Annotated in this window: 36 protein-coding genes and 1 pseudogene; 25 read left to right on the top strand and 12 right to left on the bottom strand. The window is 65.8% G+C overall.

Annotated features, from left to right (window positions below; genetic code table 11):
• Positions 1–193: hypothetical protein (locus tag E8F11_RS12170; protein WP_280289076.1), on the top strand; the 193-nt coding region annotated here is incomplete at its 5' end.
• A gap of 14 nt (positions 194–207) precedes the next feature.
• Here E8F11_RS12170 and E8F11_RS12165 read toward each other — a convergent pair.
• The 5 genes from E8F11_RS12165 to E8F11_RS12145 all read right to left on the bottom strand — a co-directional run bounded on the left by E8F11_RS12165 (position 208) and on the right by E8F11_RS12145 (position 4,949).
• The gene (locus E8F11_RS12165) at positions 208–1,134 is read right to left on the bottom strand and encodes a GGDEF domain-containing protein (protein WP_280289075.1); all 927 of its coding nucleotides are present in this window, start codon (positions 1,132–1,134) and stop codon (positions 208–210) included.
• Between the two features lie 238 nt (positions 1,135–1,372).
• Entirely contained in the window at positions 1,373–2,113 is a 741-nt protein-coding gene (locus tag E8F11_RS12160; RefSeq protein WP_280289074.1) for a YciK family oxidoreductase, read from the bottom strand.
• A 113-nt stretch (positions 2,114–2,226) separates the two neighbouring features.
• Positions 2,227–2,907 (bottom strand): N-acetylmuramic acid 6-phosphate phosphatase MupP, encoded by a 681-nt coding sequence (gene mupP / locus E8F11_RS12155; protein WP_280289073.1) that lies wholly within the window; start codon positions 2,905–2,907, stop codon positions 2,227–2,229.
• Entirely contained in the window at positions 2,904–3,602 is a 699-nt protein-coding gene (gene ubiG, locus E8F11_RS12150) for a bifunctional 2-polyprenyl-6-hydroxyphenol methylase/3-demethylubiquinol 3-O-methyltransferase UbiG (protein WP_280289072.1), read from the bottom strand. Before ubiG ends, mupP begins: the two co-directional genes overlap by 4 nt.
• A gap of 21 nt (positions 3,603–3,623) precedes the next feature.
• Entirely contained in the window at positions 3,624–4,949 is a 1,326-nt protein-coding gene (locus tag E8F11_RS12145; RefSeq protein ID WP_280289071.1) for a TRZ/ATZ family hydrolase, read from the bottom strand.
• Positions 4,950–5,061: 112 nt separating this feature from the next.
• Between E8F11_RS12145 and mtnA the strand changes: the two genes are divergently transcribed.
• The 14 genes from mtnA (at position 5,062) to E8F11_RS12075 (ending at position 21,816) form a co-directional block, all read left to right on the top strand.
• Positions 5,062–6,138: an S-methyl-5-thioribose-1-phosphate isomerase gene (mtnA, locus tag E8F11_RS12140; protein WP_280289070.1), complete on the top strand. Its 1,077-nt coding sequence runs from the start codon at positions 5,062–5,064 to the stop codon at positions 6,136–6,138.
• Between the two features lie 243 nt (positions 6,139–6,381).
• Positions 6,382–9,159 carry a DNA gyrase subunit A gene (gene gyrA / locus E8F11_RS12135; RefSeq protein WP_280289069.1) on the top strand — a complete coding sequence of 926 codons (2,778 nt, stop codon included), beginning with the start codon at positions 6,382–6,384 and terminating at the stop codon, positions 9,157–9,159.
• 98 nt (positions 9,160–9,257) lie between these two features.
• Positions 9,258–10,343: a 3-phosphoserine/phosphohydroxythreonine transaminase gene (gene serC, locus E8F11_RS12130; RefSeq protein ID WP_280289068.1), complete on the top strand. Its 1,086-nt coding sequence runs from the start codon at positions 9,258–9,260 to the stop codon at positions 10,341–10,343.
• On the top strand, positions 10,340–11,437 hold the full coding sequence (pheA, locus tag E8F11_RS12125; protein ID WP_280289077.1) for a prephenate dehydratase: 1,098 nt from the start codon (positions 10,340–10,342) through the stop codon (positions 11,435–11,437). Before serC ends, pheA begins: the two co-directional genes overlap by 4 nt.
• On the top strand, positions 11,437–12,048 hold the full coding sequence (gene cysC, locus E8F11_RS12120; protein WP_280289067.1) for an adenylyl-sulfate kinase: 612 nt from the start codon (positions 11,437–11,439) through the stop codon (positions 12,046–12,048). Before pheA ends, cysC begins: the two co-directional genes overlap by 1 nt.
• A gap of 72 nt (positions 12,049–12,120) precedes the next feature.
• The gene (gene hisC, locus E8F11_RS12115) at positions 12,121–13,233 is read left to right on the top strand and encodes a histidinol-phosphate transaminase (protein WP_280289066.1); all 1,113 of its coding nucleotides are present in this window, start codon (positions 12,121–12,123) and stop codon (positions 13,231–13,233) included.
• Positions 13,226–15,469 carry a bifunctional prephenate dehydrogenase/3-phosphoshikimate 1-carboxyvinyltransferase gene (locus tag E8F11_RS12110; RefSeq protein WP_280289065.1) on the top strand — a complete coding sequence of 748 codons (2,244 nt, stop codon included), beginning with the start codon at positions 13,226–13,228 and terminating at the stop codon, positions 15,467–15,469. Before hisC ends, E8F11_RS12110 begins: the two co-directional genes overlap by 8 nt.
• Positions 15,466–16,152, top strand: coding sequence for a (d)CMP kinase (gene cmk / locus E8F11_RS12105; RefSeq protein ID WP_280289064.1), 687 nt, complete (start codon positions 15,466–15,468; stop codon positions 16,150–16,152). The genes E8F11_RS12110 and cmk overlap by 4 nt, the downstream gene beginning before the upstream one ends.
• 822 nt (positions 16,153–16,974) lie before the next feature.
• Positions 16,975–17,859, top strand: a complete 885-nt coding sequence (locus tag E8F11_RS12100) for a transporter (RefSeq protein ID WP_280289063.1) — start codon at positions 16,975–16,977, stop codon at positions 17,857–17,859.
• An 84-nt stretch (positions 17,860–17,943) separates the two neighbouring features.
• Positions 17,944–19,674: an FAD-dependent oxidoreductase gene (locus tag E8F11_RS12095; protein ID WP_280289062.1), complete on the top strand. Its 1,731-nt coding sequence runs from the start codon at positions 17,944–17,946 to the stop codon at positions 19,672–19,674.
• Positions 19,675–19,704: 30 nt separating this feature from the next.
• On the top strand, positions 19,705–20,088 hold the full coding sequence (locus tag E8F11_RS12090; RefSeq protein WP_280289061.1) for a c-type cytochrome: 384 nt from the start codon (positions 19,705–19,707) through the stop codon (positions 20,086–20,088).
• A gap of 26 nt (positions 20,089–20,114) precedes the next feature.
• Positions 20,115–20,573 carry a nuclear transport factor 2 family protein gene (locus tag E8F11_RS12085; protein ID WP_280289060.1) on the top strand — a complete coding sequence of 153 codons (459 nt, stop codon included), beginning with the start codon at positions 20,115–20,117 and terminating at the stop codon, positions 20,571–20,573.
• A 68-nt stretch (positions 20,574–20,641) separates the two neighbouring features.
• Positions 20,642–20,890 (top strand): twin-arginine translocase TatA/TatE family subunit, encoded by a 249-nt coding sequence (gene tatA / locus E8F11_RS12080; RefSeq protein WP_280289059.1) that lies wholly within the window; start codon positions 20,642–20,644, stop codon positions 20,888–20,890.
• A gap of 128 nt (positions 20,891–21,018) precedes the next feature.
• On the top strand, positions 21,019–21,816 hold the full coding sequence (locus tag E8F11_RS12075; protein ID WP_280289058.1) for an SDR family oxidoreductase: 798 nt from the start codon (positions 21,019–21,021) through the stop codon (positions 21,814–21,816).
• A 143-nt stretch (positions 21,817–21,959) separates the two neighbouring features.
• On the opposite strand, the gene E8F11_RS12070 is transcribed toward E8F11_RS12075, so the two are convergent.
• Positions 21,960–22,304: a cupin domain-containing protein gene (locus E8F11_RS12070; RefSeq protein WP_280289057.1), complete on the bottom strand. Its 345-nt coding sequence runs from the start codon at positions 22,302–22,304 to the stop codon at positions 21,960–21,962.
• 228 nt (positions 22,305–22,532) lie between these two features.
• On the opposite strand from E8F11_RS12070, the gene E8F11_RS12065 reads away from it, so the two are divergent.
• A complete protein-coding gene (locus tag E8F11_RS12065) occupies positions 22,533–23,228 on the top strand; it encodes a lipopolysaccharide kinase InaA family protein (protein ID WP_280289056.1) in 696 nt (231 codons plus the stop codon).
• A 58-nt stretch (positions 23,229–23,286) separates the two neighbouring features.
• On the opposite strand, the gene E8F11_RS12060 is transcribed toward E8F11_RS12065, so the two are convergent.
• The 3 genes from E8F11_RS12060 to E8F11_RS12050 all read right to left on the bottom strand — a co-directional run bounded on the left by E8F11_RS12060 (position 23,287) and on the right by E8F11_RS12050 (position 27,010).
• On the bottom strand, positions 23,287–24,780 hold the full coding sequence (locus tag E8F11_RS12060; RefSeq protein ID WP_280289055.1) for a TAXI family TRAP transporter solute-binding subunit: 1,494 nt from the start codon (positions 24,778–24,780) through the stop codon (positions 23,287–23,289).
• A gap of 2 nt (positions 24,781–24,782) precedes the next feature.
• A complete protein-coding gene (gene gltS / locus E8F11_RS12055; protein WP_280289054.1) occupies positions 24,783–25,976 on the bottom strand; it encodes a sodium/glutamate symporter in 1,194 nt (397 codons plus the stop codon).
• A gap of 89 nt (positions 25,977–26,065) precedes the next feature.
• Positions 26,066–27,010: a LysR family transcriptional regulator gene (locus tag E8F11_RS12050; protein ID WP_280289053.1), complete on the bottom strand. Its 945-nt coding sequence runs from the start codon at positions 27,008–27,010 to the stop codon at positions 26,066–26,068.
• A 77-nt stretch (positions 27,011–27,087) separates the two neighbouring features.
• Here E8F11_RS12050 and E8F11_RS12045 point away from each other — a divergent pair, with 77 nt between their 5' ends.
• The gene (locus tag E8F11_RS12045; RefSeq protein ID WP_280289052.1) at positions 27,088–28,140 is read left to right on the top strand and encodes a Gfo/Idh/MocA family oxidoreductase; all 1,053 of its coding nucleotides are present in this window, start codon (positions 27,088–27,090) and stop codon (positions 28,138–28,140) included.
• A gap of 256 nt (positions 28,141–28,396) precedes the next feature.
• On the opposite strand, the gene E8F11_RS12040 is transcribed toward E8F11_RS12045, so the two are convergent.
• The gene (locus tag E8F11_RS12040) at positions 28,397–29,143 is read right to left on the bottom strand and encodes an SDR family oxidoreductase (RefSeq protein WP_280289051.1); all 747 of its coding nucleotides are present in this window, start codon (positions 29,141–29,143) and stop codon (positions 28,397–28,399) included.
• A gap of 112 nt (positions 29,144–29,255) precedes the next feature.
• On the opposite strand from E8F11_RS12040, the gene E8F11_RS12035 reads away from it, so the two are divergent.
• Complete coding sequence (locus tag E8F11_RS12035; RefSeq protein WP_280289050.1) at positions 29,256–29,705, top strand: Hsp20 family protein; 450 nt, start codon at positions 29,256–29,258, stop codon at positions 29,703–29,705.
• Between the two features lie 128 nt (positions 29,706–29,833).
• On the opposite strand, the gene E8F11_RS12030 is transcribed toward E8F11_RS12035, so the two are convergent.
• Together E8F11_RS12030 and E8F11_RS12025 are read right to left on the bottom strand one after the other, a co-directional pair.
• Complete coding sequence (locus E8F11_RS12030) at positions 29,834–33,514, bottom strand: PAS domain S-box protein (protein WP_280289049.1); 3,681 nt, start codon at positions 33,512–33,514, stop codon at positions 29,834–29,836.
• A gap of 111 nt (positions 33,515–33,625) precedes the next feature.
• Positions 33,626–34,513, bottom strand: coding sequence for a LysR family transcriptional regulator (locus E8F11_RS12025; RefSeq protein ID WP_280289048.1), 888 nt, complete (start codon positions 34,511–34,513; stop codon positions 33,626–33,628).
• 219 nt (positions 34,514–34,732) lie between these two features.
• On the opposite strand from E8F11_RS12025, the gene leuC reads away from it, so the two are divergent.
• From leuC to E8F11_RS11990, 7 genes and pseudogenes are all read left to right on the top strand, one after another.
• Positions 34,733–36,157 (top strand): 3-isopropylmalate dehydratase large subunit, encoded by a 1,425-nt coding sequence (gene leuC, locus E8F11_RS12020; protein WP_280289047.1) that lies wholly within the window; start codon positions 34,733–34,735, stop codon positions 36,155–36,157.
• Between the two features lie 11 nt (positions 36,158–36,168).
• On the top strand, positions 36,169–36,813 hold the full coding sequence (gene leuD / locus E8F11_RS12015; protein WP_280289046.1) for a 3-isopropylmalate dehydratase small subunit: 645 nt from the start codon (positions 36,169–36,171) through the stop codon (positions 36,811–36,813).
• A 21-nt stretch (positions 36,814–36,834) separates the two neighbouring features.
• Positions 36,835–37,599: a class I SAM-dependent methyltransferase gene (locus E8F11_RS12010; protein ID WP_280289045.1), complete on the top strand. Its 765-nt coding sequence runs from the start codon at positions 36,835–36,837 to the stop codon at positions 37,597–37,599.
• Between the two features lie 42 nt (positions 37,600–37,641).
• Positions 37,642–38,724: a 3-isopropylmalate dehydrogenase gene (gene leuB, locus E8F11_RS12005; RefSeq protein WP_280289044.1), complete on the top strand. Its 1,083-nt coding sequence runs from the start codon at positions 37,642–37,644 to the stop codon at positions 38,722–38,724.
• A 57-nt stretch (positions 38,725–38,781) separates the two neighbouring features.
• Positions 38,782–39,894, top strand: coding sequence for an aspartate-semialdehyde dehydrogenase (asd, locus tag E8F11_RS12000; RefSeq protein WP_280289043.1), 1,113 nt, complete (start codon positions 38,782–38,784; stop codon positions 39,892–39,894).
• A 109-nt stretch (positions 39,895–40,003) separates the two neighbouring features.
• Complete coding sequence (locus tag E8F11_RS11995) at positions 40,004–41,032, top strand: aspartate-semialdehyde dehydrogenase (protein ID WP_280289042.1); 1,029 nt, start codon at positions 40,004–40,006, stop codon at positions 41,030–41,032.
• 142 nt (positions 41,033–41,174) lie between these two features.
• Positions 41,175–41,622 (top strand): annotated as a pseudogene (locus E8F11_RS11990) (hypothetical protein); the annotation flags it as partial.

Here is a 41,622-nt window from a genome sequence, read left to right as displayed (position 1 = left end):
CCGGATGCAGGGGCAAGCGTTTTTGGTTTCTTTTTTGTGGGCGGCATTCCGACGACTGAAAAAAGAGACTCGCCGGGAGGCGAAACAGGGACTCGCAGCCCGCTCGACAATCAGCCTGGTTCAGGTGGTTTTAGCAACACTGAATGCAGACATAGCCAATGAATTTGCCCCCACAAGGTTCCCCTGTATTTGAATGTCTGCGTGAGGTCACCCCGCCATGGACAACCGATTGCGACCTTCCCGTTTGGCCACATAAAGGGCGTTGTCCGCGCGGCGCAGCAGGCTGTCTACCGATTCGGCCGGCAACAGGGTGGCGCAACCGAGGCTGATGGACAGGTCCAGTGGATGGCCCTGGACCAGGCACTGCAATTCGAGGATGCCCAGGCGCAGGCGTTCGCCCACCAGGGCAGCGGCTTCGCGGCAGGTGCCGGAGAGCAGCACGAGGAATTCCTCGCCGCCGAAGCGGAACACCATGTCGACATTGCGCAGGCGTACCTTGAGCGTGGTGGCCACCGCCTTCAGCACTTCATCGCCAGTGCCATGGCCGTGCTGGTCGTTGATCCGCTTGAAGTGATCGATGTCCAGCATCAGCACGGACAGTGGCTGCAGGTTGCGCCGCGCCAGGTCAACCTCGCGCTGTAGGGTCTGCTCCATGGCGATGCGGTTGCCGGTGTCGGTCAGCGGGTCGCGCAGTGCGCTCTGGATCGCGGCGCGGTAGAGCAGGGCGTTGCGCAGCGGGAAGAGCAGGCTGGAGAGCAGGGACTCCAGCTGGTTCAGCTCCTGCTCGTCGAAGCGCTGGTTGCGGCGGAAAATCAGCTCGCCCAGGTACTCGCCTTCGTGACTGAGGCGGTAGCCTGCGGAATGGCTGGAGCGGGTGCCGAATTCCAGGCGCAGGTCGCTGCTCTGGTGCTGGTAGGCCAGGGCGTCCAGGGGCACCAGGCGCTGCACTTCGTCGAAGAACAGGCTGACGATGCGCTCGACTTCCAGGCTGGTCTGCAGTTGCAGGGTCAGCTGCCGACGCAGCTCCGCCAGGCTGGTGGGGCGCAGCTTGGGTTGGCGATTGCCGGTGAAGCCGAGCCGCTGCAGCTTGGCGGCATCGAAATCGATGGTGTTGGTCCGGGTGGGAGGAACCATTGAATTGAACCTCTGACGCAAATAGCGACGACACCAGGCATACAGCTAATTTCGTGCCAGGAGCTCGTTAGCAGTTGAAAACCTTGTTTTTCAATCAGTTAGCTGTTTCTTTCGACGCCAGGCGGCAAGCCTTTGCCGGCTGATGGCGAAATAATGGCAATGTGATGCCGTTCACGGGGCGGAGTCGTCGGAAACCCGACGGAGGCTGCGGCGGTCCGATGACCGCCGCGGAGGGAGGTCATTGCGCGTCGAAAGCCTGGCCGTTCACGCCAGCGCTGTCCGGCCCCATGAGATAGAGGTAGACAGGCATGATCGTGGCAGGTTCCGGATTGTTGTCAGGGTTTTCACCGGGGTAGGCCTGGGCGCGCATGTCGGTACGGGTGGCGCCGGGATTGACGCTGTTGGCACGGACGCTGGCGATGCCGTCGACCTCATCGGCCAGCACCTGCATCAGGCCTTCGCTGGCGAACTTGGAGACCGCGTAAGCGCCCCAGTAGGCGCGACCCTTGCGGCCGACGCTGCTGGAGGTGAAGACCACCGAGGCGTCCCTGGACAGCTTCAGCAGCGGCAGCAGTGTGCTGGTCAGCATGAACATGGCGTTGACGTTGACCTGCATGACGCGCATGAAGTTTTCGCCGGACAGCTGCTCGATGGGTGTGCGCGGGCCGAGGATGGAAGCATTGTGCAGCAGGCCATCGATGCGTCCGAACTCGGCCTCCAGGGTCGCTGCCAGTTCGTCGTACTGGTGCGGCTGGGCGGTTTCCAGGTTGAACGGGATCACCGCGGGCTGCGGGTGACCGGCAGCCTCGATCTCGTCATAGACGGCATTCAGGCTGGCCTCGGTCTTGCCCAGCAGCAGCACGGTGGCGCCGTGGGCGGCGAAGGTCTTGGCGGCGGCCGCACCGATGCCGCGACCGGCGCCGGTGATCAGGATGACCCGATCCTTGAGCAGGTCGGGGCGGGCGGAGTACTGGAACATGTGAGAGGGCTCCTTTGGAGAGCTGCAAGTCGCAAGCTTCAAGCAGCAAGTAAAAGCATCTGGAAAGCACCGGCCAGCTTGAAGCTTGTCGCTTGAAGCTTACCGCTGCCGCCTCAGCAGCTGCACAGCGCGCGATCGAGTACGGCGCGCAATTCAAGCGGATGGTCGACCACGACATCGGCGCCCCAGTGCGTGGGGTTGTCGCTGGGGTGGATGTAGCCGTAGCTGACCGCGGCGGTGCGGGTGCCGGCGGCGCGACCGGACTCGATATCGCGCAGGTCGTCACCGACGAAGAGCACGCTGGCCGGGTCGAGGTTCAGCTTGCTGCAGGCGAGCAGCAGCATTTCCGGGTCCGGCTTGCTGTTCTTCACATGGTCGGGGCAGATCAGCACGGCGGAGCGATCGGCGAGGCCGAGCTGCGCCATGATGGGTTCGGCGAAACGCACCGGCTTGTTGGTTACCACGCCCCAGATCAGCTTGGCCTGCTCGATGTCCGCCAGCAGCTCGTCGATGCCGTCGAAGGGGCGGGTGAGTACGGCGCAGTGGCTCTGGTAGCGCTCGAGGAATTCCAGGCGCAGGGGCTCGAATTCCGCTGCATCCGGATCCATCTCGAAGGCGCAGGCGACCATGGCGCGGGCACCGCCGGAAACCACGTCGCGGATCGCCTTCTCGTCCCGCGGCGGCAGGCCGCGATCGGCGCGCATGGCCTGGCAGATGGCGATGAAGTCCGGCGCCGAATCCAGCAGGGTGCCGTCCATATCGAAGAGAACCGCTCTGAGTCGCATGCCGGTCACTCCTCGCGCAGGGTCTGGATCATGTAGTTGACGTCCACGTCAGCTTCCAGCTTGTAGTGCTTGGTCAGCGGATTGTACGTCAGGCCGATGATGTCCTTGACCGTCAGGCTGGCCGCACGGCTCCAGGCGCCGAGCTCGGAGGGGCGGATGAATTTCTTGAAGTCGTGGGTGCCGCGGGGCAGCAGGCCCATGATGTACTCGGCGCCGACAATGGCGAAGAGATAGGCCTTGGGGTTGCGGTTGATGGTGGAGAAGAACACCTGGCCGCCCGGCTTCACCAGGGTATGGCAAGCGCGGATCACCGAGGCCGGGTCCGGCACGTGTTCAAGCATTTCCATGCAGGTGACCACATCGAACTGGCCCGGCATCTCAGCGGCCAGGGCTTCGGCGGTGATGCGCCGGTACTCCACCGGTACGCCGGACTCCAGTTGGTGCAGCTGGGCTACCGCCAGGGGCGCTTCACCCATGTCGATGCCGGTGACCGTGGCGCCGCGCTGGGCCATGGATTCACTGAGGATGCCGCCGCCGCAACCGACGTCCAGCACCTTCTTGCCGGCCAGCTTGACGCGTTCGTCAATCCAGTTGACCCGCAGCGGGTTGATGTCGTGCAGGGGTTTGAACTCGCTCTCGCGGTCCCACCAGCGGTGGGCGAGGGCCTCGAACTTGGCGATTTCGACGTGGTCGACGTTGGTCATGGGATGTCCTCGAAACAGAATTCAGCGGCCGGCGATGCGATCGCCCCAGGCGCGGGCGGTGACGCCCAGGCGCTCTTCGTCCAGGCGGGTCAGGCGGCCGTCGTCCAGCAGTTGCCTGCCGTCGACCCAGAGGTGCCGCACCGAATCGCGCCCGGTGGCATAGATGAGTTGGGAAACCGGGTCGTAGACCGGTTGCTGGGCCAGCCCGGAAAGGTCGAAGGCGACCAGGTCGGCGGCCTTGCCGACTTCCAGGGAGCCGGTGTCCTGCTCGAGCCCCAGGGCGCGTGCGCCATTCAGAGTGGCCATGCGCAGGGCGCGGTGGGCATCCAGGGCGCGGGCCGAGCCGGCGACCGCCTTGGCCAGGAGGGCGGCGGTGCGGGTTTCGCCGAGCAGGTCCAGATCGTTGTTGCTGGCCGCGCCATCGGTGCCGATGGCGACATTGACGCCGGCCTGCCAGAGGCGTTCCACTGGGCAGAAGCCGCTGGCCAGCTTGAGGTTGGATTCGGGGCAGTGGATCACGCTGCTGTTGCTTTCCACCAGCTGGGCGAGGTCGGCGTCGTCCACCTGGGTCATGTGCACGGCCTGGAAGCGCGGTCCCAGCAGGCCGAGGCGGGCGAGTCGGGCCATGGGGCGCTCGCCGCGCTGCTCCAGGCTCTGCTGGACCTCGAAGGCGGTTTCCTGGACGTGCATATGAATGCCGGCGTCCAGTTCCTCGGCCAGCACGCGGATGTTCTCCAGCTTGTCGTCGCTGACGCTGTAGGGCGCATGGGGGCCGAAGGCCACCTTGATCCGCGGGTGGTGCTTGAGGTCGCTGAACAGCTCGACGCCACGGCGAATGGCCTCGACCGCGTCGACCGCGCCGGGGATCGGGAAGTCCAGCACCGGTATCGCCAGCTGGGCCTTGATGCCCGTGGCGTGGATGGCGGCGCTGGCCTGGGCCGGGAAGAAGTACATGTCGGAGAAGCAGCTGATGCCGCCCTTGATCTGCTCGGCTACGGCTAGTTCGGTGCCGTCGCGGACGAATGACTCATTGACCCACTTGGCCTCGGCGGGCCAGATGTGTTCCTGTAGCCAGGTCATCAGCGGCAGGTCGTCGGCCAGTCCGCGGAACAGCGTCATCGCGGCGTGGCCGTGGGCGTTGATCAGTCCGGGGGCCAGCAGCATGCCCGGCAGCTCGCGGCGTTCGCGGGCGTCGACGCGCAGCGCCAGGTCCCGCGGGGCCAGCAGGGCGATGCGGCCGTCGCGGATGCCCAGCGCATGATCCCGCAGGACTACGCCGGCAGGCTCTACCGGGACTATCCAGGACGGCAGCAGAAGCAGATCGAGCGGGGCGTTGGGGCTGGGCATGGAGGCGCATCCTGGGCGCAAAACGAAGTGTCGGCAGTATACCCGAGCCAGATGGCCTCCGGCTCGCTATAATCTGCGGTTTTTCCGCGAGTTACGGGTGGCGAGGTGGTCGATGCGTGAACAACTGTTAGCAGCCGAGAAGGTCAAGGCCATCGACTGGCGTGACGGCGTACTCCACCTGCTCGACCAGCGCCTGCTGCCGGCCGAGGAAGTCTGGTTGGCCTACGACTCCGCCGAAGGCGTGGCCCAGGCCATCCGCCAGATGGTGGTGCGTGGCGCGCCGGCGATCGGCATCAGTGCAGCCTATGGCGTGGTGCTGGGCGCCCGGGCCCGTATCGCCGCCGGTGGCGACTGGCGCGAAGCGCTGGAGCTCGATTTCAAGGCGCTGGCCGATTCCCGGCCGACCGCAGTCAACCTGTTCTGGGCGCTGAACCGCATGCGCGAGCGCCTGCAGCGCCTGCGCGATGGTGAAACCCCGTTGCAGGCCCTGGAGGCCGAGGCCATCTCCATCCACCTGAGCGACCGCGAGGCCAACCTGACCATGGCCCAGTTGGGCATGGAGCTGATTCGCAAGCACCAGGGTAGTCCGCAGGCCCTGTTGACCCACTGCAACACCGGCGCCCTGGCTACCGGCGGTTTCGGTACCGCCCTCGGGGTGATCCGCGCCGCCCACCTCGACGGGCTGGTGGAGCGGGTCTACGCCGACGAAACCCGCCCCTGGCTGCAGGGTGCCCGCCTGACCGCCTGGGAGCTGGCCAACGAAGGGGTGCCGGTGAGCCTGAATGCCGATGCCGCCGCCGCCCACCTGATGAAGACCGCGGGTATCACCTGGGTGATAGTCGGCGCCGACCGCATCACCGCCAATGGCGACGTGGCGAACAAGATCGGCACCTACCAGTTGGCGGTCAACGCCATGCACCACGGGGTGCGCTTCATGGTGGTGGCGCCCAGTTCCACTATCGACATGTCCCTGGAAAGTGGCGACGACATCCCGATCGAGGAGCGCGACGGCTCCGAGTTGCTGGATCTGGGTGGTCGCCGTGTCGCCGCCGAGGTTCATGCGGTGAACCCGGTATTCGATGTGACTCCGGCCGACCTGATCGATGCCATCGTGACCGAGAAGGGCGTGGTAGAACGCCCCGACGCCGCCAAGATGGCTCAGCTGATGTGCCGCAAGCGCCTGCACTGAGGCTTCGCTGCGGCATTTTTACCCTGCCGGCAGGCCGCCCGGCGGGGTAGGTGCAAGGCGGTGACTGTGGTAAGCTCCGGCAGTTATCGCGGCCCCTCCGATGAGGCGGCCGAATTGCACAGATCCTTGGCTTAACTCGTTGATTTGTCGTGAGTCGCTGCCGCATCTGGCCGCAGTGACGAGCTTCGCGCCGCTCAGGACGAGCGGGGCGGAGTTTCATCAGAAAAAGGAACCAGGCTTCTCATGGGCGAACTGGCCAAAGAAATCCTCCCGGTCAATATCGAAGACGAGCTGAAACAGTCCTACCTCGACTACGCGATGAGCGTGATCGTCGGGCGTGCCTTGCCGGACGCGCGCGACGGCCTCAAGCCGGTGCACCGTCGCGTCCTCTACGCGATGAGCGAACTGGGCAACGACTGGAACAAACCGTACAAGAAGTCCGCCCGTGTGGTCGGTGACGTCATTGGTAAGTACCACCCCCACGGCGACACTGCCGTGTACGACACCATCGTCCGCATGGCCCAGCCCTTCTCGCTGCGCTACATGCTGGTCGACGGCCAGGGCAACTTCGGTTCGGTGGACGGCGACAACGCCGCGGCCATGCGATACACCGAAGTGCGCATGTCCAAGCTGGCGCATGAGTTGCTGGCTGACCTGGACAAGGAAACCGTGGACTGGGTGCCCAACTACGACGGCACCGAACAGATTCCGGCGGTCATGCCGACCAAGATCCCCAACCTGCTGGTCAACGGTTCCAGCGGTATCGCCGTGGGCATGGCCACCAACATCCCGCCGCACAACCTCGGCGAAGTCATCGACGGTTGCCTGGCTCTGATGGACAACCCGGAGCTCACCGTCGATGAGCTGATGAAGTACATCCCGGGTCCCGACTTCCCCACTGCCGGTATCATCAACGGCCGCGCCGGCATCATCGAGGCCTATCGCACCGGCCGTGGCCGCATCTATATGCGTGCCCGTGCCGAGGTCGAGGACATCGACAAGGTCGGCGGCCGCCAGCAGATCGTCATCACCGAGCTGCCCTACCAGCTGAACAAGGCGCGTCTGATCGAGAAGATCGCCGAGCTGGTCAAGGAGAAGAAGCTCGAAGGCATCACCGAACTGCGCGACGAGTCCGACAAGGACGGCATGCGCGTGGTCATCGAGCTGCGCCGTGGCGAGGTACCCGAGGTCATCCTCAACAACCTCTACGCCCAGACCCAGCTGCAGAGCGTGTTCGGCATCAACGTGGTGGCCCTGGTCGATGGCCAGCCGCGCACGATGAACCTGAAGGACATGCTCGAAGTGTTTGTCCGTCACCGCCGCGAAGTGGTGACCCGCCGGACCGTCTACGAGCTGCGCAAGGCCCGCGAACGCGGCCACATCCTCGAAGGCCAGGCGGTCGCCCTGTCGAACATCGACCCGGTGATCGAGCTGATCAAGAACTCGCCGACCCCGGCCGAGGCCAAGGAACGCCTGATCGCCACCCCCTGGGAATCCAGCGCGGTGGAAGCCATGGTCGAGCGCGCCGGCGCCGATGCCTGCCGTCCGGAAGACCTCGATCCACAGTACGGCCTGCGTGACGGCAAGTACTTCCTGTCGCCGGACCAGGCCCAGGCCATCCTCGAGCTGCGCCTGCACCGCCTGACTGGCCTGGAGCACGACAAGCTCCTCGCCGAATACCAGGAAATCCTCACCCTGATCGGCGAGCTGATCCGCATCCTCACCAATCCCGAGCGCCTGATGGAAGTCATCCGCGAGGAGCTGGAGAAGGTCAAGGCCGAGTTCGGCGATGCCCGCCGCACCGAGATTGTCGCGTCCCAGGTGGACCTGACCATCGCCGACCTGATCACCGAGGAAGAGCGCGTCGTCACCATCTCCCACGGTGGCTACGCCAAGTCCCAGCCGCTGCACGCCTACCAAGCCCAGCGCCGTGGCGGCAAGGGCAAGTCGGCCACCGGGGTGAAGGACGAGGACTACATCGAACACCTGCTGGTCGCCAACAGCCATGCCACCCTCCTGCTGTTCTCCAGCAAGGGCAAGGTCTACTGGCTGCGCACCTTCGAGATTCCGGAAGCCTCGCGCACTGCGCGCGGCCGCCCGCTGGTCAACCTGCTGCCGCTGGATGAGGGCGAGCGCATCACCGCCATGCTGCAGATCGACCTGGAAGCCCTGCAGCAGAGCGCTGGCGCGGAAGAAGACCTGGACGAGAACGAAGGCCTGGTGATCGAAGGCGAAGTGGTCGAAGCCGAAGGCGGCGACGACAACGACGCCGAAGTCGCCGACGACGAGCAGGACGAGCCCACCGGCGCCTACATCTTCATGGCGACTGCCTACGGTACCGTGAAGAAGACCCCGCTGGTGCAGTTCAGCCGTCCGCGTTCGAGCGGCCTGATCGCCCTGAAGCTGGAAGAGGGCGACACCCTGATCGCCGCCGCCATTACCGACGGCGCCAAGGAAGTGATGCTGTTCTCCGACGGTGGCAAGGTTATCCGCTTCAAGGAGAAGCACGTGCGCACCATGAGCCGAATCGCCCGTGGCGTACGCGGCATGCGCCTGCCGGAAGGCCAGAGCCTGATCTCCATGCTGATCCCGGAAGCGGGCGCGCAGATCCTTTCCGCCTCCGAACGCGGCTACGGCAAGCGCACCCCGCTGGAAGACTACCCGCGCCGCGGTCGCGGCGGCCAGGGCGTGATCGCCATGGTCACCAACGAGCGCAACGGCAAGCTGGTGGGCGCGGTACAGGTGCAGGATGGCGAGGAGATCATGCTGATCTCCGACCAGGGCACCCTGGTCCGTACCCGTGTGGACGAAGTCTCCAGCTCCAGCCGCAACACCCAGGGCGTGACCCTGATCAAGCTGGCCAAGGACGAGACCCTGGTGGGCCTGGAGCGTGTGCAGGAGCCGTCCGACGACGGCGAGTCCGAGGCGCTGGAAGGCGAAGAGCTGGTCGTTGAAGATGCGGAGGAAACCGCAGTCGACGACACCCAGCTGGACGACGCACAACCGGCAGGTGAAGAGTAAGAGCAGCAGAAACGGGCAGGCCGTCGCCGGCCTGTCCATTCGGTAGATGACAATCGGCGGGGGTACTGGTGCCCCCGCGCTACCCAGTGAGAGTGGATGTGAGCAAGCGAGCCTTTAACTTCTGCGCCGGCCCGGCCGCGCTTCCGGAAGCTGTTCTGCAACGCGCCCAGGCGGAACTCCTCGATTGGCAGGGCAAAGGCCTGTCCGTCATGGAGATGAGCCACCGCAGCGATGAATACGTCGCCATTGCCGAGAAGGCCGAGCAGGATCTGCGCGACCTGCTGTCCATCCCCTCGAACTACAAGGTGCTGTTCCTCCAGGGCGGCGCCAGCCAGCAATTTGCCGAGATCCCGCTCAACCTGCTGCCCGAGAACGGCGTGGCCGACTACATCGACACCGGCATCTGGTCGAAGAAGAGCATTGACGAGGCCAGCCGCTTCGGCCGCGTGAACGTCGCCGCCAGCGCCAAGGGCTACGACTACTTCGCCATCCCCGGGCAGAACGAGTGGCAGTTGTCCAAGGACGCGGCCTACCTGCACTACGCCTCCAACGAAACCATCGGCGGCCTGCAGTTCGACTGGATCCCGGAAGTGGGCGACGTGCCCCTGGTGGTGGACACGTCCTCGGACATCCTCTCCCGCCCGCTGGACATTTCCCGCTTCGGCCTGATCTACGCCGGCGCGCAGAAGAACATCGGCCCCAGCGGCCTGGTCGTGGTCATCGTCCGCGAGGACCTGCTCGGCCGCGCCCGCGCCAGCTGCCCGACCATGCTCAACTACAAGGTCGCCGCCGATAACGGCTCCATGTACAACACCCCGGCCACCTTTTCCTGGTACCTCTCGGGCCTGGTCTTCGAGTGGCTCAAGGAGCAGGGCGGCGTCGAGGCCATGGAGCAACGCAACAAGGCGAAGAAGGACCTGCTCTACGGCGTCATCGACAAGAGCGAGTTCTACACCAACCCCATCGCCACAAACGCCCGTTCCTGGATGAACGTGCCGTTCCGCCTGGCCGACGAGCGCCTGGACAAACCCTTCCTGGCCGGCGCCGACGCCCGTGGTCTGCTGAATCTCAAGGGCCACCGCTCGGTGGGCGGCATGCGCGCCTCCATCTACAACGCGGTCGGTCTCGACGCGGTGGAAGCCCTGGTGGCCTATATGGCGGAGTTCGAGAAGGAGCACGGCTGATGTCCGAGCAAGAACTCAAGGCGCTGCGGGTTCGCATCGACAACCTCGACGAGAAGATCCTCGAGCTGATCAGCGAGCGCGCTCGCTGCGCCCAGGACGTGGCGCGGGTGAAGATGCAGTCCCTGCCCGCGGGCGAGACGCCGGTCTTCTACCGCCCCGAGCGCGAAGCCTGGGTGCTCAAGCACATCATGGACCGCAACAAGGGCCCGCTGGACAACGAAGAGATGGCGCGGCTTTTCCGCGAGATCATGTCCTCCTGCCTTGCCCTGGAACAGCCGCTCAAGGTCGCCTACCTCGGCCCCGAGGGCACCTTCACCCAGGCCGCGGCGCTCAAGCATTTCGGCCATGCGGTGATCAGCGCGCCGATGGCGGCCATCGACGAAGTCTTCCGCGAAGTTGCCGCCGGTGCGGTGAACTTCGGCGTGGTGCCCGTGGAGAACTCCACCGAGGGGGCGGTGAACCACACCCTGGACAGCTTCCTCGAGCATGACATGGTCATCTGTGGCGAGGTGGAGTTGCGCATCCACCACCACCTGCTGGTGGGCGATACCACCAAGACCGACAACATCACCCGCATCTACTCCCACGCCCAGTCCCTGGCCCAGTGCCGCAAGTGGCTGGACGCCCATTACCCGAACGTAGAGCGCGTGGCGGTTTCCAGCAACGCCGACGCGGCGAAAAGGGTGAAGAGCGAGTGGAACTCGGCGGCCATCGCCGGCGACATGGCGGCGAGCCTCTACGGCCTGACCAAGCTCTGCGAGAAGATCGAGGACCGCCCGGACAACTCCACGCGCTTCCTCATCATCGGCAACCAGGAAGTCCCTCCGACCGGCGACGACAAGACCTCGATCATCGTATCCATGCGCAACAAGCCGGGTGCCCTGCACGAGCTGCTGGTGCCCTTCCACAACAACGGCATCGACCTGACCCGCATCGAGACCCGCCCGTCCCGCAGTGGCAAGTGGACCTATGTGTTCTTCATCGACTTCGTCGGCCACCATCGTGATCCGCTGATCAAGGACGTGCTGGAGAAGATCAACCAGGAAGCCGTTGCCCTGAAGGTGCTGGGTTCCTACCCGAAAGCGGTGCTCTAGTGGACGGCAGCCGTCAGGTCGAGTGGCGCTCCTTGCTGGTGGACCGTGGCCAACGCGCCAGTCTCAAGCAGCAGGAACCTTGCCTCGTCTGGCTCACCGGCTTCAGCGGCGCGGGCAAGTCGACCCTGGCCGACGCCCTGGAGCGTCGGTTGCACAGCGAGGGCCGGCACACCTACCTGCTCGATGGCGACAACCTGCGCCATGGCCTGAACGGCGACCTGGGCTTCACCGCGCAGGACCGCAAGGAAAACATCCGCCGGGTCGGCGAAGTCGCGGCGCTGATGGTCGACGCAGGATTGATCGTCATCGCTGCCTTCATCTCGCCCTTTCGCAGCGACCGCGACGCGATCCGCCAACTGCTTCCGGGACGCTTCGTCGAGGTCTTCGTCGATACCCCTCTGGCTGTCTGCGAGCAGCGTGACCCGAAAGGGCTCTATCGCAAGGCGCGCGCGGGTCTGCTGAAGGATTTCACCGGCCTGGACTCACCGTTCGAGAAGCCACTGGCGGCCGAGCTGACCTTCGATACCACCGACCTGAGCGTGGAGACGGCGGTCCAGCAGATACATGACTACCTTCGACACCATCGATTTCTGCAAGGGCCGGGCGCCTGATGAACGGCCATGACCTGAACCGCAGCGAATCGACAACGATCATCGCGACCACAGGAACCAAGAGCATTGCTTATGAGCTGTGACTTCCTCGCCCTTGCCCAGCCGGGCGTGCAGAAACTTTCGCCCTATGTTCCCGGCAAGCCGGTGGATGAACTGGCCCGCGAGCTGGACCTCGACCCGGCCGGCATCGTCAAACTGGCCAGCAACGAGAACCCGCTGGGTCCGAGCCCCAAGGCCCTGGAGGCCATCCGCAACGAACTGGCCGAGCTGACCCGCTACCCGGACGGCAACGGCTTCGAACTCAAGCGCCGCCTGGCCGAGCGCTGTGGCGTGACCCCGGCCCAGGTCACCCTGGGCAACGGCTCCAACGACATCCTCGACCTGGTCGCCCGCGCCTACCTGGCACCGGGCCTGAACGCCGTGTTCAGCCAGCACGCCTTCGCCGTCTACCCCATCGCCACCCAGGCCGTGGGCGCTACCGGCAAGGTGGTCCCGGCCAAGGACTACGGTCATGACCTGCCGGCCATGCTGACGGCCATCGATGCCGAGACCCGTGTGGTCTTCATCGCCAACCCGAACAACCCCACCGGTACCTGGTTCGGCCCGGCGGCGCTGGAAGATTTCCTCGCCAAGGTCCCGGAAAGCGTCCTGGTGGTGCTGGACGAGGCCTACATCGAATACGCCGAGGGCGATGAACTGCCAGACGGCCTCGACTACCTGGCCCGTTACCCGAACCTGCTGGTTTCACGCACCTTCTCCAAGGCCTATGGCCTGGCCGCGCTGCGGGTCGGCTACGGCCTGTCCAGCGCCCAGGTGGCGGATGTACTGAACCGCGTGCGCCAGCCTTTCAACGTCAACAGCCTGGCCCTGGCGGCCGCCTGTGCGGTGCTGGAGGATGCCGACTACCTGGCCGAGAGCCGTCGCGTCAACGATGCCGGCATGGCCCAGCTGGAAGAGGGCTGCCGCGCCCTGGACCTCGGCTGGATTCCCTCCAAGGGCAACTTCATCGCCGTCGACTTCGGCCGCGATGCCGCGCCGATCAACCTGGCCATGCTGCAAGAAGGCGTGATCCTGCGCCCCGTGGCCGGCTACGGCATGCCTACTTTCCTGCGCATCTCCATCGGCCTGCCAGAAGAGAACGCCCGCTGCCTGGAGGCCCTGGCCAAGGTGCTCGGCCGTGGCTGATGTCATGTCCGTGCAACAGGGCGCGCCTATCTTCGGGCGCCTGGTGGTGATCGGCCTGGGCCTGATCGGCGGCTCCTTTGCCAAGGGGCTGCGCGAGAAGGGGCTGTTCGCCGAAGTGGTGGGTGTCGACAAGGACCAGGAGTCCTGCCGCATCGCCGTGGAAACCGGCGTCGTCGACCGTTGCGAAGCCGACCTCGCCGCTGCCTGTTGCGGTGCCGATGTGATCCAGCTGGCGGTGCCTATCCTGGCCATGGAAAAACTCCTCGGCAAGTTGGCCCGCCTGGACCTGGGGAGCGCGATACTGACCGACGTCGGCAGCGCCAAGGGCAATGTGGTGCGCGCCGCGAGCCGGGTCTTCGATGGCATGCCGGCGCTCTTCGTGCCCGGGCATCCCATCGCCGGTTCGGAGAAGAGCGGAGTGGAGGCGGCCAACGCCGGCCTGTTCCGCCGGCACAAGGTGATACTCACGCCGCTGGAGAACACCGACAGAAACGCCCTGCAGCGCGTCGACCAGCTCTGGCGTGCCCTGGGTGCAGATGTAGAACACATGGAAGTCGAGCACCATGACGAGGTGCTCGCGGCGACCAGCCACCTGCCGCACCTGCTGGCATTCGGCCTGGTCGACTCGTTGGCCAAGCGCAGCGAGAACCTGGAGATTTTCCGTTACGCCGCTGGCGGCTTCCGCGATTTCACGCGGATCGCCGGCAGCGATCCGGTGATGTGGCATGACATCTTCCTCGCCAACCGCGAGGCTGTGCTGCGCATCCTGGACGCTTTTCGCGCCGACCTCGACGCCCTGCGCGGCGCGGTCGACGCAGGGGATGGGCATGAATTGCTGGGCGTGTTCACCCGCGCCCGCTTCGCCCGCGAGCATTTCAGCAAAATCCTGGCCCGTAGGGCCTATGTGGACGCCATGCACAACAACGACCTGATTTACCTGGCGCAGCCGGGTGGCCAACTTGCCGGGCGCATCCGCGTGCCGGGCGACAAGTCCATTTCCCACCGTTCGATCATGCTCGGCTCCCTGGCCGAAGGCACCACTGAGGTCGAAGGCTTCCTCGAAGGCGAGGATGCCCTCGCGACCCTGCAGTCCTTCCGCGACATGGGCGTGGTCATCGAGGGGCCGCACCACGGCCGCGTGACCATCCACGGCGTCGGCCTGCACGGCCTGAAGCCGCCGCCCGGCCCGCTCTACCTGGGCAACTCCGGCACCTCCATGCGCCTGCTCAGCGGCCTGTTGGCGGCCCAGCCCTTCGACACCACCCTGACCGGAGACGCTTCGCTGTCCAAGCGTCCGATGAACCGCGTGGCCAAGCCGCTGCGCGAAATGGGCGCGGTCATCGAGACCGGCCCCGAAGGCCGTCCGCCGCTCACCATCCGCGGTGGCCAGCGCCTCAGCGGCATGAGCTACGAAATGCCGATGGCCAGCGCCCAGGTGAAATCCTGCCTGCTGCTCGCCGGCCTCTACGCCGCCGGCGAAACCTCGGTGAGCGAGCCGGCACCGACTCGCGACCACACCGAGCGCATGCTGCAAGGCTTCGGCTACCCGGTGAAGGTGGACGGCAACACCGCCACTGTCGAGAGCGGCCACAAGCTCAGCGCCTGCCGTATCGAAGTGCCGGCGGATATCTCCTCGGCCGCCTTCTTCCTGGTGGCCGGCAGCATCGCCCAAGGCTCCGAGCTGCTGCTGGAGCACGTCGGCATCAACCCGACCCGTACCGGCGTGATCGACATCCTGCGCCTGATGGGCGGCGACATCACCCTGGAGAACGTCCGTGAAGTGGGCGGCGAACCGGTGGCGGACATCCGTGTGCGTTCGGCCAAGCTGAAGGGTATCGACATCCCCGAGGACCTGGTGCCGCTGGCCATCGACGAATTCCCCGTGCTCTTCGTTGCTGCCGCCTGTGCCGAAGGCCGCACCGTGCTGCGGGGCGCCGAGGAACTGCGGGTGAAAGAGTCCGACCGCATCCAGGTCATGGCCGACGGCCTGCAGGCCCTGGGCGTGAAGGCCGAACCGACTCCGGACGGCATCGTCATCGAAGGCGGCCCCATGGGCGGCGGCGAAGTCTGGAGCCATGGCGACCACCGCATCGCCATGTCCTTCAGCGTTGCGTCCCTGCGCGCCAGCGCGCCGATCCGCATCCATGACTGTGCCAACGTCGCCACCTCCTTCCCGAACTTCCTCGGCCTCGCGGCCCAGGTCGGCATCCGCGTTGCGGAAGAGGGCAAGGCATGAGCGTCATCGTGCCCGTGATCGCCATCGACGGACCCAGCGGCTCCGGCAAGGGCACAGTCGCCGGCCTGCTGGCCAAGCGCCTGGGCTGGCGCCTGCTGGACTCCGGCGCGCTGTACCGCCTGCTGGCCTTCGCCGCGCGCAACCACGGCGTCGACCTGACCAACGAGGAATCCCTCAAGGTCCTGGCGGCGCACCTGGACGTGCAGTTCAACGCCAAGGCCGGTGGTGGCCAGCGCATCATCCTGGAAGGCGAGGACGTCACCGACGTGATTCGCTCCGAACAGGTGGGCGCCGGCGCCTCGCAGGTTGCCGCGCTGCCGGTGGTGCGTGAGGCCCTGCTGCAACGCCAGCGCGCCTTCCTCGAAGCCCCCGGCCTGGTGGCCGATGGCCGCGACATGGGCACCGTTGTCTTCCCCCAGGCGCAGTTGAAGATCTTCCTCACTGCCAGCGCCGAGGAGCGCGCCCGCCGTCGCTACCTGCAGCTCAAGGGCAAGGGCATGGAAGCCGACCAAGCCTCCCTGCTGCTGGAAATCCAGGAGCGCGACGAGCGCGACAGCCAGCGCTCGGTGGCGCCGCTCAAACCGGCCGAAGACGCACTGATCCTGGATTCCACCAGCCTCAGCATCGAAGAAGTGCAGGACAAGATCCTCGAAGCCTTCGCTGCCCTCGGCCTGGACGACTGATCCAGCGCCGCAACTGAAAACGCCGCAGTCTCATGACTGCGGCGTTTTTCTTTGTGCCGCAAGGGTAGGTTGGGCAGAGCCTCACCAAGCCCAACTATGTTGGAGGCCTTGCCGGGCGATCTGTGCCTGGCCCTGGAATGCGCGACGGGCGCGAGAATCATTGGGCTCCCGAGCTGGCTGATCGATTGACTGAAGTCGCCCCCACAAGACCAGGTTGCAGCCCCACGGGTGCTGGATTTGGGAATCCGGGCGATTATCGGCCGTCACGCACGCGTTCCCATTCCCTCCTTGCCACCGCCTCATTGCACAGAAGCCCCGTCCCTGCTGGCCGTGCGCCCCGAGCCTGGCAGCGATACCTGATTGTTCTCGACTCGCGAACACTCATATCGGCAAAAGCGACATTGTTGCCGATGAGGGCGTTTTGTAGCGTGCCCCAGCCGCACGAGCCGATCCGCCCCACGCATCGGCTTCGACAGGGCAAGCGGGCTGCCTTCCTCCGCATGTCACTGCCGACGGCCACAGGCGAACGAATAACAACAAGGTCAATGCCATGCGTCCTCACTCACCTCGCTCCCGTTCGATTCTGCACGACTCCCGCTCCAGCGCGCCTGCCCTGCGAACCCTGGTCGGCATCCACCTGCACCACTGCCTGACCGTGCGAAAGCGGCGCCTGACGCCTGACGCCGGTCCCGCACCGCAACCGATTGCAGATGCCCCATTGCTCGGCCCGCGAGGTCGCGCAAACGGGAGCGCTTCGTCCCGAAAACAAGAACAACAGCAGGAATGTCCTGAATGCGCTTAGTAAACAGCAGGGCCCCTTCGATGGCACTGAGCACTTTGATGCTGGGTGCCGGCCTCCTTCCGCACCCGCAAGCCCAGGCCTCGGGGATCCCCTTTGCGGGCAACCGGCCGCAGAGCTTCCAGTTCAGCTCGGACTTCACCGAGCCCTACAACTCGTTCGGCCAATACGTGCAGTGGAACGACGACAGCAAGCGCTTCGACGACGACGGCGACAAGGTCAAGGGCAGCGGCACCGATACCTACGTCGGCCTGTCCTCGCTGCTGCATTACTGGAAGGTCGACGGCCTGCCGAAGAACGGCTTCATCGCGAGCATCACCGTACCGGAGGTGGCCGTGCGCGGAAATGGCGTGCGCGTCAGCGGCCTGGGCGATCCCCTGGTTGGCGGCCTGGTCTGGTACAACCCCACGCCGCTGCGCACCCTCGGCGCGCAAGCCTACGTGCAGGTGCCGGTCGGCGCCGACTCGGTAAGCAGCGACACCTGGTCCTTCTGGCCGTCGCTCTTCTACAACGAGTGGTTTGGCAAGGTGAACGTCGACCTGCTGGTGGGCGGCATCCTCCGTGGCGACGGTCCGCACGACACGGAGCCGGGCAACACCTTCCACGCCAACCTGCGCCTTGGCTACAACGTGCTCGACCGGCCCACCTACCAGATGACGCCATTCCTCAGTTACGACCACCAGAAGACCTGGGGATCCGACGACCGCTGGGGCCGCATCATCCCCGACTCCGAATCCGACGAAACCGCCCTCGGCGCTGGCGTGCTGTTCCAGCTCAAGCCGGGCATCCAGAGCCTCTATGCCCAGAAGATGTGGGACCAGGTCTCGCTGCATTACTCCAAGGGCGTGGAAGGCCGCAACACCAGTGTCACCGACGGCCTGTTCCTGCAGCTCTGGCACTACTGGTAATCCGCCCGGCGCCTCGCCTTTTCCCATTTCCCGACGCGCCCCGGCATACCGCCCGGGGCCTTCATCGCACCTGGAGAGTCGACCATGAACGACGAACAACAGAAGCTCGCCACCACCCGACGCAACTTCATCAAGGCCGCCGGCGCCGGCACCGCGGCCATGGCCCTTGGCGGGCTGGCGGTCGGCAAGGCCAGCGCGGAAGGCGAGCCATTCGACAGCGAACACGACATCGTGGTCTGCGGCGGGGGAGGGGGCGGCCTGCCTGCTGCCCTGTTCGCCCGCTGGCTGGGCAACGATGTGGTCATCCTGGAAAAGGCCGCGAGCCCAGGCGGCACCGCTGCCAAGGCCGCGTTCTGGTACTGGGTGCCGAACAACAAGGCCATGCGCGATGCCGGCATGAGCGACCCGAAGCCGGACTTCCTGCGCTATGTGGCGCGGCTCACCCGTCCGCAATCCTTCGATCCCGCGCTGCCCAAGCTGGGCCTGAGCGACTGGGAGTACGAAATGTGCGAGGCGATCTACGACAGCGCTTCACCCGCCGCCGAACTGCTGGCCGAGAAGGACGCCCTGCCGTATCGCCACTGTGCCGACGTGCCGGACTACTGGTGCGAGATTCCCGAGGACAAGGCGCCGAAAGGGCGCGTGCTGGTGCCCCGTGATGCGCGCCCGAGCATGTCCGACGGTGGCCGCGTGGCGATCCGTACCCTGACCGCCGCGGCGCGCCGCGACGGCGTGGTGATCCGCACCGGGACGCGGGTGACCCGCGTGCTCACCAACGAACAGGACGCCGCCATCGGCGTCGAGGTGGAAACCGAAGAGGGCACCTTGCAGCGGGTGCGCGCACGCAAGGCGGTGATCTTCGCCAGCGGCGGCTTCACCCACGATGCCGAACTGCGCCGCAACTTCCTCAACGCCCCGGTCTACGGCGGCTGCGCCACCCTGACCAACGAGGGCGACTTCATCCGCATCGCCAGCGAACTGGGCGTGCAACTGCGCAACATGAACTACGCCTGGCACTGCCCGATCCTGCTGGAGAAGGCCCTGGCCAGGGACGGTTCCATGTCCGGCATCTTCACCATGACCGGCGACTCCATGCTGATGGTGAACAAGTACGGCAAGCGCGTGGTGAACGAGAAAACCGTCTACAACGAGTTGGTGCCCACCTTCTTCCAGTGGGATGGCAGCAGGGCCGAATACCCCAACCTGGTGATGATTTCCATCTGGGACCAGCGCGCCCAGACCTACTGCGCCAGCGACGAGTACGGCTCGCCCATCGTCCCGGCGGGCGCCAACGACCGCCATGTGATCAAGGGCGACACCCTGGAAGCCCTGGCCAAGGCCATCGAAGAGCGTCTGGAGAAATACCGTTCCGAGACCGGCGGGCTGACGCTCGCTGCTGACTTCCTCGACAACCTGAAGGGCAGCGTCGCGCGCTTCAACGCTCTGGCAAAGGCCGGCAAGGACAGCGACTTCCAACGCGGTGAGCTGACCGTCGAAAAGCTCTTCAATGGCAACGTGAAGCCGGGCGAGGACTCCGCCAACCCCACCTTGCACCCTTTGGCGGGGGAGGGGCCGTACTACGCGGCGCTGATCACCGGCGGCAACCTTGATACCAAGGGCGGTCCGAAAACCAACTCCCACGGCCAGGTGCTGGACAACGCCAACCAACCCATCCCGGGGCTCTACGGTGTTGGCAACTGCGTCGCCTCGGCATCCGGCCGCGCTTACTGGGCCGGCGGCGCAACCCTCGGCCCGATCCTGGCCTTCGCCTACCGTGCGGCGAACAAGGCCCATCTCGAATCCAAGAAGGCCTGACCCGGCCGCCGTACCCGCGAGGCAATCACGATGCGCAATCCCTTCAAGCGCGAGCTGGCCCTGGGCCTGCTGTTCCTTGGCGCCGCCGGCGCGGCCCAGGCCGACGACCTGGCCCTGGCCGAAAAGCTGACCAGCAACCACTGCGCGGTCTGCCACACCTTCAAGCAGGGCGAGCCCCACGGCCAGGGTCCGAACCTGTACGGCCTGATCGGCCGCAAGGCGGGCAGCGCGGCCGGTTTCACTTACTCCGAGGGCTTCCGCCAGGCCATGGCAGACAAGACCTGGGACAACCAGCTGCTCGATGCCTGGCTGACCGACACCCAGGCGGTGGCGCCGGGCAACGCCATGACCTACTTCCAGGATGACCCGGCCAAGCGCGCCCGGATCATCCAGTACGTCCAGTCCCTGCACTGATCCATTTTCGCGAACCGGAGACTCCCATGCTGAGCACACAGACCATGACCGACGAGCAGCGCAAGTCGGTGGCGCTGGAATACCTGAAAGCCTTCGACAACGGCGGTATCACCTCCACGGGTGGCAGCATCCTCGACCTCTTCGCCGAAGACGCCCAGGTGCTGTTTCCCAAGTGGGGCCTGGCCACCGGCCGTGAGCAGATCGGCAAGATGTTCGGCGACCTCGGTAGCCGCCTCAAGTCGATCACCCATGACTACTCGCACTTCAACTGGATCTTCTCAGGCAGCGACCTGGTGGTCTGCGAGGGCACCAGTCACGGCGAGCATGTCGACGGCCCCTGGCGAGCCGGCATACCCGGCTGGGGTGCGGGCCATTGGTGCGACGTGTTCGAGATCCGCGACTGGAAGATCCAGCGCTGCTTCATCTACCTCGACCCGGACTACGGCGGCCGCGATTCCGCGCGCTATCCCTGGCTGAACCAATGATGCGGCGGGCGGGTTGCCACACCGGTGCCCGCCCAGAATTTCCCTGAATTCCCGCGAGGAGCGAGACCATGGGCATCACCGACTGGAAGCACTGGCTGGTCATCATCGTCGTCGCCGTACTGCTGTTCGGCACCAAACGCCTCAAGACCCTCGGCCCCGATCTGGGCGAGGCCATCAAGGGCTTTCGCCGGGCGATGAGCCCGGAGGCGGCGGACTCCCCGTCCGTCATCGCGGAGCCGTCGCCAACCCTAGCCAAGCCGGGGCCGCCTGCGGTCGTACGCGCCGCTGAGGTTCCCGCTTCGTCACAAGGCGGCTGAAGGGCATCCGGGACCTTCCAGGTTCATGGAACGACGAGTGGCGAATGAGATATATTGCTCCCGTAATATTACGAGTGTAATTTAAGTTCCTCACTCGAATCCCCGAATAATTTCCTGGAGACAGAACCATGAGCGAACAGAAGCACCAAGGCGTTGCCCTGATCACCGGCGCGTCCACCGGCATCGGTGCCACCTATGCCAGGCGCCTGGCCGAGCGGGGCTACGACCTGCTGCTGGTCGCCCGTGACCAGGCCCGCCTGGAAGCCCTGGCGGCACAATTGCGTGAGCAGGCCGGGGTGAAGGTGGAGGTGATGAAGGCCGACCTGACCGACAGGGCCGACCTGAACCGCGTGGCGCAACGGTTGCGCAGTGATGCAGCCATCAGCCTGCTGGTGAACAACGCCGGCGTGGCCATCAGCGGCAGCCTGCTGGATACCGACCTGGACCGCTTCGACGCGATGATCCAGCTCAACGTGGTGGCGGTGACTCACCTGGCCGCCGCTGCGGCCGCAAATTTCGTCGCCCAGGGGCGCGGCACGCTGATCAACATCGCCTCGGTGCTGGCCCTGGCCCCGGAAATGTTCAATGGCACCTACAGCGGCACCAAGGCCTACGTGCTGAACCTCAGCCAGTCGCTGAACCAGGAGGTGCGGGACAAGGGTGTGCGCGTCCAGGTGGTGCTGCCGGGGGCGACCCGTACGGAAATCTGGGAGCGCTCGGGCACCGGTATCGAGAACATTCCCCAGGAAATCCTCATGGACGTGGACGAGATGGTCGATGCGGCGCTGGCCGGCCTGGACCAGGGCGAACTGGTGACCATCCCCTCGCTGCCGGAGCAGGCTGACTGGGAGCGCTTCACTGCCGCGCGCTTCCAGATGGCGCCGAACCTGTCGCTGTCGAAGGCCGCTGCGCGCTACAAGGCCTGATCGGGCAGACGAAGAAAAGGCCGGGCGATTGCCCGGCCTTTACTTTTTCACCTCTGCTCCCAGGCAGAGGGGCGCTTGGCCATTTCGCGAATGAATTCGCTCCTACAGGTCGAGAGCAGCGATACCTGTCAATCCGAACGGGCTCAGGCGAAGACGAAGTACTTGCGCACCGTTTCCACCACTTCCCAGGTGCCCTTCATGCCGGGCTCGATCACGAACACATCACCGGCCTTCAGGTGCACCGGCTGCTCGCCTTCCGGGGTGATGATGCAGTAGCCGTCGAGGAAGTGGCAGTACTCCCACTTCTCGTAGTTCACCTCGAACTTGCCCGGGGTGCAGATCCAGGTGCCCATGATCTTGCTGCCGTCCTTGGAGAGGTAGGCATTGAGGTTCACGGTGTGCGGATCGCCGCCGATGCGTTTCCACTTGGTGGCATCCAGGACCGGAGTGGGGCAGGTTTCGCGCAGAACGGTGATGAAATCAGACATGTCAGCTCCAATCGATCTGATGAAAGGTCCGTCACCATATTTCCAATGCCGTACCGGGAGTTGTCTGGATTCGACCCCCAGGTGCCTGTAAACGCGCCGGCAAAAGGTGCAAAAGGGCGCTAAGTTGAATTCCAGGGGGTCAGGTTCCCGGCCTCAGGCGGCGGCCCGCGAAGGGTTGCCTTGGCAGTAACCCTGCGGGGCGGTCGTGCTCCGCGAGGAGGTGCTCCGATGAACACCCAGTGGTTCAGGCACGACAGCGCCACCGAGGACGCCAGCTTCGACAAGTGGTGGGACACCTATGGCGAGTGGTTCGAGTCCCAGGATCAGCTCTACAGCGGGGAAAGCGGCATCCAGCGGCTGCACACGCCGGACGGCCAGTTGCTCTACAGCAAGCGCCAGATCAATCATTTCCACCGCTCCATGGTCCATCCCTTCGGCCAGCCCACCATCCTCCACGAGCTGCAGGCCCTGCAGGCCCTGGCGCGGCTGGGCATCCGCGTACCCAAGGTGGTGTTCAGCGCGGCGCGCAAGACCGAGACCGAATGGCAGGCCCTGCTCATTACCGAGAGCCTGGACGGCTTCCGCAGCCTCGAGGAATGGTATGCCGAACCGGCGCCGGCGGAGCTCAACCAGCAGGTGCTCCAGCAACTGGCCAACACCGTGGGACGCATGCACCTCGGCGGCTGGGAGCATGGCCGCCTGTACCCGAAGAACATCTTCGTCAAGGTAACGGGCGGGCGGGAGAAGACGGTGGAGATTGCCATGCTTGGCCTGGCCAAGAGCTGTCATCGCTTGACCAGCTACAGCGCCGCCAAGCATGACTACGAGCAGTTCAAGCAGCTGCACAAGCCGATGCCGGAAGAGGACTGGAAGGCCTTCGCCGCGGCCTACCGGGATGTCATGGAAAGCGGCTACGTGCCTTGACTTCGGCCGACTATCGATCTCGGCGGTCGGCTGAAGCGGATCGCCGCCCGGCCCACCCCTACGGGGTGGGCTCTTGCGGCTGGCCCAGGGCGCGCAGTGCGCCTTCGTGGAGGGGAATGGCCAGGCCGCGCCGGGCGTTGGCCGGTGACAATTGCTCGCCCTGGATGCTGCCGGCGGCCAACCAGTCGTTGTCCGGAGCGAACACCTGGCGCACCAGTTGGTCGACCTCGCCCGCGCTGAGTTTTGCGTCGCAGAGCAGCAGGGCGCTCACGGCCAGGGTGGGCACGGGCGCTGTCTGGTTGGGGTAGGTCCCGGCCGCCACCTGGGTGGCGAAGGTGCCGGGGCGGCTGGCTTCCAGTTGGCGTATGGCGGATTCCTCCAGGGGCAGCAGGCGCAGCTGCATGGCCTCGCTGGCGGCGCGGATACTGTCGGCGGGCGCGCCTATCACCTGCAGGGTGGCGTCCAGGCGTCCGTCGCGAATGGCCGTCAGGGCCTGTTGCAGGTCCAGGCTGGCCGCTTCGGCGAGGTCTTCGGGCTGTAGGCCGTGGGCCGCCAGCACGGCCAGGGCGGTATCCCGCGAGGCGGAGCCCGGCTGGCCCAGGTTGACCCGCTTGCCGCGCAGGCCGGCCAGGTCGCGCACCGGGCTGTCTCCGCGAACCAGCACATGCACCGGTTCCGGATAGAGGCTGGCCAGGGCGCGCAGGCCGGAGTAGGGGCCGGTCTCGGCAAAGGGGCCGCTGCCGTTGACTGCCAGCTGCGCCATGTCGCTCTGGGACAGGGCCAGAACTACGTCGCCCCGGCGCAGCATGCGCAGGTTGTCCAGGCCGCCCTCGGTATTCAGAGGCATCAGTTGCAGGCCTTTGGGGTGCAGCAGGCTGGTCATGGCCTGGGCCAGGCGCGCGTATTGTCCGGCAGCGGGCCCACCGGCCAGGGGGAAGCCCTTCTGCAGGCGGCTCAGCCGGCCCTGGATATTGCTCACTGCACGGCTCACCTCGTCGGAGATGATCGCCCGCTCCTTCACCCCGGTGCCGCCGGGCGAGAGGTTGAGCGCTGTGCTCATGGCCGCCACCAGTTGCTCGCGGGTCTGGCCCACACCCGGCTCGATGGTTTCGGGCGCCGGCGGGGCCTTGAAGCCCTGGGGCACCACTGCCTGCCAGCCGTCGCCTTGCTGGCGGTAGATCAGGCTGCCGTGGGCCAGCAGAAGATCGCCCTGTTTATTGCCGCCGCTGCGGATTCCGGACAGGCCGCGCGGGCCCGCGCCCAGGGCGCTGATCAGGCTGGCGACGCCGGGGGAATCCCAGGAGCCGAAGTCCTGGTCGCGTTCGACTTCGAGGGTGCTATCGAAGTAGATCACCAGGCGCTTTTCGCCGGGCGGGGCATTGGCGTCGCTGGCCGATCCACGCCGGTCCAGTTGTTCAAGACTGAGCACGTTGGCGCCAAAGGCCTGTTGCAGGCGTTGCTGCACTTCGTTTTCCAGGGTGGTCTGGTCGGGGCCTTTGGAGCAGGCCGCGAGCGTCAGTGCCAGCAGGCCGACCAGCAGGGCGCGGATCATGGTCAACCTCCCATTCCCGGCAATGCCAGGAAGCCGGTGAGCACCAGCGCATTGAGCAGGTCGATGAGGAAGGCACCTACCAGCGGCGCGACGATGAAGGCCTCCGGTGCCGGCCCGTATTTGTGGGCGATGGCCTGCATGTTGGCGATGGCGGTGGCCGTGGCGCCGATGGCGAACCCGCAGAACGCCGCCGAAAGCACCGCGCTTTCGTAGTCCCGGCCGGTATAGCGGTAGACCACCCAGGCGCCGTAGACCATGGCGAGCGCCGACTGCCCGATCAGCATCAGCAGCAACGGGCCGGCCACGCTGGCGACGTGGCCGAGGTTGAGCGCCATCATGGTGATCACCAGGAACAGCGAGAGGGTGACCGAGGCCAGCAGGTCGATGGAGCCGTCGTTCAGACGCACGCCTGCCAGAGGCAGGAGGTTGCGAATCGCGACCCCCAGCAGCAGGCACCAGAGGAAGCTCGGCAGGGTAACCGCGCCCTCGCCGAACAGTCCGGCCAGCACCTGCCCGGCCACCAGCGCCGCCAGCGTGGCCGCCAGTACGGTGAGGAAGTTGCCGGCGGTGGCGGGAGCGGTCGTGTCGTCACCGGCAATCTCGTGGTGTCCGGCATGGGCGGCGTTACCCGCTAGTTGATGGCGCTTGATCAGCCATTGCGCCAGCGGCCCGCCGATGATCCCGCCGGCCACCAGGCCGAGGGTGGCGCCGGTCATCGACAGCTCCATGATCGATTGCAGGTTGTTCACTTCGGCGAAGCGCTCGGCATAGGCGGCGCCGGTGCCGTGGCCGCCGACCAGGGTAATGGTGCCGCCCACCAGCCCCATCAGCGGGTGCATGTCCAGGCCCCAGGCGACCAGGATGCCGAGGATGTTCTGCAGGAAGAGGAAGGGAATCAGGGCGATGACGAATAGAACCAGGCGCTTGCCGCCGTGCTTGAGCATGGCCAGGTCCGCCGACAGTCCCACGGCGGAGAAAAAGGCCAGCAGCAGGGCCGGCTTCATGGTGGTGTCGAACTCCACGCTGAAGTCGCTTGCCGCGCCTGCCAGGGCCAGGCCGATGGAGACCACCAGGCCTCCGGTGATCGGCTCCGGGATGTTGTAGCGAGACAGCACGGGAATGAGGCGATTGACCAGACGCCCCAGGAGCAGCGCCAGGGCGGCCACGAGAAGGGTTTCCAGGGGTTGCAGCGTCACGTCAGAGCTCCCTGCCAGACGTGGCCCCGCGACAACGGGGCCACCTGCCTAGAGGTCTAGCCAAGGAGGCGGAGCTTGTCGACCCAGCCTCAGAGGTGGGTGTCCAGGGCGTGGGGGCCCCGGGTCAGTTTTTCCGCAAGGAAGTCGATGCACAGTTTCACCTTGGCCGAGCCGGAAGCCCTGGCGGCGGTCACCGCCCAGACGTCGGCGGCCTGCCGGTAGGCCGGCAGCACCTGCACCAGTTTGCCAGCCCTGATGCTGGGCGCGGCGTCCCAGACCGACGCCATGATCACTCCGTGGCCTTCGTGGGCCCATTGGCGCACCACGTCGCTGTGGTTGGAGGCCATGGGGCCGGTCACTTTCACCGTTTCCTCGCCGTTGGGGCCGCTCAGGCGCCAGACGCCGAAGCCCAGCTCGCGCTCGCGGAACAGCAGGCAATCGTGCTGTGCCAGGTCGGCCAGGGTGCGCGGCTGGCCATGCCGCTCGAGGTAAGCCGGCGCGGCGCAGAGCATGCGGTAGCTTTCGGCGATCTTGTGGGCAATCAGGTGCGGCTCGTGCACCTCGCCCACGCGCAGGTCGATGTCGAAGTTCTCGCCGATCAGGTCCACCCGCCGGTCCAGCAGCTCCAGCCAGACTTCCAGGCCCGGATAGCGCTGGCGCAACAGCGACAGCACCGGCGACAGGTAGTCGCGGCCCAGGCGCAGGCTGGTGGCGATGCGCAGCACGCCGGTCGGTTCGCCGCGCAGCCCGGAGAGGGCCTCGACCATGCCTTCCACGTCTTCGAGGATCTTCTGCGCCCAGGCGAAGGCGGCCTCGCCGTCGGCCGTGATATTCACCCGCCGCGTGGTGCGGTTGAACAGCTTGACCCCGAGGGACTCTTCCAGCATGGCGATGCGCTTGCTGACGTGGGCCGGGGAGATGCCCAGCTCGGTCGCCCCGGCGACGAAGCTGGAACGCCGCGCCACACTGCAGAACAGCAAGAGGTCGCGGAGGAAGGGGTCATTATTCGCTAATAGCGCATTCTGATTTTTCATGGAGGCGGATTATAGATCCGATAGTGAATATTAGTCTTTCGCTCGCCCCTTTCCTCCACCGGAACAGATCGAACGACATGAACAGCCTCCGCATCGCCATTGCCGGCGCCGGCCTGATCGGCCAGCGCCACCTCGAACTCCTCCAGGCCAGCCGCTCCTGCGAACCCGTGGCCCTGGTCGACCCAGCGCCCGCCGCCCGCGAGGTGGCCGAACGGGCCGGAGTGCCGCTGTTCCCCTCGCTGGAGGCGCTGTTCGAGCAGGCGCGGCCGGACGGGATCATCCTCGCCACCCCCAACCAGCTGCACGTGGAGCAGGCCCTGACCTGCCTGCAGGCCGGTGTCGCCGCGCTGGTCGAGAAGCCCGTGGCGCATACCCTGGAAGAGGGCGAGCGGCTGCTGGCGGCGGCCCGTGGCTCGCGGGTGCCATTGCTGGTGGGCCACCACCGCGCCCACAGTCCGATCCTGGCCCAGGCTCGGGAGATCATCCGCCAGGGTAGCCTGGGGGCGCTGGTGGCGGTGATGGGCAGCGCGCTCTTCTACAAGCCGGACGACTATTTCGATGCCGCGCCCTGGCGCCGCGAGGCCGGCGGCGGCCCGGTGCTCATCAACCTGATCCACGAGATCGGCAACCTCCGTTCGCTGTGCGGCGAGATAACCGCGGTCCAGGCCCTGGCCTCCAGCGCCACTCGTGGATTCCCGGTGGAAGACACGGTGGCCATCAGCCTGTGCTTCGCCAATGGCGCGCTGGGCAGCTTCCTGCTTTCCGACACCGCCGCTTCTGCCCGCAGTTGGGAACAGACCTCCGGTGAGAATCGCGACTACCCCAGCTACGACGACGAGGACTGCTACCTGATTGCCGGCACCGGCGGCTCCCTGGCCGTGCCCACCCTGCGCCTGAAGTGCTACGACCAGCCGGAGGACCGCTCCTGGTGGAAGCCCTTCACCTGCGAAGTGGCTGAACTGCGCCGTGAAGATCCCCTGGCGCTGCAGCTGGAACATTTCTGTCAGGTCATCCGTGGCGAGGCCGAACCCCTGGTGAGCGTCCGCGACGGCTTGCAGAACCTGCGGGTGGTGGAGGCCATCGCCCGGGCGGCGCGCGAGGGCGGGGTGGTGGAGGTGGCGCAGGATTGAAGGCCTGCCTTGGTGCTTTTCCTGTGGGGGCGAATTCATTCGCGAAAGGGCCGCTTAGCGGCCCCGCAGACCCTGGCCTGCGAGCCCCAGCGATCCTGAACGCCGAAGTTGGGCTGTTGGGCTTCGCGGAGCTCAGCCCAACCTACTTGCTGCCAGGGGGCAATCCGCGCGAGGGGCGGGCGTGATGCATTTCCTGTGGGGGCGAATTCATTCGCGAAAGCAGGCCGCAGGCTTGCCCCGGCTCCCTACCGCGCCGCTAGCGCCCACCCCCCACATCCAGCAGGGCCCCGCTGGTATACGAAGCCTCCTCGCTGGCCAGCCAGAGGATCGCGTTGGCCACTTCTTCCGCTTCGCCGCCACGCCCCATGGGCACCGACTGGCGCACCCGCTCGACCCGGTCCGGCTCGCCGCCGCTGGCGTGGATCTCGGTGCGGATCACGCCCGGGCGCACGGCGTTGACGCGGATGCCGTCGGCCGCCAGCTCCTTGGCCATGCCCAGGGTCATGCTGTCGATGGCGCCCTTGGCCGCTGCGTAGTCGATGTATTCGTTGGGTGCACCCAGGCGGGCGGCGATGGAGGACAGGTTGACGATCGCCCCGCCCTGACCGCCATGGCGGGTAGACATGCGCTTGATGGCCTCCCGCGCGCAGAGGAAGCTGCCCACCACGTTGGCCCGCAGGACCCGTTCCAGGCGCGCCACGTCCATGTCTTCCAGGCGCATCTGGCGCTCCAGCATGCCGGCGTTGTTGACCAGCACATCCAGCCGGCCGAACGCCCGGTCCAGGTGTTCGAACATCCGCAGCACCTGGGTCTCGTCGCCCACGTCGGCGCCGAGGGCCAGGGCGCGGCCTCCGGCGGCCTCGATCTCGCGCACCAGCGCCTCGGCCGCCTCCCGCTGCTGGCGGTAGTTGATGCCCAGGGCATAGCCGCGCTGCGCGGCGAGGCGTGCGGTGGCAGCGCCGATGCCGCGGCTGGCGCCGGTGATGAGCATGACTTTCTGCATGAGTTCTCCTCGGGGACTTGAAATGATTTCGAGCGTCCCTATCTAGGGTAATGCGGGATGCCGAAGTCGGGTCCTGCCATTGAAACACTTGCTGATTATTCAGGAGATCACCATGAGCACTGCATTTTCCCTCGCCCCCCTGTTCCGTCATTCCGTGGGCTTCGACCGCTTCAACGACCTGTTCGAATCGGCCCTGCGCAATGAAGGCGGCAGCACCTACCCGCCCTACAACGTCGAGAAGCACGGAGACGACCAGTACCGCATCGTCATTGCCGTGGCCGGCTTCCAGGAAGAAGACCTGGACCTGCAAGTAGAGCGTGGCGTGCTGGCGGTCAGCGGCGGCAAGCGCGAGAAGACTGACGACGCCGCAGTCACCTACCTGCACCATGGCATCGCCCAGCGAGCGTTCAAGCTGTCGTTCCGCCTGGCCGACCATATCGAGGTCAAGGGCGCCGCGCTGCAGAACGGCCTGCTGCACATCGACCTGGTGCGCGTGGTGCCGGAAGAGGCCAAGGCCAAGCGCATCCCGATCAACGGGCATCGCGCCGTGCTGGAAAGCTGATGGTCATCCACTGAGAAAGGAAGAGGGCGCCTGCGGGCGCCCTTTTTCATTGGCGGGTATCGGTGCGCACGGCGCACCCTACCAGTCACGACCTTCGCGTAGGGTGCGCCATGCGCACCATCAAGGGTTCAGACCGGCGTCGGCCGCTGCCGGCTGTGGGCCAACACGGCGCGGAATTCGGCCAGGGGTAGCGGCTTGCTGTAGAGATAGCCCTGATAGAGGTGGCAGCCCTGCTGTTCGAGGAAGGCCAACTGCTCTTCTCGCTCCACGCCTTCGGCGATCATCTCCAGGCCCAGGCTGCGGGCCATGGCCACGATGGCGCGGATGATCTCGGCGTCGTTGGGGTCCTGGGTGGCGTCGCGGACGAAGGACTGGTCGATCTTCAGGGCGTCCACCGGCAGGCGCTTGAGATAGGTGAGGGACGAATAGCCGGTGCCGAAGTCGTCCATGGCGAAGCTCAGGCCCAGCTTCTTCAGCCGGCGCATCTTGCCGATGGTGTCGTCGAGGTTCTGGATGACGATGCCTTCGGTGATTTCCAGCTTCAGCATCTGCGCCGGCAGGCGGCTACGCTCCAGGCTGCGCTCGACCCGTTCGACGAAATCGCTCTGGCGGAACTGCCGCGGGCTGATGTTCACGCACAGGCTGAAGCCCCTGGCCTCGGCCAGACCCTCGGCGACCAGTTGTTCGCAGACATGGCACGCCTCGGCCAGCACCCAGGCGCCGACATCGAGGATCAGCCCGCTTTCTTCCAGTACCTGGATGAACTGTCCGGGCGACTGTGGGCCCAGGCTCGGGTGCTGCCAGCGGAGCAGGGCTTCGGCGCCCACCACCCGGTTGTTGCGGGCATCCACCTGGGGCTGGAAGTGCAGTTCGAACTCGCCGCGGGCGAGCGCCATGCGCAGGTCGCTCTCCAGCCGCAGGCGTTCGCTGGCGGCGTCCTGCATGGTGCTGCGGAACATCTGGATGGCGTTGCGTCCGGAATCCTTGGCCCGGTACAGGGCGATGTCGGCGCGCTTGAGCAGGTCGGCTGGGCTGGCGCCGTGGTCCGGGATCAGGGCGATGCCGATGCTCGGGGTGACCTGCAGGCGGTGACCCTCCAGCAGCATGGGTTCGGCCAGCAGCTTGCGCAGCTTGTCGGCGATCATGCGCACCTGGCGGGTGACCTCCGAACGCTTGCCCTCCAGCCCGGTGAGCAGCACCACGAACTCGTCGCCACCCAGGCGCGCCACCGTGTCTTCCAGCCGGACGCTGGCTTCCAGGCGGGCGGTGACCATTTTCAGCACCGCATCGCCCAGAGGGTGGCCGAGGGAATCGTTGATGTGCTTGAAGTGGTCGAGGTCGAGGAAGAGCAGGGCGCCGCGCATGTTGTGGCGCTGCAGCAGGGCGATCTGCTGGGTCAGGCGATCGGTCAGCAGCGCGCGGTTGGGCAGGTTGGTCAGCGGGTCGTGGTAGGCCAGGTGCTGGATCTGCGCCTGGGCGTCCTTCAGGGCGCTGATGTCGCGCGCGGTGAGCAGCAGGCAGGGCGTGCCGTCCAGCTCGATCTGCTCCACCGAGACTTCCACCGTCTTCTGACTGCCGTCGCGGTGCTGGCCGAGCATCTCCAGGTGGTGCACGCGACCGTTGCGCGTGATGATCTCGATCAGCTGGTCGCGCTCGGTGGGCCTGGCCCAGATGTTCATCTCGCTGGCGGTACGACCCAGCACATCCTCCGGGCGATAGCCGGTGAGTCGGCAGAAACCATCGTTGACTTCGATGTAGCGCCCGGTGTTGCGCTCGGTGATGGTGATGGCGTCGGGGCTGGAGTGGAAGGCCTTGGCGAACTTCTCCTGGCTGGCCTTGAGCGCCGCCTCCGCCTGCTGGCGCGCGGTGATGTCGCGAAAGGTGGTGGTGATGCAGAGCTGGCGCTCGACGCGGATGAAGCGGCTGGACACCACGCAGGTCAGCAGGCGGCCGTCACGGGTCAGGAAGCGCGCCTCGACGTTGTCCAGGCACTGGTCGCGCAGCAGCTCGCTGAACAGTTGCGCGCGCTGCTCGGGCTCGGCCCAGAAATTCACTTCGGGTCCGCTGCGGCCGACGATCTGCTCCGGCTGCCAGCCGAACACTTCGCTGAAGCTGGGGTTGATCTCGATGAACACGCCGTCGCGGATACGCGAGACGCAGATGGGATCGGGGCTGGCCTGGAACAGGGTGACGAACTTCTCCTCCGAAGCCGCCAGGCGCTGCTCGCGGCGCACCCGTTCGCTGATATCCATGAGAATGCCGGTCATCCGCAGCGGCCGGCCCAGCGCGTCGCGATAGAGCTTGGCGGTACTTTCCAGGTAGTGAACCTCGCCGTTGGCGAAGCGCGTGCGATAGGTCACCTGGTACTCGCTGTCGCGCCCCTCCAGCAGCTCCTGGTAGGCGCGGCGCATGTTCTGCTGGTCTTCCTCCGGGACGCAGACGAAAAAGTCGCCGAACGCGCCTTCGAAGGGCTCCTTGGCCAGGCCGTGCAGGGCCGAGGCGCGGGCGGAGCCATAGAGGGTGCCATTGGCGATATGCCAGTCCCAGGTACCGAGGTCGGCGGATTCCAGCGCCAGGTTGAGGCGCTCCTGGCTTTCCCTCAGGGCCTGTTCCTGGGCGCGCTGGCGGGTGATGTCGCGGGCGGTCAGCACCAGGCAGGTGTTGCCATCCAGCTCGATCTCCTCGCCGTAGAGCAGGCAGGTACCGCGGGTGCCGTCACGGTAGCGCAAGTTGACTTCCAGCTCGCTGAGGCTGCCGTCCTGCTGCAGGGTGTCGAGCATCGCCTGGCGCTGCCTTGGGTCTTCCCAGATACCCAGGTCCAGGGAGCTGCGGCCGATGGTCTCGTCCTTGCTCCAGCCGAACTGGCGCTCGAAGCCGGCGTTGATCTCGATGAAGCGGCCGCTGGTGCGATCGGTGATCACCACCGCCTCGGGCGTGCTGCGGAAGGCCTTGGCGAACTTCTCCTCGCTCTTGCGCAGGGCGTTCTCGGCGCGCTTGCGCTCGGTGGTGTCGAGGAAGGTGCTGATCAGGTAGGGGTGCCCTTCCAGCTCGATGTACTGGCTCGACAGCACGCCGTAGAGGATGCCGCCGGCGCGGGTGCGCAGCTTGACCTCCTGGGACACTGGAGCGCTATTGCCACGGGTATGGCGGTGCAGCCATTCGCGCTGGTCCAGGTCGACCCAGATACCCAGTTCGAGGGTGGTATGGCCGATGGTCTCGGCCGCCGGCCAGCCGAGCACGTTTTCGAAGTGCTGGTTGGCCTCGACTATCAGGCTGTCGGTCAGGCGGACCAGCAGCACCACGTCCGGGCTCAGGTGGAACAGGCTGGAATAGCGCTGCTGCGAGCTGATCAGGTCCTGGGCACGCTGTTGCTGCAGGGTGACATCGCGGATCACGCCGATCATCCGTCGCCGGCCATCGGCCTCGGGCTGCAGGCTGCCGCTTATTTCCAGCCAGCGCAGGCTGTCATCGGGCCAGCGGATTCGGTGGCGCATGGCGCGCTCGGCCTGGCGCCCGGCGAGGACTTCCCGGAACAGGTGCAGCACCTCGCCGCGGTCGTCTTCGGGAATCAGCTGGATGTAGTCGACCGGCTCGCTCAGTGGCCGGTGTGGGTCGAGGCCGAATAGTGCCTGGGCGCCGCGGGACCAGGTGACCCGGCCGGTGTCGATATCCCAGGACCAGGCGCCCAGTTGTGCGCCGTTCAGCGCGGCCAGCAGGCTGTGGGCGTCTTGCCAGGATTGCTCGAAGGCGACGGGATCGAGGGCTGGAATATGGGGAAGCGGGGGAGTCGGGTCACTGGCTTTGCGCATGCGCGCCCCTTTCCGGCGGTAGGGCAGATATTCGGGTCGGTGACCGGCGCGCTGGGCAATGCGCCTTCCGACCCTGTTCTTATGCTGTGCGGCTCAACTTAGCCCTTGCCGTCACAGGTACGCAAGGCCGTCGCGCTGGGCGTCGAGCAGGGCCATGAAGGCCTTGGCGGCATTGGACAGGGTGCGCTCGGTATGCAGGATGTAGCCGAGCTGGCGGCTCAGCTGGATGTCCTGCAGCGGCAGGCGCACCACCGAATCGTCGAGCATGGTGCGCGGCAGCACGCTCCAGGCGATGCCGATGGAAACCATCATCTTGATGGTTTCCATGTAGTTGGTGCTCATGGCGATGTTCGGCGTCAGGCCCTCGGCCTCGAACAGGCGGCGGACGATGTGGTGGGTGAAGGTGTTGCCGCCGGGGAATACCGCCGGATGTCGCGCCACGTCGGGGAGGAAGATGGTCTTGTCGCGGGCAAGGGGATGCTCGGGCGCGGCGACGAAGTCCAGTGGGTCGTTCCATACCGGCACCGCCTGCACCGGCAGCGCGGTTTCCGGAGCCAGGGTGATCACCGCCAGCTCGACACGGCCATGAAGGATCTCCTCATAGGCCACTTCCGAATCGAGGAACTGGATGTCCAGCGCCACCTGCGGGTAAGCCTTGGTGAAGGCGCGCAACAGCGGCGGCAGGCGGTGCAGGCCGATGTGGTGGCTGGTGGCCAGGGTCAGGCGGCCGCTGATATCGCCGGAGAGGTTGCTCAGGGCACGGCGGGTGTCGTCCAGCACATTGAGGATCTGATAGGCCCGAGGGAGCAGGGCGCGTCCTGCTTCGGTCAGGCTCACCTCGCGGCCCAGGCGGTCGAACAGCCGCACGGTGAGCTGTTGCTCGAGGGAAGCGATGCGCTTGCTGACCGCTGGCTGGGTCAGGTGCAGGCGTTCGCCGGCTTCGGAAAAGCTGCCGGTCTCGGCGATGGCGATGAAGGCATTGAGGCTGGCGAGATCCAATTTCTTGAGCTCCAGGCGGCGGATTTTCAAGTCGCAAGCGGGTCTGTACGGAGGTTTGCTCGCGGCTTGAAGGTTGTAACGTATTTCTATTCCATAATGGAATCCTTTGGATGAAAAATATGAATTTGAGTTATTCGATGCAAGCCCCTAGGATCGTCCCCACAAGCAAAAGGGGCTTTCGACCCCTGCGCACCGAAACAAGCTGATGAGGACCTGACGATGGCCGGCAAGACGCTCTACGACAAGCTCTGGGATGCTCACGAGGTGAAGCGTCGCGACGATGGTTCGTCGCTGATCTACATCGACCGCCACATCCTCCACGAAGTGACCTCGCCGCAGGCCTTCGAAGGGCTGCGCCTGGCCGGTCGCAAGCCCTGGCGCGTCGATGCCAACATCGCCACCCCGGACCACAACGTGCCGACCACCCGTGCCGAGCGCCAGGGTGGCCTCGAAGCCATCGCCGACGAGGTCTCGCGCATCCAGGTCAAGACCCTGGACGAGAACTGCGATGACTTCGGCATCCTCGAGTTCAAGATGAACGACGTGCGCCAGGGCATCGTCCACGTAGTGGGCCCGGAGCAGGGCGCTACCCTGCCGGGCATGACCGTGGTTTGCGGCGACTCCCACACCTCCACCCATGGCGCCTTCGGCGCCTTGGCCCACGGCATCGGCACCTCCGAGGTCGAGCATGTGCTGGCCACCCAGTGCCTGGTGGCGAAAAAGATGAAGAACATGCAGGTGCGCGTCGAGGGCGAGCTGCCTGCCGGCGTCACTGCCAAGGACATCGTACTGGCGATCATCGGCAAGATCGGCACTGCTGGCGGCAACGGCCATGCCCTGGAATTCGCCGGCAGCGCGATTCGCGACCTTTCCGTCGAAGGCCGCATGACCATCTGCAACATGTCCATCGAAGCGGGTGCCCGCGTCGGCCTGGTGGCGGTGGACGAGAAGACCATCGCCTACGTCGAAGGCCGTCCCTTCGCGCCGAAGGGCGCCGACTGGGACAAGGCCGCGGCCGCCTGGCGCGACCTGGTGTCCGATGCCGATGCCCACTTCGACACCGTGGTCGAGCTGCGTGCCGAAGACATCATTCCCCAGGTCAGCTGGGGCACCTCGCCGGAGATGGTGCTGCCGGTCGACCAGCGCGTGCCGGACCCGGCCGCCGAAGCCGACCCGGTCAAGCGCGGCTCCATCGAGCGCGCCCTGAAGTACATGGGCCTCACCGCCAACCAGGCGATCACCGATATCCAGCTGGATCGCGTATTCATCGGTTCCTGCACCAACTCGCGCATCGAAGACCTGCGCGCCGCCGCTGTCGTGGCCAAGGGCCGCAAGGTCGCCGCGACCGTCAAGCAGGCGCTGGTGGTGCCGGGCTCGGGCCTGGTCAAGCAGCAGGCCGAACAGGAAGGCCTGGACAAGATCTTCATCGAGGCGGGCTTCGAATGGCGTGAGCCGGGCTGCTCCATGTGCCTGGCGATGAACCCGGACCGCCTGGAGAGTGGCGAGCATTGCGCGTCCACCTCCAACCGCAACTTCGAGGGACGCCAGGGCGCCGGTGGTCGTACCCACCTGGTCAGCCCGGCCATGGCCGCCGCCGCCGCGGTGACCGGCCGTTTCGTCGATGTTCGCGAGTTGCTCAAGTAAGGAGAGTCGAGATGAAAGCCTTTACCCAACACACCGGTCTCGTCGCTCCGCTGGATCGCGCCAACGTCGACACCGATCAGATCATTCCCAAGCAATTCCTCAAGTCGATCAAGCGCACCGGCTTCGGTCCCAACCTGTTCGACGAGTGGCGCTACCTGGATGTCGGCCAGCCGAACCAGGACAACTCCAAGCGTCCGGTGAACCAGGACTTCGTGCTGAACTTCCCGCGCTACCAGGGTGCCAGCGTTCTGCTCGCCCGCGAGAACTTCGGTTGTGGTTCCAGCCGCGAACACGCGCCCTGGGCCCTGGACGAGTACGGCTTCCGCGCCATCATCGCGCCGAGCTATGCCGACATCTTCTTCAACAACAGCTTCAAGAACGGCCTGCTGCCGATCATCCTGAAGGAAGAAGAAGTCGATGAGCTGTTCCAGCAGGTGGAAGCCAATGAAGGCTACCAGCTCACCGTCGACCTGGCGGCGCAGACGGTGACCCGTCCGGACGGCAAGCAGTACGGCTTCGAGGTGGATGCCTTCCGCAAGCACTGCCTGCTCAACGGCCTGGATGACATCGGCCTGACCCTGCAGGACGCCGACGCGATCAAGGCCTTCGAGGCCGGCTATCGGCAGCGCCAACCCTGGCTGTTTCGGGACGCCTGAGTGCGCCCGGTGGAGAATGCAATGAGCTACAAAGCCCATGAGCAGGTGGTCCAGCGCCAGTTCGGCGAGCAGGCCAATGCCTACCTGAGTAGTGCGGTGCATGCCCAGGGCGTGGAGTTCTCGCTGCTGCAGGCGGCGGTCGACGGCCGTGGCGACGCGCGCGTGCTCGACCTCGGCTGCGGCGCCGGACATGTCAGCTTCCACGTCGCGCCGCTGGTCGGCGAGGTGGTGGCGTACGACCTGTCCGAGCAGATGCTCGAAGTCGTCGCCAGCGCCGCTGCCCAGCGTGGCCTGGGCAATGTACACACCGAACGTGGCGCGGCCGAGCGCTTGCCCTTTGCCGATGCCAGCTTCGATTTCGTCTTCAGCCGCTATTCGGCGCACCACTGGAGCGACCTCGGCCTCGCCCTGCGCGAAGTGCGCCGGGTGCTGAAACCCGGCGGCGTGGCGGCCTTCATCGATGTCGCCTCGCCCGGCAGCCCGTTGCTCGACACCCACCTGCAAACGGTGGAAGTGCTGCGCGATACCAGCCATGTGCGCGATTATTCCGCGGCCGAGTGGCTGCAGCAGGTCAGCGAAGCAGGGTTGTTCGTCACCGGGCACACGCGCCAGCGCCTGCGCCTGGAGTTCGCCTCCTGGATCGAGCGCATGCGCACCCCGGCGGTTTTCCGCGATGCCATCCTCGCCCTGCAGAGCGCGGTGGGTGAGGAGGTGCGCGAGTATTTCGAGATTGCCGCGGACGGCTCCTTCAGTACCGATGTGCTGGTGCTGTGGGCCGAACGCTGAGAATTGACGGCGCTGCGGCGCCTATTAATGGATGAGGAAAGCATGAGCAAACAGATTCTGGTTCTCCCCGGCGACGGCATCGGCCCGGAAATCATGGCCGAGGCGGTCAAGGTCCTGGAGCTGGCCAACGACAAGTTCCAGCTCGGCCTCGAACTGACCGAAGACGTCATCGGCGGCGCCGCCATCGACAAGCACGGCGTGCCCCTGGCAGACGAGACCCTGGAGCGTGCGCGCAAGGCTGACGCGGTGCTGCTGGGCGCCGTGGGCGGGCCGAAGTGGGACAAGATCGAGCGTGACATCCGCCCGGAGCGCGGCCTGCTGAAGATCCGCTCGCAACTGGGCCTGTTCGCCAATCTGCGCCCGGCCATCCTCTATCCGCAACTGGCCGAGGCCTCCAGCCTCAAGCCGGAAGTGGTCGCCGGCCTGAATATCCTCATCGTCCGCGAACTGACCGGTGGCATCTACTTCGGCCAGCCCCGTGAGCAGCGCGTACTGGAGAACGGCGAGCGCCAGGCCTACGACACCCTGCCGTACAGCGAGAGCGAGATCCGCCGCATCGCCCGCGTCGGTTTCGATATGGCCCGCGTGCGCGACAAGAAGCTTTGCTCGGTGGACAAGGCCAACGTCCTGGCGTCCAGCCAGCTGTGGCGTGAAGTGGTGGAAGAGGTGGCCAAGGATTACCCTGACATCGAACTCAGCCACATGTACGTCGACAACGCCGCCATGCAGCTGGTGCGCGCGCCCAAGCAGTTCGACGTGATGGTCACCGACAACATGTTCGGCGACATCCTGTCGGATGAGGCTTCCATGCTCACCGGTTCCATCGGCATGCTGCCATCTGCCTCGCTGGATTCGAACAACAAGGGCATGTACGAACCCTGCCACGGTTCGGCACCGGACATCGCCGGACAGGGCATCGCCAACCCGTTGGCGACCATACTCTCGGTATCGATGATGCTGCGTTACAGCTTCAACCAGACCGCTGCCGCCGACGCCATCGAGAAGGCCGTCAGCCTGGTGCTGGATCAGGGGCTGCGGACCGGCGATATCTTCTCCGCCGGTGCGACCAAGGTCGGTACCCGCGAGATGGGCGATGCAGTGGTCGCAGCACTGCGGAATCTGTAATCTGTCGGGCTCGCTGGAAAACCAGCGGCCCACTTTTTCACGAAAGGTGTAGTTGTCATGAAGCGTGTAGGTCTGATCGGTTGGCGCGGCATGGTGGGTTCCGTGCTCATGCAGCGAATGCTGGAAGAGCGGGATTTCGACCTGATCGAGCCGGTGTTCTTCACCACTTCCAATGTCGGTGGCCAGGGCCCGGCGGTCGGCAAGGACATTGCCCCGCTGAAGGACGCCTACAGCATCGACGAGCTGAAGAGCCTCGATGTGATCCTGACCTGCCAGGGCGGCGACTACACCAACGAGGTGTTCCCCAAGCTGCGCGAAGCCGGCTGGCAGGGTTACTGGATCGACGCGGCCTCCAGCCTGCGCATGCAGGATGACGCGGTCATCGTCCTCGACCCGGTCAACCGCAAGGTCATCGACCAGCAACTGGACGCGGGCACCAAGAACTACATCGGCGGCAACTGCACCGTCAGCCTGATGCTGATGGCACTCGGCGGCCTGTTCGAAGCCGGTCTGGTGGAGTGGATGAGCGCCATGACCTACCAGGCGGCGAGCGGCGCCGGTGCGCAGAACATGCGCGAGCTGATCAAGCAGATGGGCGCGACCCATGCAGCTGTCGCCGATGACCTGGCCAATCCGGCCAGCGCCATCCTCGACATCGACCGCAAGGTGGCCGAAGCCATGCGCGGCGAAGATTTCCCCACCGAGAACTTCGGTGTGCCCCTGGCCGGCAGCCTGATCCCCTGGATCGACAAGGAACTGCCCAACGGCCAGAGCCGCGAAGAGTGGAAAGGCCAGGCCGAGACCAACAAGATCCTCGGCCGCTTCAAGAGCCCGATCCCGGTGGATGGCATCTGCGTGCGCATCGGCGCCATGCGCTGCCACAGCCAGGCGCTGACCATCAAACTGAACAAGGACGTGCCGATCGCCGACATCGAAGGCATGATCAGCCAGCACAACCCTTGGGTGAAACTGGTGCCGAACCAGCGCGAAATCAGCATGCGCGAACTGACCCCGACTGCCGTGACCGGCACCCTCAGCGTTCCGGTCGGCCGTCTGCGCAAGCTCAACATGGGTTCGCAATACCTCGGCGCCTTCACCGTCGGCGACCAGCTCCTCTGGGGTGCCGCCGAGCCGCTGCGCCGGATGCTGCGTATCCTGCTGGAGCGTTGATGGTTTCCTGGGGTACCGATTAGGCTCGTCGGTATCCCCAGCCCTCGATTGCTTGCATACGGGGTGGCGGTTACAGTGCCGCTCCCCGCATCGCCAGAAGTAGTCCCCCATGAGCCAGTCCCTCGACATCGCCGTGATCGGCGCCACCGGCACCGTTGGCGAAACCCTCGTCCAGCTCCTCGAGGAGCGGGAATTCCCGGTCGGCACCCTCCATCTCCTTGCCAGTGGCGAGTCCGCCGGCGCTTCGTTGCCCTTCAAGGGGCGCAACCTGCGCGTCCGCGATGTGGCCGACTTCGACTTCGCCCAGGTGCGCCTGGTCTTCTTCGCCGCCGGCGAGGCCGTGACCCGCAGCTTCGCTGCTCGGGCAACCACCGCGGGCTGTTCGCTGATCGACCTTTCCGGGGCCCTGGATGCCGCAGCGGCGCCAAGCCTGGTGCCGGAAGCCAACCCGCAGTTGCTGGAAGGTCTGGCGGCGCCCTATCAGCTGACCAGTCCCAGTGCCTCCGCCGTGGCCCTGGCCTGCGTGCTTGCGCCCCTGAAGGACCTGTTCACGGCGCAGCGCCTCAGTGTGACGGCCAGCCTGGCGGTCTCCAGCCGCGGTCGCGAAGGGGTCACCGAATTGGCCCGGCAGACTGCCGAACTGCTCAACGCCAGGCCGCTGGAGCCGCGTTTCTTCGACCGGCAGATCGCCTTCAACATCCTGGCCCAGGCCGGTGCGCCCGATGCCCAGGGGCATATCGCCCTGGAGCGGCGCATGGCCAGCGAAATCAGGCAATTGCTCGGTGAGCCCGGGTTGCGCGTGTCCGCCACATGCGCCCTGGCGCCGGTGTTCTTCGGCGACAGCCTGGCGGTTTCCCTGGTGGCGGACAAGGCAGTGGACCTTGCTGCCGTTTTCGAGCGCCTGCGCCAGGCGCCGTGTGTCGAATTGGTGGAAGACGAGGGCGATTATCCGACCGCCGTCGGCGACGCTGTGGGGCAGGATTCGGTATATGTAGGCAGGGTGCGCGGCGGGTTGGATGACCCCTGTGAACTCAATTTGTGGATTGCTTCAGATAATGCAAGAAAAGGCGCTGCGCTCAATGCCGTGCAGTCTGCCGAGTTATTGATAAAACACTATCTGTCAAAGATACTTACCTGAAAATTTGTAGAAATATTCTAGCTTGACAATACTGGCTTGGCCTTATCGTTGATGGGGAGCCGCCGTTTCGGCGTGCGCAGGCAGCGACTTAAGACCCTCCTCTCGCGCAGCGAGAAAAAAGATAAAACAAGGGAATCACTCTATGGTTCGGGTTCGCAAACTTGTGCTGGCAATCGCGGCCGCATCCGCGCTGACTTCGGGCATGGCCCACGCGCTCGGGCTTGGGGAAGTCACCCTGCGCTCCTCCTTGAACCAGCCTCTGGTCGCGGAGATCGAGCTGCTCGAAGTGCGCGATCTCGCATCGGCCGAGGTCAAGCCGGGCCTGGCGTCGGCCGAGGAGTTCTCCAAGGCCGGCGTCGATCGCCAGTACTTCCTGGCGGACCTCAAATTCACCCCGGTCCTCAAGCCCAATGGCCGCAGTGTCATCCGGGTGACCTCGAGCAAGCCGGTCCGTGAACCCTATCTGAATTTCCTCGTCGAAGTGCTCTGGCCCAACGGCCGCCTGCTGCGTGAATACACCCTGCTGGCGGTCCGTGAACCCTATCTGAATTTCCTCGTCGAAGTGCTCTGGCCCAACGGCCGCCTGCTGC

The organism is Pseudomonas sp. BN417, assembly GCF_029871205.1.
Taxonomy (GTDB): domain Bacteria; phylum Pseudomonadota; class Gammaproteobacteria; order Pseudomonadales; family Pseudomonadaceae; genus Metapseudomonas.
The sequence above is the reverse complement of the archived record's forward strand: the minus strand, read 5'-3'. Positions and strand labels throughout refer to the sequence as shown.

What these genes read in the sequence shown, in the direction of transcription:
- E8F11_RS12165 (WP_280289075.1), bottom strand. Translation starts at nt 1,134, where the DNA reads ATGGTTCCTCCCACCCGGACCAACACCATCGATTTCGATGCCGCCAAG.
- E8F11_RS12160 (WP_280289074.1), bottom strand. Translation starts at nt 2,113, where the DNA reads ATGTTCCAGTACTCCGCCCGCCCCGACCTGCTCAAGGATCGGGTCATC.
- ubiG (WP_280289072.1), bottom strand. Translation starts at nt 3,602, where the DNA reads ATGACCAACGTCGACCACGTCGAAATCGCCAAGTTCGAGGCCCTCGCC.
- E8F11_RS12145 (WP_280289071.1), bottom strand. Translation starts at nt 4,949, where the DNA reads ATGCCCAGCCCCAACGCCCCGCTCGATCTGCTTCTGCTGCCGTCCTGG.
- mtnA (WP_280289070.1), top strand. Translation starts at nt 5,062, where the DNA reads ATGCGTGAACAACTGTTAGCAGCCGAGAAGGTCAAGGCCATCGACTGG.
- gyrA (WP_280289069.1), top strand. Translation starts at nt 6,382, where the DNA reads ATGGGCGAACTGGCCAAAGAAATCCTCCCGGTCAATATCGAAGACGAG.
- hisC (WP_280289066.1), top strand. Translation starts at nt 12,121, where the DNA reads ATGAGCTGTGACTTCCTCGCCCTTGCCCAGCCGGGCGTGCAGAAACTT.
- cmk (WP_280289064.1), top strand. Translation starts at nt 15,466, where the DNA reads ATGAGCGTCATCGTGCCCGTGATCGCCATCGACGGACCCAGCGGCTCC.
- E8F11_RS12100 (WP_280289063.1), top strand. Translation starts at nt 16,975, where the DNA reads ATGGCACTGAGCACTTTGATGCTGGGTGCCGGCCTCCTTCCGCACCCG.
- E8F11_RS12095 (WP_280289062.1), top strand. Translation starts at nt 17,944, where the DNA reads ATGAACGACGAACAACAGAAGCTCGCCACCACCCGACGCAACTTCATC.
- E8F11_RS12090 (WP_280289061.1), top strand. Translation starts at nt 19,705, where the DNA reads ATGCGCAATCCCTTCAAGCGCGAGCTGGCCCTGGGCCTGCTGTTCCTT.
- E8F11_RS12085 (WP_280289060.1), top strand. Translation starts at nt 20,115, where the DNA reads ATGCTGAGCACACAGACCATGACCGACGAGCAGCGCAAGTCGGTGGCG.
- tatA (WP_280289059.1), top strand. Translation starts at nt 20,642, where the DNA reads ATGGGCATCACCGACTGGAAGCACTGGCTGGTCATCATCGTCGTCGCC.
- E8F11_RS12075 (WP_280289058.1), top strand. Translation starts at nt 21,019, where the DNA reads ATGAGCGAACAGAAGCACCAAGGCGTTGCCCTGATCACCGGCGCGTCC.
- E8F11_RS12070 (WP_280289057.1), bottom strand. Translation starts at nt 22,304, where the DNA reads ATGTCTGATTTCATCACCGTTCTGCGCGAAACCTGCCCCACTCCGGTC.
- E8F11_RS12065 (WP_280289056.1), top strand. Translation starts at nt 22,533, where the DNA reads ATGAACACCCAGTGGTTCAGGCACGACAGCGCCACCGAGGACGCCAGC.
- E8F11_RS12060 (WP_280289055.1), bottom strand. Translation starts at nt 24,780, where the DNA reads ATGATCCGCGCCCTGCTGGTCGGCCTGCTGGCACTGACGCTCGCGGCC.
- E8F11_RS12050 (WP_280289053.1), bottom strand. Translation starts at nt 27,010, where the DNA reads ATGAAAAATCAGAATGCGCTATTAGCGAATAATGACCCCTTCCTCCGC.
- E8F11_RS12045 (WP_280289052.1), top strand. Translation starts at nt 27,088, where the DNA reads ATGAACAGCCTCCGCATCGCCATTGCCGGCGCCGGCCTGATCGGCCAG.
- E8F11_RS12040 (WP_280289051.1), bottom strand. Translation starts at nt 29,143, where the DNA reads ATGCAGAAAGTCATGCTCATCACCGGCGCCAGCCGCGGCATCGGCGCT.
- E8F11_RS12035 (WP_280289050.1), top strand. Translation starts at nt 29,256, where the DNA reads ATGAGCACTGCATTTTCCCTCGCCCCCCTGTTCCGTCATTCCGTGGGC.
- E8F11_RS12030 (WP_280289049.1), bottom strand. Translation starts at nt 33,514, where the DNA reads ATGCGCAAAGCCAGTGACCCGACTCCCCCGCTTCCCCATATTCCAGCC.
- leuC (WP_280289047.1), top strand. Translation starts at nt 34,733, where the DNA reads ATGGCCGGCAAGACGCTCTACGACAAGCTCTGGGATGCTCACGAGGTG.
- leuD (WP_280289046.1), top strand. Translation starts at nt 36,169, where the DNA reads ATGAAAGCCTTTACCCAACACACCGGTCTCGTCGCTCCGCTGGATCGC.
- E8F11_RS12010 (WP_280289045.1), top strand. Translation starts at nt 36,835, where the DNA reads ATGAGCTACAAAGCCCATGAGCAGGTGGTCCAGCGCCAGTTCGGCGAG.
- leuB (WP_280289044.1), top strand. Translation starts at nt 37,642, where the DNA reads ATGAGCAAACAGATTCTGGTTCTCCCCGGCGACGGCATCGGCCCGGAA.
- asd (WP_280289043.1), top strand. Translation starts at nt 38,782, where the DNA reads ATGAAGCGTGTAGGTCTGATCGGTTGGCGCGGCATGGTGGGTTCCGTG.
- E8F11_RS11995 (WP_280289042.1), top strand. Translation starts at nt 40,004, where the DNA reads ATGAGCCAGTCCCTCGACATCGCCGTGATCGGCGCCACCGGCACCGTT.